Annotated in this window: 52 protein-coding genes, 1 tRNA gene and 2 pseudogenes (1 of these 55 only partly in view); 24 read left to right on the top strand and 31 right to left on the bottom strand. The window is 60.9% G+C overall.

All coding sequences use genetic code 11. From position 1 onward, the window contains the following. The 3 genes from pgeF to lgt all read right to left on the bottom strand — a co-directional run. Positions 1–135, bottom strand: the 5' end (the start) of a protein-coding gene (pgeF, locus tag MUU54_RS10990; protein WP_247244064.1) for a peptidoglycan editing factor PgeF. It extends 660 nt beyond the left edge of the window; 135 of the gene's 795 nt are visible here — the first part of the coding sequence; its start codon is at positions 133–135; its stop codon lies beyond the left edge, outside the window. Between the two features lie 117 nt (positions 136–252). Further along, positions 253–1,353, bottom strand: coding sequence for a class I SAM-dependent methyltransferase (locus MUU54_RS10985; RefSeq protein ID WP_247244063.1), 1,101 nt, complete (start codon positions 1,351–1,353; stop codon positions 253–255). Between the two features lie 19 nt (positions 1,354–1,372). Then, positions 1,373–2,185, bottom strand: a complete 813-nt coding sequence (lgt, locus tag MUU54_RS10980; protein WP_247244244.1) for a prolipoprotein diacylglyceryl transferase — start codon at positions 2,183–2,185, stop codon at positions 1,373–1,375. A 202-nt stretch (positions 2,186–2,387) separates the two neighbouring features. On the opposite strand from lgt, the gene MUU54_RS10975 reads away from it, so the two are divergent. The 4 genes from MUU54_RS10975 to MUU54_RS10960 all read left to right on the top strand — a co-directional run bounded on the left by MUU54_RS10975 (position 2,388) and on the right by MUU54_RS10960 (position 4,716). Continuing rightward, complete coding sequence (locus MUU54_RS10975; protein WP_247244062.1) at positions 2,388–2,645, top strand: accessory factor UbiK family protein; 258 nt, start codon at positions 2,388–2,390, stop codon at positions 2,643–2,645. Positions 2,646–3,048: 403 nt separating this feature from the next. After that, positions 3,049–3,549 (top strand): type III secretion system chaperone family protein, encoded by a 501-nt coding sequence (locus tag MUU54_RS10970; protein ID WP_247244061.1) that lies wholly within the window; start codon positions 3,049–3,051, stop codon positions 3,547–3,549. Beyond that, the gene (proC, locus tag MUU54_RS10965) at positions 3,549–4,367 is read left to right on the top strand and encodes a pyrroline-5-carboxylate reductase (protein WP_247244060.1); all 819 of its coding nucleotides are present in this window, start codon (positions 3,549–3,551) and stop codon (positions 4,365–4,367) included. Before MUU54_RS10970 ends, proC begins: the two co-directional genes overlap by 1 nt. A 7-nt stretch (positions 4,368–4,374) precedes the next feature. Further along, a complete protein-coding gene (locus MUU54_RS10960) occupies positions 4,375–4,716 on the top strand; it encodes a tRNA-binding protein (protein ID WP_247244243.1) in 342 nt (113 codons plus the stop codon). A 1-nt stretch (position 4,717) separates the two neighbouring features. Here the strand turns inward: MUU54_RS10960 and MUU54_RS10955 are convergent, their stop codons facing one another. From MUU54_RS10955 to MUU54_RS10945, 3 genes are read right to left on the bottom strand one after another with little or no spacing between them, the layout of a single operon-like run. Further along, positions 4,718–6,097: an ATP-binding protein gene (locus tag MUU54_RS10955; protein ID WP_247244059.1), complete on the bottom strand. Its 1,380-nt coding sequence runs from the start codon at positions 6,095–6,097 to the stop codon at positions 4,718–4,720. Between the two features lie 33 nt (positions 6,098–6,130). Further along, complete coding sequence (locus MUU54_RS10950) at positions 6,131–6,826, bottom strand: response regulator (protein ID WP_247244058.1); 696 nt, start codon at positions 6,824–6,826, stop codon at positions 6,131–6,133. Continuing rightward, complete coding sequence (locus MUU54_RS10945; protein WP_247244057.1) at positions 6,823–7,293, bottom strand: MarR family winged helix-turn-helix transcriptional regulator; 471 nt, start codon at positions 7,291–7,293, stop codon at positions 6,823–6,825. The genes MUU54_RS10950 and MUU54_RS10945 overlap by 4 nt, the downstream gene beginning before the upstream one ends. A 292-nt stretch (positions 7,294–7,585) precedes the next feature. On the opposite strand from MUU54_RS10945, the gene MUU54_RS10940 reads away from it, so the two are divergent. Together MUU54_RS10940 and MUU54_RS10935 are read left to right on the top strand one after the other, a co-directional pair. Next, the gene (locus tag MUU54_RS10940) at positions 7,586–7,774 is read left to right on the top strand and encodes a hypothetical protein (RefSeq protein ID WP_247244056.1); all 189 of its coding nucleotides are present in this window, start codon (positions 7,586–7,588) and stop codon (positions 7,772–7,774) included. 58 nt (positions 7,775–7,832) lie between these two features. After that, positions 7,833–8,489, top strand: a complete 657-nt coding sequence (locus MUU54_RS10935; protein ID WP_247244055.1) for an MBL fold metallo-hydrolase — start codon at positions 7,833–7,835, stop codon at positions 8,487–8,489. Positions 8,490–8,543: 54 nt separating this feature from the next. Here MUU54_RS10935 and MUU54_RS10930 read toward each other — a convergent pair whose 3' ends face one another. The 3 genes from MUU54_RS10930 to MUU54_RS10920 all read right to left on the bottom strand — a co-directional run bounded on the left by MUU54_RS10930 (position 8,544) and on the right by MUU54_RS10920 (position 10,505). Further along, complete coding sequence (locus MUU54_RS10930; protein ID WP_046633016.1) at positions 8,544–8,759, bottom strand: cold-shock protein; 216 nt, start codon at positions 8,757–8,759, stop codon at positions 8,544–8,546. A gap of 431 nt (positions 8,760–9,190) precedes the next feature. Further along, positions 9,191–10,087, bottom strand: coding sequence for a DMT family transporter (locus tag MUU54_RS10925; RefSeq protein WP_247244054.1), 897 nt, complete (start codon positions 10,085–10,087; stop codon positions 9,191–9,193). Positions 10,088–10,193: 106 nt separating this feature from the next. Then, on the bottom strand, positions 10,194–10,505 hold the full coding sequence (locus MUU54_RS10920) for a hypothetical protein (protein WP_247244053.1): 312 nt from the start codon (positions 10,503–10,505) through the stop codon (positions 10,194–10,196). 231 nt (positions 10,506–10,736) lie between these two features. Between MUU54_RS10920 and MUU54_RS10915 the strand changes: the two genes are divergently transcribed. Then, positions 10,737–11,939, top strand: coding sequence for a pyridoxal phosphate-dependent aminotransferase (locus MUU54_RS10915; protein ID WP_247244052.1), 1,203 nt, complete (start codon positions 10,737–10,739; stop codon positions 11,937–11,939). 69 nt (positions 11,940–12,008) lie between these two features. Here the strand turns inward: MUU54_RS10915 and MUU54_RS10910 are convergent. From MUU54_RS10910 to MUU54_RS10900, 3 genes and pseudogenes are all read right to left on the bottom strand, one after another. Then, a pseudogene (locus tag MUU54_RS10910) lies at positions 12,009–13,012 on the bottom strand (SDR family oxidoreductase). 97 nt (positions 13,013–13,109) lie between these two features. Further along, positions 13,110–14,333: a PQQ-dependent sugar dehydrogenase gene (locus tag MUU54_RS10905; protein WP_376742083.1), complete on the bottom strand. Its 1,224-nt coding sequence runs from the start codon at positions 14,331–14,333 to the stop codon at positions 13,110–13,112. 138 nt (positions 14,334–14,471) lie between these two features. Beyond that, a pseudogene (locus tag MUU54_RS10900) lies at positions 14,472–15,592 on the bottom strand (calcium:cation antiporter). A gap of 224 nt (positions 15,593–15,816) precedes the next feature. Here MUU54_RS10900 and MUU54_RS10895 point away from each other — a divergent pair. Then, positions 15,817–16,089 (top strand): DUF2188 domain-containing protein, encoded by a 273-nt coding sequence (locus MUU54_RS10895; RefSeq protein ID WP_247244051.1) that lies wholly within the window; start codon positions 15,817–15,819, stop codon positions 16,087–16,089. Positions 16,090–16,231: 142 nt separating this feature from the next. Here the strand turns inward: MUU54_RS10895 and MUU54_RS10890 are convergent, their stop codons facing one another. The 5 genes from MUU54_RS10890 to MUU54_RS10870 all read right to left on the bottom strand — a co-directional run bounded on the left by MUU54_RS10890 (position 16,232) and on the right by MUU54_RS10870 (position 21,230). Further along, a complete protein-coding gene (locus MUU54_RS10890) occupies positions 16,232–17,353 on the bottom strand; it encodes an alkene reductase (protein ID WP_247244050.1) in 1,122 nt (373 codons plus the stop codon). A gap of 42 nt (positions 17,354–17,395) precedes the next feature. After that, a complete protein-coding gene (locus MUU54_RS10885) occupies positions 17,396–17,692 on the bottom strand; it encodes an ArsR/SmtB family transcription factor (protein ID WP_247244049.1) in 297 nt (98 codons plus the stop codon). A gap of 453 nt (positions 17,693–18,145) precedes the next feature. Further along, positions 18,146–19,042 carry a LysR family transcriptional regulator VtlR gene (locus MUU54_RS10880; protein WP_354532158.1) on the bottom strand — a complete coding sequence of 299 codons (897 nt, stop codon included), beginning with the start codon at positions 19,040–19,042 and terminating at the stop codon, positions 18,146–18,148. 14 nt (positions 19,043–19,056) lie between these two features. Next, complete coding sequence (gene trxB, locus MUU54_RS10875) at positions 19,057–20,031, bottom strand: thioredoxin-disulfide reductase (protein WP_247244047.1); 975 nt, start codon at positions 20,029–20,031, stop codon at positions 19,057–19,059. A gap of 182 nt (positions 20,032–20,213) precedes the next feature. Continuing rightward, complete coding sequence (locus MUU54_RS10870; RefSeq protein WP_247244046.1) at positions 20,214–21,230, bottom strand: NAD-dependent epimerase/dehydratase family protein; 1,017 nt, start codon at positions 21,228–21,230, stop codon at positions 20,214–20,216. 291 nt (positions 21,231–21,521) lie between these two features. On the opposite strand from MUU54_RS10870, the gene MUU54_RS10865 reads away from it, so the two are divergent. Next, positions 21,522–21,989, top strand: coding sequence for an Lrp/AsnC family transcriptional regulator (locus MUU54_RS10865; protein WP_247244045.1), 468 nt, complete (start codon positions 21,522–21,524; stop codon positions 21,987–21,989). Between the two features lie 21 nt (positions 21,990–22,010). Here the strand turns inward: MUU54_RS10865 and MUU54_RS10860 are convergent, their stop codons facing one another. The 4 genes from MUU54_RS10860 to greA form a co-directional block, all read right to left on the bottom strand. Continuing rightward, complete coding sequence (locus MUU54_RS10860; RefSeq protein WP_247244044.1) at positions 22,011–22,334, bottom strand: hypothetical protein; 324 nt, start codon at positions 22,332–22,334, stop codon at positions 22,011–22,013. A gap of 452 nt (positions 22,335–22,786) precedes the next feature. After that, positions 22,787–23,584, bottom strand: a complete 798-nt coding sequence (locus MUU54_RS10855; RefSeq protein WP_247244043.1) for a hypothetical protein — start codon at positions 23,582–23,584, stop codon at positions 22,787–22,789. 42 nt (positions 23,585–23,626) lie between these two features. Further along, complete coding sequence (locus MUU54_RS10850; protein WP_247244042.1) at positions 23,627–24,691, bottom strand: glycosyltransferase family 4 protein; 1,065 nt, start codon at positions 24,689–24,691, stop codon at positions 23,627–23,629. An 8-nt stretch (positions 24,692–24,699) separates the two neighbouring features. Beyond that, a complete protein-coding gene (gene greA, locus MUU54_RS10845; RefSeq protein ID WP_247244041.1) occupies positions 24,700–25,176 on the bottom strand; it encodes a transcription elongation factor GreA in 477 nt (158 codons plus the stop codon). 230 nt (positions 25,177–25,406) lie between these two features. Here greA and MUU54_RS10840 point away from each other — a divergent pair, with 230 nt between their 5' ends. Beyond that, positions 25,407–26,639, top strand: coding sequence for a putative DNA modification/repair radical SAM protein (locus MUU54_RS10840; RefSeq protein WP_247244040.1), 1,233 nt, complete (start codon positions 25,407–25,409; stop codon positions 26,637–26,639). Further along, on the top strand, positions 26,639–28,099 hold the full coding sequence (locus tag MUU54_RS10835; protein WP_247244241.1) for a UdgX family uracil-DNA binding protein: 1,461 nt from the start codon (positions 26,639–26,641) through the stop codon (positions 28,097–28,099). Before MUU54_RS10840 ends, MUU54_RS10835 begins: the two co-directional genes overlap by 1 nt. Positions 28,100–28,120: 21 nt before the next feature. Here MUU54_RS10835 and MUU54_RS10830 read toward each other — a convergent pair whose 3' ends face one another. The 5 genes from MUU54_RS10830 to carB form a co-directional block, all read right to left on the bottom strand. Further along, entirely contained in the window at positions 28,121–29,665 is a 1,545-nt protein-coding gene (locus MUU54_RS10830) for an MFS transporter (RefSeq protein ID WP_247244039.1), read from the bottom strand. 86 nt (positions 29,666–29,751) lie between these two features. Then, the gene (locus MUU54_RS10825) at positions 29,752–30,219 is read right to left on the bottom strand and encodes an SRPBCC domain-containing protein (RefSeq protein WP_247244038.1); all 468 of its coding nucleotides are present in this window, start codon (positions 30,217–30,219) and stop codon (positions 29,752–29,754) included. 1 nt (position 30,220) lies between these two features. Beyond that, entirely contained in the window at positions 30,221–30,667 is a 447-nt protein-coding gene (locus tag MUU54_RS10820) for an SRPBCC domain-containing protein (protein ID WP_247244037.1), read from the bottom strand. Next, positions 30,664–31,005 carry an ArsR/SmtB family transcription factor gene (locus MUU54_RS10815; protein WP_247244036.1) on the bottom strand — a complete coding sequence of 114 codons (342 nt, stop codon included), beginning with the start codon at positions 31,003–31,005 and terminating at the stop codon, positions 30,664–30,666. Before MUU54_RS10815 ends, MUU54_RS10820 begins: the two co-directional genes overlap by 4 nt. Before the next feature lie 92 nt (positions 31,006–31,097). After that, entirely contained in the window at positions 31,098–34,583 is a 3,486-nt protein-coding gene (gene carB, locus MUU54_RS10810; protein ID WP_247244035.1) for a carbamoyl-phosphate synthase large subunit, read from the bottom strand. A gap of 295 nt (positions 34,584–34,878) precedes the next feature. Between carB and MUU54_RS10805 the strand changes: the two genes are divergently transcribed. The 3 genes from MUU54_RS10805 to MUU54_RS10795 all read left to right on the top strand — a co-directional run bounded on the left by MUU54_RS10805 (position 34,879) and on the right by MUU54_RS10795 (position 38,692). Continuing rightward, on the top strand, positions 34,879–36,084 hold the full coding sequence (locus MUU54_RS10805; protein WP_247244034.1) for an MFS transporter: 1,206 nt from the start codon (positions 34,879–34,881) through the stop codon (positions 36,082–36,084). Positions 36,085–36,161: 77 nt separating this feature from the next. Continuing rightward, positions 36,162–37,067, top strand: coding sequence for a KPN_02809 family neutral zinc metallopeptidase (gene ypfJ / locus MUU54_RS10800; protein ID WP_247244033.1), 906 nt, complete (start codon positions 36,162–36,164; stop codon positions 37,065–37,067). A gap of 248 nt (positions 37,068–37,315) precedes the next feature. Continuing rightward, positions 37,316–38,692: an MATE family efflux transporter gene (locus MUU54_RS10795; RefSeq protein WP_247244032.1), complete on the top strand. Its 1,377-nt coding sequence runs from the start codon at positions 37,316–37,318 to the stop codon at positions 38,690–38,692. 33 nt (positions 38,693–38,725) lie between these two features. Here MUU54_RS10795 and carA read toward each other — a convergent pair whose 3' ends face one another. Further along, positions 38,726–39,931, bottom strand: coding sequence for a glutamine-hydrolyzing carbamoyl-phosphate synthase small subunit (gene carA / locus MUU54_RS10790; RefSeq protein ID WP_247244031.1), 1,206 nt, complete (start codon positions 39,929–39,931; stop codon positions 38,726–38,728). A 322-nt stretch (positions 39,932–40,253) separates the two neighbouring features. Here carA and MUU54_RS10785 point away from each other — a divergent pair, with 322 nt between their 5' ends. From MUU54_RS10785 to rpoD, 3 genes are all read left to right on the top strand, one after another. Continuing rightward, positions 40,254–40,703, top strand: a complete 450-nt coding sequence (locus MUU54_RS10785) for a GatB/YqeY domain-containing protein (RefSeq protein ID WP_247244240.1) — start codon at positions 40,254–40,256, stop codon at positions 40,701–40,703. Positions 40,704–40,852: 149 nt separating this feature from the next. After that, a complete protein-coding gene (gene dnaG, locus MUU54_RS10780; protein ID WP_247244239.1) occupies positions 40,853–42,835 on the top strand; it encodes a DNA primase in 1,983 nt (660 codons plus the stop codon). Positions 42,836–43,269: 434 nt separating this feature from the next. Further along, positions 43,270–45,327 (top strand): RNA polymerase sigma factor RpoD, encoded by a 2,058-nt coding sequence (gene rpoD, locus MUU54_RS10775; RefSeq protein ID WP_247244030.1) that lies wholly within the window; start codon positions 43,270–43,272, stop codon positions 45,325–45,327. Positions 45,328–45,383: 56 nt separating this feature from the next. On the opposite strand, the gene MUU54_RS10770 is transcribed toward rpoD, so the two are convergent. Next, on the bottom strand, positions 45,384–45,728 hold the full coding sequence (locus MUU54_RS10770) for a DMT family transporter (RefSeq protein ID WP_247244238.1): 345 nt from the start codon (positions 45,726–45,728) through the stop codon (positions 45,384–45,386). Between the two features lie 100 nt (positions 45,729–45,828). Here MUU54_RS10770 and MUU54_RS10765 point away from each other — a divergent pair, with 100 nt between their 5' ends. Then, positions 45,829–46,773 (top strand): DUF930 domain-containing protein, encoded by a 945-nt coding sequence (locus MUU54_RS10765; protein WP_247244029.1) that lies wholly within the window; start codon positions 45,829–45,831, stop codon positions 46,771–46,773. Positions 46,774–46,788: 15 nt separating this feature from the next. Here MUU54_RS10765 and uvsE read toward each other — a convergent pair whose 3' ends face one another. Continuing rightward, on the bottom strand, positions 46,789–47,874 hold the full coding sequence (uvsE, locus tag MUU54_RS10760; RefSeq protein ID WP_247244028.1) for a UV DNA damage repair endonuclease UvsE: 1,086 nt from the start codon (positions 47,872–47,874) through the stop codon (positions 46,789–46,791). A gap of 110 nt (positions 47,875–47,984) precedes the next feature. Here uvsE and MUU54_RS10755 point away from each other — a divergent pair, with 110 nt between their 5' ends. From MUU54_RS10755 to MUU54_RS10740, 4 genes are all read left to right on the top strand, one after another. Then, positions 47,985–49,025, top strand: a complete 1,041-nt coding sequence (locus MUU54_RS10755; RefSeq protein ID WP_247244027.1) for a zinc-dependent alcohol dehydrogenase family protein — start codon at positions 47,985–47,987, stop codon at positions 49,023–49,025. Between the two features lie 82 nt (positions 49,026–49,107). Then, positions 49,108–49,461: a DUF1428 domain-containing protein gene (locus tag MUU54_RS10750; protein WP_247244026.1), complete on the top strand. Its 354-nt coding sequence runs from the start codon at positions 49,108–49,110 to the stop codon at positions 49,459–49,461. A 41-nt stretch (positions 49,462–49,502) separates the two neighbouring features. Further along, entirely contained in the window at positions 49,503–49,925 is a 423-nt protein-coding gene (locus MUU54_RS10745; protein ID WP_247244025.1) for a secondary thiamine-phosphate synthase enzyme YjbQ, read from the top strand. Positions 49,926–50,053: 128 nt separating this feature from the next. Continuing rightward, on the top strand, positions 50,054–50,416 hold the full coding sequence (locus tag MUU54_RS10740; protein WP_247244024.1) for a hypothetical protein: 363 nt from the start codon (positions 50,054–50,056) through the stop codon (positions 50,414–50,416). Between the two features lie 82 nt (positions 50,417–50,498). Here MUU54_RS10740 and MUU54_RS10735 read toward each other — a convergent pair whose 3' ends face one another. Continuing rightward, entirely contained in the window at positions 50,499–51,257 is a 759-nt protein-coding gene (locus tag MUU54_RS10735; RefSeq protein ID WP_247244023.1) for an SIMPL domain-containing protein, read from the bottom strand. Positions 51,258–51,406: 149 nt separating this feature from the next. Between MUU54_RS10735 and MUU54_RS10730 the strand changes: the two genes are divergently transcribed. Further along, positions 51,407–51,482: transfer RNA gene (locus tag MUU54_RS10730), tRNA-Ile, on the top strand. A 238-nt stretch (positions 51,483–51,720) separates the two neighbouring features. Then, the gene (locus tag MUU54_RS10725; protein WP_247244022.1) at positions 51,721–55,536 is read left to right on the top strand and encodes an SIR2 family protein; all 3,816 of its coding nucleotides are present in this window, start codon (positions 51,721–51,723) and stop codon (positions 55,534–55,536) included. Between the two features lie 112 nt (positions 55,537–55,648). On the opposite strand, the gene MUU54_RS10720 is transcribed toward MUU54_RS10725, so the two are convergent. Then, complete coding sequence (locus MUU54_RS10720) at positions 55,649–55,804, bottom strand: hypothetical protein (RefSeq protein ID WP_247244021.1); 156 nt, start codon at positions 55,802–55,804, stop codon at positions 55,649–55,651. Between the last annotated feature and the right edge of the window lie 89 nt (positions 55,805–55,893).

Raw genomic sequence — 55,893 nt, 5'->3', positions numbered from 1 at the left:
GCCGACGTTCAGTCCCCCGTAGATGCCTTCCGAGACGCCGCCTTGCCTGGTGAAGAAGCCATGACGCACGCGGCCGCGGGCGCGCTCGTTCAGAAGCTCACTCTCGATAGGCGTCGGCGCGTGAGGGTCCTTCATCGGTCGTGGATCTCGCTTGCTTGTGGGGATGAGGAGGCGCGAAATTTGGTCCAGTTGCTGGGCTGCTCCTGTTTAATGTTGGCGCACTCGCCTGCCGGCTGTCAATCCGAGCGGGCGTCAGCCGACCGCACGGAACGGTGCCAGATCCAACGCCGGGGACGAAACTGCCATCGTCTTGAAAAGTTCGCCCATCTTCCCCGCGCCTTCGCCGGCCAATCTGTCGACGGCTGCTGTGATCAGCTTCTTTTCGCCCGGCTCCTTGCCCCTGGCAAGGGCGGAAGCACGTTCGGCAAGACCGAGACCATAGAGGAACTCACCCTGGCGAAGACCGCCGTTCAGGTGAAGTCCGGCGCCGACGGCAACCTTGGCCAAGTCCTCGAAATCCACGTGGCTCGTCAGGTCGGCTTCGCCGGGATGCGCCAGCGGAGGGTCAAAATCATGAGCGCGCACGGCCTGCAGCGTGTCGCCAAAGCCGGAGACCATGTGGCCGTAGTCTATGAGGAGAGCCGTTCCGCCGAAGCGGCGCAGCCGTTCGCAAAGAGCCAGCATGACGGCCTGGCGTGCCGGGGCGAGCTCGAAGATGGTGCCATCCGGAACGGAGGCCGCCGGTGAGGGCAAGACCTGCGGATCGAGGGTCGCCACGCCTGCGGTGAAGACAAGCCCGTCTGCGGCATCGAGGCCGACCATCCTCTCGCGGAAGCCGGTCGGCGTCTTGACGAACTGGCGGATAGGAATGGCGTCGAACAGTTCGTTTGCGGCTATCAGCGTGAAGCCGTCGGGTATCTTTTCAAAGCTCTCGTGCCACCGGACGCGGGTGGAGTGGCTCTCGAGCGTGACGCGCTGGATCCCGCGCAGCCTCTCGCTGGTTTCCACTAGGTGGATCGTCATGCTTTCGTTCATCGACGGGGCGAGCCGTGCGATCACGCGCAGCATGTCGGCCATCATCGTGCCGCGCCCGGGTCCAATCTCAACCAGTTGCACATTCGTGGGCGAGCCGTGCCGCTGCCAGGCATGCACCATGAAGATGCCGACCATCTCGCCGAAGAGCTGGCTGATTTCCGGCGCCGTGATGAAATCTCCGGCAGTCCCGAAGGGTTCGCGCGTGCGGTAGTAGCCATGCTCCGGGTCTGCCAGGCACATGGAGAAATAGTCGGTGACGCTGATCGGCCCTGTGGCCCGAATGAGCGCCTTGATCTTCTGCGCCAGCGGCGTGCTCATGCTTGCACCTCTTCCCGTTTCATGGGGAAGTTGTGCTGACGCGTGTGCGAAGCATCAGCCAGAGCCCCAACCCGACCATGGGCAGCGACAGCAACATTCCCATGGTGAGCCAGCCGAAGGCAAGATAGCCGAGTTGCGCATCGGGCTCTCGAAAGAACTCGACGAAGATACGCGATAAGGCGTAGCCGAAGACAAAGGCGCCAGAGACGAAGCCCGGCCGCTTCAGCGCCTTTGCCAGGAACACGAGTGCTCCAAGGGCCACAAGCAGCAAAAGGCCTTCGAGCGCAGCTTCGTAAAGCTGGCTTGGATGGCGCGCGAAAGGGCCACCTGTCGGGAAGACAACGGCCCAAGGAACTTCGGCGATCCGCCCCCAGAGTTCGCCGTTAATGAAGTTGGCAATCCGGCCGAACAAAAGGCCGAAGGGAACGACTGCGGCGATGATGTCCAGCATGCTGAGCACCGGGATACCGTTGCGGCGGGCAAATAGGATGATGGCGGTGACGGCGCCGATGAAGCCGCCATGGAAGGACATGCCGCCGTTCCAGATCTCGATCGCCCGCACCGGGTTCTGCGAGACGGCCGCGAAATCGTAGAACAGGACGTAGCCCAGCCGACCTCCGAGCACGATGCCGATGGCGACCCAGACCAGAAAGTCGTCGAGGTGCGCCAGCGTGATGGGGGAGCGGTTGCCTGGCCACAGACTGTCCTGCTTGACGATCTGGCGCGCATAGAGCCAGCCGCAGACTATGCCAGCGACATAGGCGAGACCATACCAATGTACCGCAAGCGGCCCCAGCGAGAAGGCGACGGGATCGATGTCGGGGAAGGGCATCAGCGCAAGCAGCTTGAGGCTATCTGTCAAAATCGTGGTGTCCATGAATTTCAGTGGCGGGGAACATGGCTGCAGCCCAAATCTCGGTCAAGGCGAATCTCCGTCGCAGCCGATCCTGCTTGCAAGCCGGCGCGTCAGACCCTACTTCTTTCAGTGAAAAGATGAACGCCTGGCGCAGGCAAGAACGACGGAGCTCACGACCATGTCCAGCGGCACAAACCGAATCCTCGACGACTTCGCCAAGCTGATGACCGATGCCGCGGGTGCTGCGCAGGGACTGCGGCGTGAGGCTGAGACGGCGTTTCAGTCGCAGGCAGAGCGCTTCCTGAACAATATGGACGTCGTCAAGCGTGAGGAATTCGAGGCGGTGCGGGAGATGGCCGCGCGCGCCCGCGACGAGAACGAGGCGCTGAAGGCTCGTATAGAGGCGCTGGAGGCAAAGCTCGCTTCGCAGGGCTAAGCTCTCGAACGCAGGTGCCCTATTGATGAACGGGACCGCGGCGTAAGCCGTCGGTCCCGTTCTCCCATCTGGCATCCGTTAAAAATTCCCTAACATTTTCGAACCTGTGGACATCCTGAAAAACACAGTCCGCAGAGTCAGTTATGACTCGCGGCTTATCCCGTCTCAGAGGAGCTGCAGAAACTCTCCACCGCTAATTGCAGGGCAGGGGGCTGGCGCCGGGACTCTCCAACTATACACTGATTTTAAATGATGATTCGAAACGGCTGGTAAGCTCCGGGCAGGGTGGCAGCGATATGTTGCAGGGGTCGGACGGTCATCTGAACTGGTGTTTCCGGTGGTGCGTTCTGCGTCTCGCGTACTTTCACGAACGTTGCATTGTCCCCGGTCAAGAAGGTGCTGCATGAGCCTCATAGATTTTGCTTTCGAGCGTCAGTCCAATCCGGTCGATATGATCGAGGTCGTCGCGGCTTCCAACGATTGGACGTTCGAGCGCTCCGGCGAAGACGAGATCGCGATGACGGTGGAGGGCCGCTGGGCCGACTACCATGTCTCCTTTGCCTGGATGGAAGAGTTCGAGGCGCTGCATCTCGCTTGCGCCTTCGACATCAAGATACCCGACACACGCGTCAACGAAGTGATCCGGCTGCTGTCGCATGTGAACGGCCAGGTGCTGATGGGGCACTTCGACCTGTGGCGGCAGGAGGATGTGGTGATCTTCCGCCAGTCTCTGCTGCTCGCCGGCGGTGCCGAACCGACCAACCAGCAGGTCGAAGTGCTGCTTTCGAGCGCGCTCGATGCCTGCGAAACCTATTTCCAAGCCTTCCAATTCGTCGTCTGGTCTGGCCTCGACGCCAAGAAGGCGATGGAGGCTGTACTGTTTGAAACCGTGGGCGAAGCGTGATGGCTTCCGCATCGAACGGAACGATTCTCCTCGTCGGGGCAGGGAATATGGGCGGCGCAATGCTGTCCGGCTGGCTGAAGAGCGGAGTGCCAGGGACTATGGTTGCGGTCCTTGATCCGTCTCCGTCCGAGGCGATGCTCCAGCAGATGGACGATGCGGGCGTTCGCCATTTCAGTGCGCCGCCCGAGAAGCTTTCGGCCGAGGCGGTTTTCCTCGCCGTGAAGCCGCAAGTGATGGAGGCGGTGCTTCCGCCCCTCAAGCATCTGGTGTCTGAGCAGACGGTGGTAGTTTCCGTTGCGGCGGGCAAGACTTTGGCGTTCCTGGAAAGCAATCTCGGAAAAATGCCCATGGTGCGCGCCATGCCAAACACGCCAGCCATGATTGGCCGGGGCGTCACCGGTGCGTTCGCCAATCCCAGAGTGTCGGAGGGTCAGAGGGCGCAGGTCGATGCGCTGCTCAAAGTCAGCGGGCCTGTCGAGTGGGTCTCAGACGAAAGTGACATCGATTCTGTTACAGCTGTTTCCGGCAGCGGGCCGGCCTATGTCTTCTATCTCGTCGAATGCATGGCGGAAGCTGGTCGCAAGCTGGGCCTGCCGGCAGATCTCGCGATGCGTCTAGCGCGCGAAACCGTTGCCGGGGCAGGCGAGCTTCTCTATCGTTCGCACGAACCGGCCGATCGGCTTCGCCAGAACGTGACGTCTCCCGGGGGAACGACCGCGGCGGCACTTTCCGTCCTGATGGGGGAAGACGGCATGCAGCCTCTGTTCGACAAGGCTGTTGCCGAAGCGCGGAAGCGAGCACAAGAGCTTGGTGCTTGAGTCAGATATGGCCGAGGAGATTTCATTCGCCGATTTCGAGAAGGTCGATATCCGCACCGGTACGATCCTGGAGGCCCAGCCGTTCCCGGAGGCACGGAAGCCAGCCTGGAAGCTGAAGATCGACTTCGGGCCGGAGATCGGCGTCAAGAAGTCCTCGGCGCAGATCACGGTACACTACCAGCCGGAGGATCTCGTCGGCCGGCAGGTGCTTGCGGTTGTAAACTTTCCACCGCGACAGATCGGTCCGTTCCGGTCCGAGGTGCTGACGCTCGGGTTTGAGGACGAGGCGGGTGCCATCGTGCTGGCTGCGGTCGAGCGGCCGGTGCCGAACGGCCGGAAGCTGATGTAGGTCAGGCGGGCACGCGTACCGTAGCTCTTAGCCCGCCCAGCGGACTATCTGCCAAGGTGACATTGCCGCCGTGAGCGTGGGCGATGTCGCGGACGATCGAAAGGCCGAGGCCGGTTCCCGACTTGTCGACATTGCGCGCTTCGTCCAGGCGGAAGAACGGCTTGAAGACGTCATCTCGCGAACTCTGTGGGATGCCGGGACCATTGTCGTCGAAGGTCAGCGTCAACCAGCGCGCAGTATGCCGGGCTTCTATGTGCAGCTTGTCAGCGTAGCGCTCGCTGTTGCCTGCGAGGTTCTCCACAAGACGGCCGAAGGCGTTGGGCCTTACGGCTATGAAGTCTTCGCCTTCGATCTCGTAGGTCATCTTTTTGCCTTTGAGGCGGAAGTCGCTCTTGACCTTCTCCAACATCTCGCTGAGACGCAACTGGCCAACGTCTTCCTCCGCGTCGCCCTTGGCGAAAGCGAGATAACCTTCCAGCATGCTCTGCATGGCATCCACGTCCTCAGCCATCCCCTGCAGTTCCGGCTTCTCACCGGCGAGCGCCAGCTGGAGCTTGAAGCGGGTGAGGATCGTGCGCAGATCGTGGCTGACGCCCGAAAGCATGGCGGTCCGCTGCTCGATCTGCCGTTCGATGCGCTCGCGCATCAGGATGAAGGCGGACCCCGCCAGACGGATCTCATCGGCGCCTCGAGGAGTGAAGTCCGGCATGCGTTGACCTTTGCCGAAGGCTTCCGCCGCGCGCGCCAGCATCAGGATCGGACGGATCTGGCCGCGAAGGAAAAGCACCGAGATCGCGATCAGTCCGAGCGCGGTTCCAGCCATCCAGACAAGGAAGATGTGTGTGTTGGAGGCGTAAGTCTGGTTTCGTCGGGTAAAGACACGGAGCACCTGGTCCCCTAGCTCTATGCGGATCTCGACAAGGCGGCTGTCTCCGACCGTATCGATCCAGAAGGGGCGTTGGATGCGGCTGCTGATCTGGTCGGCGAGGATGCCATCCAGGATCGAGAAGAAAGGCTTCGGCCTTGGCGGCGGCAAATCGGCCCCCGGCTCGACCAGTATGTTAAGGTCCAGCTGGTCATTGGCGATGCGGGTCACGGTCTGGTAGTTGTCGGCATTGGGGAACTGCTCGATCATCTCGATGATCGCCGCGATGTCGCGCGTCACCCCCTCCGAAAGCCTCTCCGTCACCATGCGCCAGTGCCGTTCCATGAAGACGGCGGCGACAACGGTCTGCAGCAGGATCATCGGGATGATGACGATCAGCACCGACCGCGTGTAGAGCCGCGTCGGGAGCATGCGCTTCAGCCGACGTGTCGAGGTACGCAGGCCAGGGATACGAACCTTGCCGATGTCTCGTTTCAAGCTGTCGAACAGCGCCATCGCCCTGCTGCTCCTGTTCGCGATCTGCCGGCCTTAGTCGATGCTCAGCCGATAGCCGATGCCGCGCACCGTCTGCAGATAAACCGGGTTGGCCGGGTCTTCCTCGATCTTGCGCCTGAGGCGATTGATCTGGACGTCGATCGTACGCTCGCCGACCTCGGCATCCTCGCCGATAAGCTCGTGCCGGGGGATTGTGTCTCCTGCACGCAGCGCAAACAGCAGCATGATCTCCTGTTCGCGGTCGGTCAGGCGGATCTGTTCGGCCGCCCTGCGCAATTCCTTGCGCGGGATAGAGAAGGTGTAGGGGCCAAACATGACCTGCTCGATCTTTGGGCCGTCCGAGTTGCCGTTGCGTCTGAGGATATTGTTGATCCGCAGGACCAGCTCGCGAGGATCGAACGGCTTCGATAGATAATCATCGGCGCCCGCCTCAAGGCCCGCGATCCGCGATTCCGCCTCGGCCTTCGCCGTGAGGAGGATGACCGGGGTGGTCTTGTTCTGGTAAAGGGACTCCGTCAGCGAAAGCCCGGTTTCGCCCGGCATCATCACGTCGAGAATGATCAGGTCGAACTTCAGGCCCGCGAGCTTGCGTCGCGCGTCTGCGGCATCGGCTGCCACGGTTATGCGGAACCCCTGTTCGCTCAGATATCGGCTCAGCAGGTCTCTGATTCGAGTGTCATCGTCCACGACGAGAAGGTGGGCGGCGTCATCGGACAGAACTGGCGTCATGAATCCAACTCGCTTTCAACTGGCGGGAGGGCAGGGTCGCGGCCCCGCATTTCCCGTAAGAAACGCACCACGGCGTCTCGCTCCTGCGGAGCAAGCGCCTGCATGGCGTGTGTGATGCGTCGCGACTGTGGCTCCGACAAGGCCAGCGCCAGTTCTCGACCGGCAAGGGTAGGGTATAGCCGCCGTTGCCGCCGATCCTTCGCGCCAGCCATTTGCCGAATATAGCCCGCCTCGATCAATTGTTTCAGTACCCTTGCCAGGCTCTGCTTGGTGATCTGCAGAATGTCGAGCAGGTCGGTCACCATCATCCCCGGACGACGGGACACGAAATAGACGACGCGATGGTGTGCGCGGCCCATGCCTATCTTGGCGAGGATTGCATCGGGGTCCGATACAAAGTCGCGATAGGCAAAGAACAGGAGCTCGATGGTCTCGAAGTCGATGATCGCTTCGTCGACCACCGGCATTTCAGGCGGGACATTCTTTGGTGCTTTTACCGCCGGTGCGCGTGACACACCCTTTTTCCTTCCCTTGGAGCTTCGGCGGATTAATCCGGTGCCGGCTCGTTACATCCAGTCCCTTCGGGTAAAGCGCGAACGGGCGGAACAATCAACTGCAAATCCGCTGGGGTACGCCGATGACGGGAGGATGATGCCTGGACGAGGCGTCGGTGCGCGAAACTCAGTGCTGCAATGGTGATGGGGGGAACCAACCGGCAGCCACGTTCGTTGCCGTGGCCAAACAGACAGGAAAAAGAAAATGGCCGTGATTTCATTTGAAGATGAGCCCAATGCTGCCAAGCCGGAGACCGCTCCTTCGCACCCGCTGCGCCCCGTGTTCATAGGCGTTCTTGCCGCAAAAGTCGTTGTTGCTGCCTTCCTGCTGGCCACGGTCTCGATGGCGCCACCGGTCTCCGCCGAGGCCAGCTATTACGCGTCGCTGAACTAACTTTTGAATTCGCAGCGCCATGCCGCTATAGGTCACCCCAGCAATCCGGGAGTTGATCATGGGCAAGCTTCAGGCCGGTATCGTTCCGGTAACCCCCTTCCAGCAGAACTGCACTCTTCTCTTCGACGAGGAGACGAAGAAGGGCGTGGTGGTTGATCCCGGAGGAGACGTACAGTCAATCCTTGAGGTTATTCGCAAGAACGGTCTGGACATCGTTGAAATCTGGCTTACGCACGGTCACATTGACCATGCGGGTGGGGCTGACGAATTGCGCGAAGCGCTAGCGGTCCCCGTCATAGGGCCACACGAAGACGATCTTCCGCTTCTGCAAGGGCTTGAGGCCCAGGCGCAGATGTTCGGGGTGCCGATGGCGGTGAGGAACGTGATGCCCGATCGCTTCCTGAAGGAAGGGGAGACGGTGTCCTTCGGGGAGCATGTGTTCAACGTCTTCCATTGCGCGGGTCACGCACCGGGCCACGTCATCTACTTCAACCGCGATGCCAGCTTTGCCCATCTGGGTGACGTGCTCTTCAACGGCTCTATCGGCCGGACCGATCTGCCCGGCGGTAATCACGATCAACTGCTGGCCTCGATCCGCGACAAGGTTCTGCCTCTCGGCGACGAAGTGGGCTTCCTCTGCGGCCATGGCCCGGGCGGCCGGATCGGCGACGAACGTCGCACCAATCCCTTCCTGCAGGGGCTGCAAAACCAATAAAAAAACCCGGCATTGCTGCCGGGCCTCAACTCGAATAGAAAGCCGTCCGTTGGCTTAGCCGGAGATCTGCAAGTTAACGGCCTTGGGGCCCTTGCCACGACGATCCGGTTCCGTGTCGAAGCTCACTTTCTGGTTTTCCGAAAGACCGGACAGGCCGGAAGCCTGTACGGCAGAGATGTGAACAAAGATGTCGGCGCCGCCATTATCTGGCTTGATGAAGCCGAAGCCCTTGTCGGTGTTGAAGAATTTTACAGTGCCAGTCTCGGCCATGCAGCAGGTCCTTTTCTTTCCGTCCGTGTTCAGCGCCGGACGGTCTCAGAATGACGCCCCGAGGGGCGGGTTGGCAGGCAGCTTTAAGAAAGGGTCCCTGTCGTTACCGCGGGCGCATGATGGAGGAAACCCACCTTCAAGCCCCGCCCGAAGTTTTGACGCCTTCGGAGCGCATTATTATAGGTCTTCCCACGCTCGTAAATTGCCCGAACATCCACAGAGTGCTGTGTTTATCGGGAATTGGCAAGAAAAAGTTTTGCAGCAGCTGGGCGCGACTCAGCTGCTCTTGACAAATGCAAGACAAAACCGCGCGATCAAGCAAGCTTCTTGAACATTGCACGCGCGTTCTTTTTGCTGCGTAAGAAGATCTCGCTGTAGAAGCAGCAGGCGTGATTCTAGTAAGCAATTGAGCGGTTTCTCGGCCTTGGTTGCTACGTCGCCGCCTGCGGCGGGGTCTTGCGTGTCAGTTCAGGGACCATCTCGACTATTAGCATTGCTGAAAATATTACGGCGCATCCAAGGTAACCCAGCGGCGGCAGCGTCTCCCCTAGGAGGAGGGCGCCCAGCAGCCCGCCGAAGAGCGCCTCGCTCGACAGGAAGATGGCCGCCTGCGGCGCGGTCGTGTAGCGCTGGCCGATCACCTGCAGCACGAATGCAAGCCCTGATGAGACGACGCCGACATAGAGGATTTCGCGTCCCGCGGAGATAACCGCCTCCATGCTGAACGTTTCCACGAACGGAGCAATGAGCAGGCAGACCAGCGCGCAGACGCTGAACTGTGTTAGCGACAGTGCGAGGGGGCGACCGCTGGATGTGACGAAGAGCCCAGCCAGGATGATCTGGACGCCCCAGAAGAAGGCGCAGACGATGCTGAGGATGTCGCCCGGCGTGAGATTGGCCAGTTGCCCGCCGCTCAACAGGAAGATTCCCGTCAGCGACATCGCCGCGGCAGGCCACACGATCCAGTGCGGGTAGCGCCGCAGGGCGAAGACGGAAATCACCGGAACGAAGACAACGTAAAGGCCGGTGAGGAAGCTGGAATTGGTAACCGTCGTCGTCAGAAGGCCGATCTGCTGGGTAATCGCTCCCCCGAATAGCGCCAGGCCCACAAGGGCGAAGGACAGCCAGCCTCGGGAGCCGGCAGGTGCCGAGGAACGGCGCGCTTCCATGAGCGCGAAGGGGAGGACGGCGACTGCGGCGATGGCGAAGCGCAACCCGACGAACCAGAAGGGGCCGATCTTGTCCATGGCAGTCGCCTGCGCGACGAAGCCTCCGCCCCATATCGCGGCGGCGAGCAAAAGAACAAGGTTCGCCTGGAGACGGGTCATGATGGGCCTGGATTGCGAGGATACGCCAATGCGTCGATGGAAGATTTTGCTGCCTTACCAGCGGCCTTCGACAGCGGCAAGCCGCATTAGCGGAGGTGCGGCGCCATCAATCAGTTCGGCGGGATTGTGCCTTGAGCGCATCCCGGAAGCTGCGCCTGGACAGGATGAAGCATCCGCCGGCCATGAACAAGAAGCCGCCCACCAGCAGAAAGAAGACGACCCTGTGGTCGAAGAAGAGGCCGGCAACATGCAGAGTTGTCGCCGACGGGAATGGAGATGCTGTAACCGTCGGCACATCAGGCCGGCCGATCAGGGCAAGCAGCATGACACCGCAGCTGACGAGGGCAAGGAGCGCCAGAGGGAAAGCCGAACGAGGCAGGCCGAGGCGCCTTGCTCTTTTCTGGTCGTCGATGAACATCGTCCGCCTCCTTATCCAACAATCTGCAAGGTAGGAGGCATGGCAAGAAGGGCAGATTTGAGGCAGCCACTTCAAGGAGCTCAAGCGCAGACGGAAGCGTTGGCCCTACTGGCAAGTACGGGGCTTTTGCGCTTTCGGCTTGAATCCCCGAATTACATTCGACATACAGCCTGAGACGGTATCGGAGCGCGGTTCCGTCTTGTTCAACAACACCCTTCAGGACCCGATATCATGGCCTTTCTTGCTGACGCACTCTCCCGCGTAAAGCCATCCGCTACCATCGCCGTCTCGCAGAAAGCACGCGACCTGAAAGCCAAGGGTCGAGACGTGATCGGGCTGGGCGCCGGAGAGCCGGATTTCGATACGCCGGACAATGTCAAGAAGGCTGCCATCGAGGCGATCAATCGCGGCGAAACAAAATACACGCCGGTTGCCGGCATCCCGGAGCTGCGCAAGGCAATCGCCGCCAAGTTCAAGCGAGAGAACGGCCTGGACTACAAGCCGGAGCAGACGATCGTCGGGACCGGTGGAAAGCAGATTCTTTTCAACGCCTTCATGGCCACGCTCAATGCTGGAGATGAAGTCGTTATTCCGGCACCTTACTGGGTATCCTATCCGGAGATGGTGGCGCTTTGCGGCGGCACGCCGGTCTTCGTTTCGACGAAGCAGGAAAACAATTTCAAGCTGACGGCAAACGAGCTGGAGAGCGTCATCACGCCGAAGACGAAGTGGTTCATCTTCAACTCGCCGTCGAACCCGACCGGCGCTGCTTACAGCCATGACGAGCTGAAGGCGCTGACGGACGTTTTGCTGAAGCATCCGCAGGTCTGGATCCTGACCGACGACATGTATGAGCACCTGACCTTCGGGGACTTCAAGTTCGTAACTCCGGTCGAAGTGGAGCCTAAGCTCTACGACCGGACGCTGACGATGAACGGCGTCTCCAAGGCCTATGCGATGACCGGCTGGCGCATCGGCTATGCGGCGGGACCGATCGAGCTGATCAAGGCCATGGACATGATCCAGGGCCAGCAGACCTCGGGTGCTTCTTCGATCGCGCAGTGGGCGGCGGTTGAGGCCCTGAACGGGCCGCAGGACTTCGTTGCGAAGAACAAGAAGATCTTTGAAGGTCGACGCGACCTCGTCGTCTCTATGCTAAATCAGGCCAAAGGCATCAAGTGCCCGGTTCCAGAAGGTGCCTTCTATGTCTATCCGTCGTGCGAAGGGCTGATCGGCAAGACTTCGCCCTCGGGCAAGGTCATCGAAACGGACGAGGATTTCGTGTCCGAGCTTCTTGAAGCAGAGGGTGTGGCCGTCGTGCATGGCTCGGCCTTCGGCCTTGGTCCGAACTTTCGCATCTCCTACGCCACGTCGGAGGAGCAGCTCGAAGAGGCCTGCCGGCGCATCCAGCGCTTCTGTGCCGCCTGCCGCTGAATTTTTAGGACACCTTATCAACATAGCCCGCCATTTTGGCGGGCTTTGTCATTTCCGGCTTGTTGTGAATTACGGACCACCACTGCCGCCGGTCGCACCGAAGATCTGGCCGGTGGAATAGCTTGATCCGGGAGAAGCGAGCAGCACGTAGATGCCTGCAAGTTCGGCCGGCTGACCCGGGCGACCAAGCGGCGTACTCGCCCCGAAGTGCGTCAGCGCTTCGATCGGCTGCCCACCACTTGGCTGAAGCGGCGTCCAGAACGGACCGGGCGCCACGCCATTGACGCGCATTCCCTTTGTTGCGACCTGCTTGGCCAGACCCTTCGTGAAGTTTTCAATCGCCGCCTTGGTGGCTGAATAGTCCAGCAAATTTTCGGGCGGATCATAAGCCACGACGGATGTGGTGTTGATGATCGTCGAATTGGGCTGCAGGTGGGGGAGGGCCGCCTGCGTGATCCAGAACATCGCATAGACATTGGTCTTCAGCGTGTTGTCCAGCTGCTCCGTCGTCAGGTCCGCCAAAGAAGCCACCGATTGCTGGCGCGCCGCATTGTTGACGAGGATGTCGAGCCCGCCCAACTGCTCGAGGGCATCGGCGACGATCTGCTTGCAGAAGGCTTCGTCCGGATGTCGCCGGGAAGGGCGACCGCCTTTCGACCTTCCGCGCGGATGAGATCCAGGACCTCCTGCGCATCAGCCTCCTCCGGTTCCAGATACCCGATCGCGACATCGGCGCCTTCGCGCGCATGCGCAATTGCCGCCGCACGACCGATACCGGAGTCGCCACCGGTGATGAGGCCTTTGCGCCCGGTGAGGCGTCCGGACCCGCGATAGGTTTCCTCGCCATGGTCGGGAACCGGTTCCATGCGGCTGGTGAGTCCCGGCCATTCCTGCGATTGCCGGGGGAAGGGTGGCTGTGGGTATTTGGTTGTCGGATCCTGGAGAGGCTCCGCTGCCGGAGTGGCAGCGGACTGCTGAGCGTTCGCCCTGCCCGAGAAAGCGGCGGCGGCGACGCCCGTCGACAGGCCGCCCAGCACCAGACGGCGCGTGGGATCTACTTCGTGATTGCTCATGGGAATCTCCAGTTGGTGCGGGGCCCCAATCGGAGGACTGCATCAGCGTTCCGAGCTATCTCGAAGCGTTGATAACATTGGCCGTCGAAGATGGTCGTCAGGCCTTCGTGATCTTTACGATGGTCGACCCGCCTCCGCCGCGCTGCTCGGTCACCGCATAGACCGCGCCATCAGGCCCGACGCGCACATCGCGGATACGGACGTCGAGCGGGACGCGCTCCTCGTACTGTACGCGGTCTCCATCCATATGAAGAACCACAAGGCCTTGAGAAACGAGACCCCCGACAAGGAAGGCGCCCTGCCATTCAGGAATGGGATCTTCATCGTAATAAGCCATGCCGGATGGCGCGATGACAGGATCCCAATAATAGACCGGCTGTTCCGTCTGCTCCATCTCCGTAATGCCTTGCCCGATCGGAGCACCGCTGTAGTCAATGCCATAGGTGACCTCCGGCCAGCCATAGTTCTTGCCTGCCTCCGGCTTGTTCAACTCGTCGCCGCCACGCGGCCCGTGCTCGACGGTCCAGAGACGCCCCTGGCTGTCAAGCGTTGCCGACTGCAGGTTGCGATGGCCAAGGCTCCAGATTTCCGGCAGGCCTTCCCGGCCGATGAACGGGTTGCCTTCCACCGGCTCTCCTTCCGGCGTTATGCGGAAGATCTTGCCAAGACCGCTCGTCACTTCCTGCGCCTGCACGCGGGGCTCGGGATCCGAACGCTCGCCAACGGTGACGAAGAGGTTGCCTTCGGGGCTGACGACGAGACGGGAACCGAAGTGCTTGTTGCCGTCATAGCTCGGCATCTGGCGGAAGATGACTTCGACGTCTTCAAGCTGCCCGCCGCCCTGGTCGTTGGTGACAAGCTTGGCCGAGGCGACGGAGGTGCCGTTGCCGTTCTCGCGTTGCTCGGCAAAGGAGAAGTAGATCATGCCGGAGGTTTCGAAATCCGGTGCGACAGCAACGTCAAGGAGCCCACCCTGGCCTTGGGCAAGAACATCCGGCACGCCGTCAATCGCGGGTCCGGCTTCGCCATCCTCCGAAACAATGTGCATGGCGCCATGCTTGGCTGTGACCAGCATCCGTCCGTCCGGCAAAAACTCCATGGCCCAGAGATGGGGCAGTCCCTCAGCGACCACTTCCGTCTGCAGTTCCGGCGTCTGCGGCGGCTGCGGGGCTCGTGTCTGGCCTTCGAAGGCTGGCTGTTGATCCGGCGCATTCGGCGGAGCCATTATGACCGAGTCGCGTGCCTCCTGTGCTTGCGCGGGCAGTGCCGCGAATGCGGCGGACAAGATCGTAGCGGAAAGCAGAAGTGGCAGGCGGTTCATCTGATCGATCCTTTTTCGTTCAGGCGGAGGTTGAGCCTTGGCTCGCTCCGGATGATCCTGATCTAGGGCGGTCGTGGAGACGGACCGCCCACGGGCCGGTCAACAATAGTTTATTTGGGTCGGAAGCGGTGGAAGCCGCTAGAGCCCTAGCACCGTCAGCATGACGAAGGTGGCGAACAGCACGAAGTGCGTCATTCCCTCGATGGCATTGGTCTGTCCGTCGTTCAGGTTGATCGCTGCCACGATCAGCGTAATCGTCACCATTACCGTCTGCACCGAGGTCATCGCCATGATGAACGGCTGTCCCGTGTAGAGCGATATTGCCTCCATGACCGGCACCGTCAGGATCACTGTGGACAGGGAAGCCCCCAGGGCGATGTTGACCACCGCCTGCATCCTGTTGCGGGTGCCGCACGCAGGGCAGTCAGGATTTCCGGCGCGGCAGAGATCGCGGCGACCACAACCGCCATCAGCGTCGGGGGCGCACCCGTTCCCTTCAGACCCGAGTTGAGAAAGGCGGACATGAATTCCGCGAGCGCCCCGATGACCACCACGCCGACCAGGATGACGCCGATCGAGAAGGCGGTGGATTCCTCCTCCGCTTCGTGCTGCGGTTCGGCTTGAGGGTCGATGGAGGCGGCTCCCTCCATCGCAGACTGCTTCCGGCGCGGGTAGCTGTAGCTGAAGAAGTAGCTGTGCGTGCCCACCTGCATGCGCAGGAAGAGCGCATAAAGGGCGATCATCGCCGCGATCGTGAAGCCCGAATAGAGGTGCCACCGGTCGCGCGGAACGAATTCGGGAACGACCATGGAAATGCCCATCGCCGTCAGGATCATGACGCTGTAGGTCCGGCTGGAGTCGTCGTTATAGGCTTGTTCGCCGTGCCTCAGGCCGCCGAGCAAAGCTGCAAGCCCAAGGATGCCGTTGATGTCGAGCATGACCGCGGCGTAGATCGTGTCTCGCACCAGCGCCGGAGAGGTGGTGCTGCGCATCATGATGGCGAGGATCAGCACCTCGACGGCCACGGCTGAGAGGGTGAGGATCATCGTTCCATAGGGATCGCCGACCTTGCGGGCCAGAACTTCCGCATGATGGGCGACGCGCGTCGACGCGAGCACGATGACGGCAATCAGGGCGGCAGCTGTGAGCAAAGCGACTGTCCTGCCCATATCGAGCAGGCTGTGTTCGATGAAGAAGACGAGCAGGGCGACTGCGGCGGCGATTGGAAGAAGTTTCTCTTGCTTCAAAAGGGATGGCAGCGCCACTGGCAACTCCTGATATCTGCTCCCTCATCTATGGCAGCAGCCGCAGGCATCAACCGCGTATTCTGCCCGGCCTGCCGATTTGCTGCAGGTCGCGTTCAGTGTCATATTGCTTCAGAGCTTACGCTTGATCTGGAACAATGAGGTACGGCTGCGCTTTCTTCATCACCGCCGTGCCGAGGCTACCCCGGCGTCGTCGGATGACAATGACAGGAGGGCGCATGACCAAGGTTATCTACAAGATCGTCGAACACGACGGCGGCTGGGCCTATCGGCTCGGTGATGTGTTTTCGGAAACGTTCCCCACCCATTCGGACGCGTTGCAGGCGGCGCGGATCGTCGCTGCGGAGCAGCAGGTTGGCGGCGAGCCGGAGGAAATCAGCTGGCAGGACGCCAGCGGTAAATGGCACACGGAATATAGCGACGGCGGAGACCGTCCCGAGGCCGAAGTGGTCGACAGCGACGGCGACGATCAGCCGAGCCAAAGGCTTTAGCGGCCGGGTAGGCGAAATCTCGTGTCTGGGGCCGCAGCCAGCAAAGAGTCGGCCGAGTTCGCCGGGAAGCATCCGCCGGTTCGCGACTACGTCTGCATGCAAACCGGGAATGAGAAGGGCGCCAACGGCGCCCTTCTCTGCATCAGGCTGCGGACTGGAGGGTAGGGTAGTCGGTGTAGCCCTTTGCGCCGCCGCCATAGAATGTGTCGCGGTCCGGCTCGTTCAGTGCCGCTCCCAACTTCAAGCGCTCGACCAGGTCCGGGTTGGCTATGAAGAGGCGGCCGAAGGATACGAGGTCCGCGCGTCCGCTCTCTACGGCCTGCATCGCGGCTTCACGGTCATAGCCGTTGTTCACCATCCAGGCGGCCTTGCCGCTTGCATTTCGGAACGCCGCCTTGAACGCATCGTAGTCGAACGTGGTGCCGTCGTACTGGAAGCCGCGCTCGCCGCCGGTCGCGCCTTCGATGACATGGATGAAGGAAAGATCGCGTGTCGCCAGCTGTTCTGCAACACAGTTGAAGAGGGCCTGCGGATCCACGTCGGAAATACCGTTCGCCGGTGTTGTCGGCGAGAGGCGGAGGCCTGTGCGGCCTGCGCCGATTTCTCCAGTCACGGCATCCACCACCTGCAGGAGGAAGCGGGTGCGGTTCTCGATCGAGCCGCCATATTCATCGGTGCGTTGGTTGGCGCCCGTCTTCAGGAACTGGTCGATCAGGTAGCCGTTGGCGCCATGGATCTCGACGCCATCGAAGCCAGCCTCGATCGCGGCGCGGGCACCCCTGCGGAAGTCCTCGACAATCTCTGCGATCTCGGAGGCCTCCAGCGCACGTGGCTCCGAGGTCTCAACGAAGGCGCCGGTGCCGTCATCATTGATGATGTAGGTCTTGCCCCCTGCAGGAACGGCAGATGGCGCGACCGGAGCTGCGCCATCAGGCTGCAGCGACGTATGCGAAACCCTCCCCACATGCCAGAGCTGGGTGACGATCTTGCCACCCTTGGCGTGCACAGCCGCGGTGACCTTTTTCCAGCCCTCGACCGCTTGCGGCAAGTAGAGGCCTGGAACATCCGCATAGCCCTGACCCTGCTGCGTCACCGGCGTGCCCTCCGTGATGATCAGGCCAGCGCCCGCGCGCTGCTCGTAATAGGCGACATTCAGATCGTTTGGGATCGCCTTAGGCGAGCGGTTGCGTGTCAGCGGCGCCATGGCAATGCGGTTCGCAACGTCAATGTCACCGAGCGTCATCGGATCGAAAAGTGTGGTCATTTGAAAGTCCTTGCTTCTTTGAGAGCATGCGGAGGGAGGTGGTCAGAGCGAATCTTTCAGCTCGTGGATGAAGGCTTCGATCGTTTCGTCGTTGCGACGGTAGAACGACCACTGGCCGACACGGTTGATCGCCACCAGACCGGCTTTTTCAAGCGTGGCGAGATGTGCGGAGACGGTGGACTGCGACAGGCCGCACCGTTTCTCGAACTGATTGGAGCAGATCCCCATGGCGAGCGGGTGCGCCTGCGAGGAGAAGTGCTTCTCCGGCTCGCGCATCCACTCCAGGAACTCGACCCGAACCGGGTGCGCAAGCGCCTTCAGAATTTCAGACTTGTCCATGCGGCGTCACGATCCTCACATCGTCTGCGGGCGATATGTAGATCGTTTACGGGCGATTTTAAGAGGAGAGCAAAAAAAGAGGGCCGGATGGCCGGCCCTGAGGGATGAAGGTTCAGAAACCTCCAGAGGGGAACAGCTGTAGAAGCAACTGGGAGTCGCAGGTCTGCAGCCGAACAGGCATATGGGGCGACCCCCGAATGGGGGCAAGTGCGAGATCTCGAATAGAGGACAAAAAAAAGGGCCGCCAGATCGCTCCGGGGCCCTATAAGTGTGAAGGTCAAAAAAACCTCCAGAGGGGAACAGCTGCTGCGGTGGAACTGGGAGGAAAGCCACCATGTGCATCAGCTGTGTGCGATATGGCGGTTTTTTGTGCAGCGAACAATGCATAAATGTGCAGAGGAGCCATGCGGCACGTGCAGGACTTTCTTGTTCGGCCGTCACACTCTCACTGAATCAGAAGTTCCAGTTTCGTGCCTTGGAGACGACGAAATCGCGGAAGACCTTGAGCTTGGCCGCGTTCTTGATCTCGTCCGGATAGCAGAAATAGGTGTCGAAGGAGGGGATGTCGGCGGACAGCGGCAACTGGATCAGGCCGGGATCTCGCCCGACAATGTAATCGGGGAGTACGGCGATGCCGATGCCGAGCAGGCAGGCGCGCTTGATCGAGGTCTGGCTGTTGATCTGCAGGTGCGGGATGCGCGGATTGTCAGAAGAACGTCCGGCGGTTTCGAGCCAGTTCACGTCAAGAAGATAATTCGGTGCCGGTTCGCCGAAGGTGATGATCTTGTGATTGTCGAGGTCGTCAATCGTCTGCGGCTCGCCGTAGCGGTTGATGTAGGAGGGCGCCGCATAGACATGCATATGCACGGTAAACAGCTTGCGCTGGATGAGATCTGACTGCTGCGGCTGGCGCAGGCGGATCGCGCAATCCGCGTGGCGCATGTTGACGTCGAGTTCCTCGTTGTCGAGCAGCAGCTGGATCGACATGTCGGGATAAAGCTGCAGGAATTCCTGTACCTTGTCGGTTAGCCAGCCTTGGCCAAGACCGACGGTGGTCGTGACCCGCAGCTTGCCAGAGGGCTTGTCGGTCGTCTCCGTCAGCTGCGCCTTCACCATTTCCAGCTTCAGGAGGACGTCGTGCGCCGTACGGTAAAGCAGCTCACCCTGCTCGGTCAGGATGAGGCCGCGCGCGTGGCGGTGAAAGAGCTTGACACCGACATCCTGTTCCAGCGCGCTGACCTGGCGGCTGATGGCCGACTGGGACAGATGCAGCTTGTCGGCTGCGTGGGTGAACGAACCCGCTTCCGCTGCCGCATGAAAAATGCGCAACTTGTCCCAGTCGAGAGGCACGACCATGCTTCAGATCACTCCGCGGCTTGAACGATGGGTTGGATGCCGGCGAGGTAGCGTTCGGCCTCGAGCGCTGCCATGCAGCCCATGCCCGCTGCGGTGATCGCCTGCCGGAACGTGTCGTCGGTCACGTCGCCGGCGGCAAAGACGCCGGGCATGCTGGTCGCCGTGGAATCCGGTGCCGTCCAGAGGTAGCCGTTCGGCTTCATCTTGAGCGTGTCCTTGAAGAGTTCCGTGGCCGGCGCATGGCCGATCGCAACGAATACGCCGTCAATCGTCTTGTCGCTGATGGTGCCGGTGCGGGTATCGCGCAGGCGCACACCATTGACGGACGGCGGCATCGGCGGCTTGGCCGGCTCGCCCGTGATTTCGGCAATCTCAGTGTTCCACAGCACCTGGACGTTCGGGCGCTGGAAAAGCCGCTCGGCGAGGATCTTTTCCGACCGGAAGCTGTCGCGCCGGTGCACGACAGTGACGGTCTTGGCGATGTTGGAGAGGTAGAGGGCCTCTTCCACGGCCGAATTGCCGCCGCCAACAACAATGACGTCCTTGTTGCGGTAGAAGAAGCCATCGCAGGTGGCGCAGGCGGAAACGCCGAAGCCTTGGAAGTGCTGCTCGCTCTCGATCCCCAGCCACTTTGCCTTGGCGCCTGTGGCGATGATCAGCGTATCTGCTGTCCACACTGTTCCGGAATCGGTGCGGATGGTGAAGGGGCGGCGGGAAAGCTCCACCTCGGTCACAAGATCATTGACGATTTCGGTGCCGACGTGGATCGCCTGGTTGAGCATCTGCTCCATCAGCCAAGGACCCTGGATCGGATCGGCAAAGCCTGGATAATTCTCGACATCCGTGGTGATCATCAACTGGCCACCCTGTTCCATGCCGGCAATCAGAACCGGCTTCAGCATGGCGCGCGCGGCATAGATGGCGGCCGTATAGCCGGCGGGGCCGGAGCCGATGATCAGAACTTCAGTGTGACGGGCAGACATGGCCTTTCCTTTCAGCAAGCGACTTGGCGCGATCTGCTCCTCATATAGGAACACCAAACGCCATCCACCGCTTTTGTCGCGGCATTTAAGAGGGAAGCATGCGCTACATCAAGGCCAGCCCTGCGTTAATAACAGAACAGTTGGTTTTTGCCGTGCGCGGGCGTCGTAATCGCCATTGCACGCTAGTTCGGGTGCCGCTCGCAGTAGGTGCGGTACCATTTTACGAAGTTACGCACTCCGACTTGTATGCTAGTGTCGGGTGCGTAGCCGGTGAGTGCTTTGAGGAGCGATGGATCAGCGAACGTCGATTCCACGTCTCCCTTTTGCATCGGAAGCATCTGCTTTAGGGCCGGCTTGTCCAGACAGCCTTCGATGGTTTCAATGAAGGGAAGCAGACCGACGGGCTGCCCCCCGCCGATGTTCACCACCCGCCAAGGCGCCACCGGGGATAGAGAGTCGGCTACTCCTTCGGCCTCCAGAGGTAGCTCGCCCGGGACCGCATCGACCAAGCGAACAATGCTTTCCACAAGGTCGTCCACATAAGTGAAGTCTCGCCTCATCCGGCCTTCGCCGTAGACCTCGATCGGCTCGCCGCGCTCGATCGCTCTGACGAACTTGAACAAGGCCATGTCCGGCCGTCCCCACGGGCCGTAGACCGTGAAGAAGCGAAAACACGTGGTGGGCAGTTTCCATAGGTGCGCATAGGCGTGTGATATTTCCTCCATCGCCTTCTTGGTGGCGGCGTACAAGGTCAGCGGCAGATCAGACTTGTGCGCCTCCGAAAAGGGCATCTCCGTATTTGCGCCATAGATCGAACTGGAAGAGGCGATCAGCAGATGCTTCGGCTTCCATTCCCTGGCAACCTCTAGCAGATTGAATGTGCCGACAAGGTTGGACGAAATGTAGGTTTCCGGGTGCTCCAAGCTGTAGCGGACGCCAGCCTGGCCAGCGAGATGCACAATGACGTCCGGGTTGCAGTCCTGCGCCGCCTCCGCCAAGCCATTCTTGTCTTCGAGCATGCACTCGTGATGGCGGTATCCGTTCGACGTCTTGAGTATCGCAGTTCGGCGGCGCTTTAGATTTACGTCGTAGTAGTCTGTCATCCCGTCGATACCGACCACCAGGTGACCGTCGTCGATCAACCGCTTGGCAAGGTGAAAGCCGATAAAACCAGAGCTCCCGGTAATCAGAAAGCGCACGTATGTCTCCTTCCACGGGAAGCGATGCCTGCCCGGCTTGCGTCGTTTCCGGCAGACCTCTTCGGGAGAAAGCGGCACGAAGTCAAGAACGAACGGCAAGGCGCCCATTGGTGGGGACTCAGCAAACCTTTACCCGGTTTGAACCGACTGGGTGCGGGCGAGCGTTGGTGTCGATCATTGGCTTGATGCTTCTCGCCAAGCGGGCATTTCACCTGATGAAACCTGCAGCAGACCAATTCCCTTTCTCTGCAATTTGTCCTAAAGGCTTCAAGCCATTCAAAGGGAAATACTGTGTTCCGCGCCGATCTGGACGCCATAGATATCAAGATCCTGCGCGAGCTGCAGCGGGACGGCCGCATGACCAACGTGGAGCTTGCCGAGCGCGTTGGCATCTCGGCCCCGCCCTGCCTTCGCCGCGTGCGAAAACTGGAGGAGGCCGGCATCATCGAGGGCTATCACGCGCTCCTCAACGGCCCTAAACTCGGCTTCGACCTCGTTGCCTTTTGCATGGTGGGGCTGAAGCGTCAGGCAGACGCGGACCTTAAGTCTTTCGCCGGACGCGTCGCCAACTGGCCGATCGTGAGAGAGGCCTGGATGGTCTCCGGCGACAGCGACTTCCTGCTACGCTGCGCCGCCGAGAACCTCAGCGTGTTCCAGAACTTCGTCATCGAGGTGCTGACCGCCGATGAGCATGTTGACACCGTACGGACAATGTTGACAATCCGGCAGGTGAAGCGGCTGGGGCTGGTCGAGGTTTGATCTGACGCCGAACTTGGACAGTCAGTCCCACCATTTGTTTCTTTCTCGGTGTTGAAGTGCACGCAACCGGCTGTAGGCGGTATCATGCTCTTGAAGGCGAGCAAATACCTCTGCGGCGATCTCGCCTGCCGGGCCGTGGCGGAAGTAGGGCTCTAGCCTCCACCGCATGTTGCGAAGCGTGTCATCGATGCCGACGTTGATGAAGGTGATGCCGTCGAAGAGCGCGCGATAGCCGTTGTTGATCCGTTCGATTCGCTCGCCAAGAACTGTTGCGGTCTCGCGGCCATGGATGAAGCGGTCCGTCTCGTTGACTTTGACGGTATTGACCAAGAGGGACGTCATCATGGCGATCGCCCGGGTCAGCGGATCTTCGTCGTGATCCGCGAATGTATCTGCGGCTGAGATAAGCCATCGCAGATCGGATCTCGTGCGAAGAAAGGCTCCTTCCTGCTCCCATAGCGCCCTGAACCGTTGATAGTTTTGTCGCGTCGCGAACTCGCGGCGGACCAAGACAATTAGTTTCGCATGATGGAAAAGGAGCTCCGGTTGTCCGGAGAACTGGATGCGCAGGTTCTCCATGTGCTTGTCGAGTGACTTGATCTGGCCCAACTCGGGCGTTCTGGAGTCGGTTTGGATCAGCCTAGACTTCAGAGATTCAAGGTCATCAGGCAGATCCGAGTGCTTAAGACCGCCCCACCGGCGCTGATGTCGCGTAAAGGAGAAGAAGCTCTCGAAGCGCGTCTTTTTTCTAGGCATTCTGTTCTGTGCCCCTGTAGCGTCCGTTGCCGTTCAACACTTTACGACAATGTTGTCCAAGCTTGGCGCAGCCATCCAACATCTCCGATCCGGCGGTACCATTTCTGGCCGCCCCCAGCCAAGACTTCGCTCATCTTGGGATTGGCCGCGAAGACGACGACCCGCGCGCCCACCGGCGGCTTCGGATCCGCAAAGAAGCTCTTTAGATAACGCGGCACACATGCGTTCTTGAAGCTGACGCACCATTCCGCCGGCCAATACCGAAGCTCTCCGGCCTTGCAGATACGATCGCTTAGAAACTGCTGTTCATGCTCGAATTCCTGCGCCGCTCTCTCCGGATCAGCCAAGTAGTCTTCAAGGAGGTCTGCGTGGTGTCCGAACTCAAAGCGAAAGACGGAGCTATTTCCGACCATTGACAAGAAGCGGTCTCTGGAGTGGTTCAGCTTCCTCAGCGGCTTGGCACGAAAAAGATCGTCGTCCCGGATGATGTAGAACCTCCCGTCGAGGTCAAAGAAAGGATCCAGTTGATCAATGACGACCAGATCAAGGTCCAGGAAGAGTGTGGGTCCGCTGAGGTCGGCCAGGTCGGACGCGAGAACAGACAGTTTTCTCCATCGCAGGTCGGTTTCCCCCTGCCGCATCTGCATGTACGGCAACGGCTCCACCTGGATGCGTGTGTCCAGCCCCCCGGCGTCGTCTGTGAAGCAGACGAAGCGGTGGGCACGGCGCAGGTGTCGGCGAACGCCATAGAACAGGTTGTTCACGTACTCGGGGCCGTACAGGGTTCCCCATTTCATGCAGATGACGTTGACGGGGTCAGGGGAGTTCGAAGAAGCCATGAGACGCGATGACAGCAGAGAGGAGTGGTTGCAAGTTTTTCTTTACTTGTCTGTGGGGTAGTTCCTGATTAGGGCACCGTAAACCCTCACGAGTGCCTCAGCCTCGCCGTAAAGAGCAAAATTGGCCCTGACGAAATCAAGACCTCTCCGCCCGTGCTCGCCTGGCAGGTGCGGATCTCCGAGATACTCCCCGATCGCATCCCTCAGCAACTCATACTCCCCCGCCGGCACCACTGCACCCGTCTCGCCCGGCACGATCATCTCCGCATACGCCCCCGTGTCGCTGGCCACCACCGCAGTCTGCGATGCCATTGCTTCGAGCGGGGTCAGGCCGAAGCCTTCGTTGCGGGAGGGGGCGACGTAGAGGGTGAGGCGCCGGTACCAGGGCTTGATGTCATCGACTTCGCCCAGGAAGCGGATACGGTCTGAAAGGCCGGCCTGCTCGACGGACTGCTTCAGGTCGTCGGCGAAGCGCTGGTGCTCGGCTGTTGCGCGGCCGCAGATGATGGCGGTCCAGTCTGGGTGGTGCGGCAGCAATTCGATCATCGCCCTGACGAAAAGGTCGGTTCCCTTCTGGTGTCGCACCCGACCAAAGCATCCTATGAGATACTTGCCCGGCAGGCCGGTTGCGGCAATGGTATCCTCATGACTCTGAGGCGGGCGGAAGACGGAGAGATCCACCCCGTGACGGATCACCGTGTGCGCCACCTCAAGGAACGAGCCCGAGCGTGCACTGGTTGCCACCACGGCGTCCATCCGCCGCAGCAGCCACTTGGTGTAGCCGCTGTGATGGCGCTGGGCCGCGGAGGTAAAGAGCAGCTTCAGCGGCATGCGCAAAACGGTCTTCAGCAGAAGGCCAAAGAGCATCTCGTTGTTCCGGCGCGCATGCCAAACCCTCCACCGGTAGCCGTCCGGCCGGCGCCAGAGGGATGGCAGGTCGCTCCAGCGCATCTTCGGCAGGTGATCCGGCAGACCGGGTCCGAGCGTGACGATCCCAAGCCCCAGCCGCTGCTGTTCCGGCACAAGCTGGACCACGGTCGAGGTCACGCCGGAAAGCCGCCGCTTAAAGTGTGGCGCAATGACGGTGATGTGGCGAAGGGAAGCCAAAGGGCCGATCAGCCCCAGGAAACGGAGAGAATCTCGTAGCCCTTGGAGCCACCGGGCGCGTTCACCTCAATTGAATCGCCGACCTCCTTGCCGATCATCGCGCGGGCGATGGGCGAAGAGACGGAGATGCGGCCCGCTTTCACGTCGGCTTCTTGGTCGCCGACGATCTGGTAGGTCTTTTCTTCCTCAGTGTCTTCGTCGACGAGCTTGACGGTTGCGCCGAACTTGATCTTGTCGCCCGACATTTTAGACAGGTCGATGACTTCGGCGCGCGCGATCAGATCCTCGAGCTCAGTAATGCGGCCCTCGTTATGGCTCTGCGCTTCCTTGGCCGCGTGGTATTCGGCATTTTCTGAAAGGTCGCCATGGGCGCGCGCCTCGGCGATCGCCTCGATGATGCGGGGACGCTCCTCCTGCTGGCGCCAGCGCAGCTCCTCCTGCAGCTGGGTAAAGCCGTTCTGCGTCATTGGTACCTTATCGACCATATTCTTGTCCTTCACGTTGCGGCCGCGCTAGCCGCGACCACAAAAAGAAACAGGCTCCGGAGTAAAACTTCGGAACCATCCATACCTCAAATTTTCTGGAACTATAGCAGATCCATGCTCGTCTTTTCCAGCGTTTTCGAGATGGAGCGGTGGCGCGTGGTTTCAAGAGGCAGTCTCCTTAGCCGAAGGATGGCTTGACGACGACACTAAGAACATTTAGTGAACGTCTAATGAAGAAAAGCCTCAAAGACCGACTGGCCATTCTCTCCGATGCAGCGAAGTATGATGCCTCCTGCGCCTCAAGTGGAACCGTTCGTCGCTCGTCGGAAAAGTCAGGCGGGCTTGGGTCGACGGAGGGATCCGGCATCTGCCATGCCTATGCTCCGGACGGGCGGTGTATCTCGCTTCTCAAGATCCTGCTGACAAACTTCTGCATCTATGACTGCGCCTATTGCATCAATCGCTCCTCCAGCAATGTCGAGCGGGCGCGGTTTTCGGTGGAAGAGGTGATCTGGCTGACGCTGGAGTTCTATCGCCGCAATTATATCGAAGGCCTGTTCCTCTCCTCGGGTATCATCCGCTCCTCCGACCACACGATGGAGGAGATGGTACGAATTGCGCGCGAGCTGAGAACCACCCACAACTTTCGGGGCTATATTCACCTCAAATCCATTCCTGAGGCCTCTCCGCATCTGATTGAGGAAGCTGGTCTTTATGCAGACCGGCTGTCGCTCAACATCGAGCTGCCGACTGATGCCGGCATCACCCGTTATGCGCCGGAAAAGCATCCGGAGGGCATTCGCCGCTCCATGGGAGCGCTTCGCCTAAAGATCGAGGAGATGAGCGAGGCGACGCTACAAACAAAGCGGAGGCGGCGGTTTGCGCCCGCCGGCCAGAGCACGCAGATGATCGTCGGGGCGGACGGCGCCAACGATGCGACCATTCTCGGCACGAGCGCCCGGCTCTACGGCAGCTATGGCTTGAAACGCGTCTACTATTCCGCCTTCAGTCCTATTCCAGATTCCTCGAAGAACCTGCCGCTGATCAAGCCGCCGCTGATGCGGGAACACCGGCTCTACCAGGCGGATTGGCTCTACCGCTTCTATGGTTTCGATATCGGAGAAATCACCTCGGCGCGGGCAGACGGTATGCTCGACTTGGATCTCGACCCGAAGCTTGCCTGGGCGCTCGGACATCGCGATCGGTTTCCGGTGGATGTCAACCGGGCCGACCGGGAAATGCTGCTGCGGGTGCCGGGGCTGGGCACGAAGACGGTGAAGGGAATCCTTTCCGCGCGGCGGTTCTCGCGGCTGCGGCTGGGCGACCTGAAGCGGATTGGTGTGTCCCTGAAGAAGGTGCAGCCCTTCATCACGGCGGAGGGCTGGACGCCGCACCGTCTCGTCGACCGACCCGATCTGCGCGCAATGTTCGAGCCGAAGCCGGAACAGCTGTCGTTGCTGTGATGTACACGGTCACGCTGGAGGGCAGGGGTGATCTTTGCGAGTGGCGAGATGCCGCGCGCATGCTTCTCCAGGCCGGCGTGGAGCCGGGTGAGGTTGTGTGGCAGACGCCGGACGCGGCAGGCGGACTCTTTGCTGATGTGCCGAAAAATCTGCCGCGCCCAGGTGCGCAGCGCAAAGCCGTTTCAGTGCCGCCCGATTTCCTCAAGCTGGCAGGCGCGGTCGTCTGCCATAGCGATCCGCGGCGGTTCTCGCTGCTCTACCGGCTGCTGGTTCGCCTTGCGCGCGACCGGAACACCCTTGCCATGGCCGCCGATGCCGATGTGGTCGAGGCACGGCAGATGGCGAAATCGGTCGGGCGCGACTATCACAAGATGACGGCGTTTGTGCGCTTCAAGGAATCGCCGCTGCCGACGGATACGGCGGGGCGCCGCAGGTTCATCGCGTGGTTCGAGCCCGACCATTTCATCGTTGAGCGCGTGGCTCCGTTCTTCCAACGCCGGTTCAACGACATGGACTGGTTGATCGCGACGCCCCAGGGATCTGCCTCCTGGGATGGCGAGACTTTGCTCACGAGCACGGAGCCGGCGGAGAAGCCGGACCTTAAAGACAAGACGGATGATCTGTGGCGGACCTATTACGCCTCCATATTCAATCCGGCGCGCTTGAAGGTTAAGGCGATGACGGCCGAGATGCCGAAGAAGTACTGGAAGAATTTGCCGGAGGCGGAGCTCATTCCCGGTCTGATCGCCAATGCCGAGCGAAGCGTGCTGGAGATGGCGGCTAGGGCGGCAAGCGAACCGCTTCCATTCCACCATCGGCTGCAGGAGGCGGCAGCAAATGCGCCACCTGTGGATACTGCTCCTGCGGGAACACTCGAGGCTGTGAGGCAGGAGGCGCGACACTGCACCCGCTGCACGCTTCACTGCATGGCGACGCAGACAGTCTTCGGGCAGGGGCCGGAGCAGGCTAGGGTGATGGTGGTCGGGGAGCAGCCCGGCGACCAGGAGGATCTTGCCGGCAAGCCGTTCGTCGGCCCGGCAGGACAGGTCTTCAATGATGTGCTGCGCGAGGTCGGAATGGATCGCCGCTCGCTCTACGTCACCAATGCAGTCAAGCACTTCAAGTACGAGGCCCGCGGCAAGCGTCGCATCCACCAGAAGCCGAACCATGGCGAAATCCAGCAATGTCGCTGGTGGCTGAAGCAGGAGCTCGACTACGTCAAGCCGAAGCTGATCATCGCCATGGGAGCGACAGCCTTCTTCGCGTTGACGGACGAAAAGCAGAAGCTCGCGGATGTGCGAAGCAAACCACTGACCATGGAGGATGGGCAGATCCTCTTCGTAACCGTCCATCCCTCCTACCTGCTGCGCATCCCGGATCCCGAACTAAAGGCAAAAGAACTGATGCGGTTTCGCGAGGATTTGGAGTCGGTCCACAGGCTTGCCGCAGGCTTTGCATGAACCGGTTGAACCGCGTCTGGTTCAGTGGGATGCCAACTTGCTCTCGTCGATGTGAGCCGCAGCATAGACGCGGCGGGCGATCGCGGCGAGAAGAAGCAGCGTCAACGTCGCGACGATGCAGCAGATTGCGAAGCCTAGTGCAAACCCGCTCTTCGCAGCCGGCAGCCACACTGCCGAAGCGGTGAACGGTAGCCCCTGGGCCGTCTCCACCGCACCGGCGAGTGTCGCTGACACCGCTTCCGCCTGCTCCGGGCTGAGGCCTCTCAAATCGGTGCCGCTCATTGTGGTTCGATAGATGAGCGCGGCCAGGCTGCCGAGGAGCGCGACACCCAGGGCGCCACCGAATTCGGCGCTTGTCTCGGAGATCGCCGAGGCCGAGCCTGCCCGTTCCGGCGGAGCGGTTCCGACGATGAGGCCGGTCGTCGTGAGGATGACGGGAACGAAGCCGAGGCCGATGATCATGCTGGAGCCGAGGATGCCGACCAGGCTTTCCGAATAGGCGGCCACCGCCATGGCTGCTGTGCCGACGGCATTGACCACCAGTCCTCCGAGCACTGTCCTGATCGGACCGAAGTGGTTGGTGAAGCGGTGGGCCTGCAAGGACATGATTGTGAAGACGAGAGCGGATGGCGCCGACCAGAGCGCGGCCTTCAGGGGCGTGAGCCCAAGCACGAGTTGCAGGAAGAGGTTCTGGAAGAGGAAGACGCCGAAGACAAAGAAGATACCGGCGAGGTTGACCAGCAGCGAAGCGTTGAAGGCCGGGTTCTTGAACAGGGCGAGATCGATCAACGGGTCGGAAAGCCGCTTCTGGCGCCGGATAAAGGCGGTGCCAACGGCAAGACCCACGGCGATGTAGAGTAACTGGATCACTTGGAACCCGTCGGCGGCCATGTGCTTGATGCCGTAGATGACCGGCAGAACCGTGGCGAGGGAGAGCACCACGCTCACGAGATCGAGGCGACCGCTGTCGTCGCTCTTGTATTCCGGCAAGAGGAAGGGTGCGACGGCGAGAAGCACCATCATGACGGGGATGTTGATCAGGAAGACTGCGCCCCAGTGGAAGTACTGCAGCAGCAGTCCGCCAATCAATGGGCCAACAAGGCCGCCCAGCGCGAAGGCTGTGCCCCAGATGCCAATCGCCCTGTTCCGCTCGGCTTCGTCGCGGAAGAGATTGACGATCAGGGAGAGAGTGGAGGGGGCAATTGTTGCTCCGGCGATGCCCAATAGGGCCCTGGACAGTATCAGTTGACCGGCTGTCTGCGAGAACGCGGCGAAGGCCGAGGCGACGCCGAATGCAAAGGCTCCGATGAGCAGCACTCGGCGGCGGCCGATGCGGTCTCCAAGCGTTCCCATGGTCATCAGGAAGCCTGCAACCATGAAGCCGTAGATATCGTTGATCCACAGGAGTTGCGCGGCCGACGGATCGAGATCCGCTACGATCGCCGGCACAGCGAGAAATAGCACCGATAGATCCATGGAATAAATCAGACAGGCAATCGACAGGACGGACAGGCCGACCCATTCCCGCCTGCCTGCAGGTCCAGGCACTTGCACGATCGCCGCCATGATTGTTCTCCCGGAGATCGGGCGGAGAGTTCCTCAAGTTGTGGCACTTGACAAGAGCCAATTTGAGCCGCGCAAAAGGCCGACCGTCAGGCCTGCGTCAGCGGGGCCGTGACATAGGCATCGAGCCGCGCCAGTGTCTGCTTGCCGCCCTCGACTGCACCGTGCTTCACCGTTGCCTCGCGCGCTTCTGCGGTCGCGAAGGTGAGGGTGATGGTGATCCGGGTGGCATCGCCTTCAGCCTCAAGCGTGATGGCGCCTTCGAACCAGGCCGGTTCGCCAACTTCGGCGCCATGATCGTAGGCAATCCGGTTGGGCGGGCTAATTTCCTTGTAGCGGATCCAGTTCGGCCAGTCCTTGTCGGGGCCGTGCATCGTGTAGCGCCAGAGCCCGCCGACGGAGAAGTCCATCCCATGCGTCTCGGTGACGAAACCGTCCGGCCCCCACCATTTGTCCAGGTGCCGGGCCGCGGTCAGCATCTTGAAGACGAGCTCCGGAGGCGCCGAGATGAGGCGGTTAACTGAGATGATCCGGTTACTGTCTTGTCCTGTCATCATGTCAGCGTCCTTCGTTCAGCTGTTGGAGGAGGGCTTCAAGGCGGTCGAAATTCTGCTCATTGGCGGCGGCAATGAACTTCTTGAGTTGCAGGTTCTCTGCGGTTGGTTCGAAGAGCATGCGCCAGTGAAGGCGGGTGCCGCCCCCTTCGGCCACGAACCGCATCTCCATCGTATAGACGTGCATGGGGAGGTGGTGCAGGAAGACGATCCGCTCGGAAGGGACGATCTCCTGGAAGGTCGAGCGGTTGTCGAAGTCGGTGCCGTCGGACGCGGTCATGGTAATGTGCCAGTCACCGCCAGGGCGAAAGTCAAACCGGTCGATCCTGTTGGCGAAGCCATGCGGACCCCACCATTGCGTCAGCTTCTCCGGATCGGCGAAGGCGCCGAAGAGGGTGGACGGGCCGACCTCGAACAGGCGGTCGTTGAGGATTTCCATCTTCTCGCTCATTTTTGCTCTTCCTCCTCTTCCGTCTTCAGTGTCGCGAGGTAATCCTCGAGCCGGTCGAGGCGGTGCTCCCAGAGCGAGCGGTAGTCGCCGAGCCAGCCGTCGATGGTCTTCAGGGCTTCAGGCTCCAGCCTGCAGGGTCGCCATTGGGCGGTGCGGCCACGCGAGATCAGCTTCGCCTTCTCCAGAACCTTCAGATGTTTGGAGACGGCGGGTAGGCTCATGTGGAAGGGCTGGGCAAGTTCGTTCACCGTTGCCTCTCCCTTCGCCAGCCGCGCAAGGATGGCGCGGCGGGTGGGGTCGGCGAGGGCAGCGAATGTCTGCGAAAGCTGATCAGTCATGGTTAGCTATTTAGTTAATTAACTTTTTAGCTAAATAAAGCAGAAAAAGAATCCGGTCAACAGCAGCTGACCGGTCTCGCGACTTAGGACCCTTAGAAGTAGCTCTGCAGCGGGCGAACCTCGAGGTTGCCGGCCTTCAGGGCCCGGATCGCCAAGGCAGCTGCTTCGGCACCGGCCATGGTGGTGTAGTAGGGCACCTTCTGCATCAGCGTGGCCCGGCGTAGCGACTTGGAGTCTGAGATCGCCTTGTTGCCGTCCGTCGTGTTGATGACGAGCTGGACCTGCCGGTTGCGGATCGCGTCCTCGATATGCGGACGGCCTTCCAGGACCTTGTTGATCTTGGTGGCGGTGATACCCTTCTCGGCAAGGAAGCGGCAGGTGCCGCCGGTCGCCAAGACCTTGAAGCCGATCTCCGTCAAGATGCGGATGGCCGGCAGGACCCGGCTCTTGTCCTCGTCGCGAACCGAAACGAACACCGTGCCTTCACGCGGCAGTTCGACGCCGGCGCCGAGCTGGCTCTTGGCGAAGGCGAGTGCGAAATCGGTGTCTAGTCCGATGACCTCACCCGTGGAGCGCATTTCCGGCCCGAGCAGGATGTCGACGCCGGGGAAGCGGGCGAACGGGAAGACGGCTTCCTTGACGGCGATGTGCTTCAGGTTGCGCGGGTCGGGCTTCTCGCCATAGGCGCCGATCGCTGCGTCCAGCTTTTCACCGACCATGATGCGGGCGGCGATCTTGGCGATCGGCGCCCCAATGGTCTTGGCGACGAAAGGCACGGTGCGCGACGCCCGCGGGTTGACCTCCAGAACGTAGATCGTGCCGTCCTTGATGGCGTACTGGACGTTCATCAGGCCGCCGACATTGAGCGCCTTGGCAAGCGCCGTTGTCTGGCGCTCCAGCTCGTCCACCGTCTCCTTCGACAGCGAACGGACCGGCAGCGAGCAGGCGCTATCGCCCGAGTGGATGCCGGCTTCCTCGATATGCTCCATGATGCCGGAGACGAAGACGCTCTCGCCGTCACACAGCGCATCGACATCCACTTCCACGGCGTTGGTCAGGTAGCTGTCGAAAAGCAGCGGATTCTTGCCGAGCAGGGTGTTGATCTGGCCCGTCTTGTCGTTCGGGTAGCGCTGCTTGATGTCTTCCGGAACGAGGCCGGGTACCGTGTCGAGCAGGTAGGTCTGCAGCATGGACTCAGAGTGGATGATCTGCATGGCGCGGCCACCCAGAACGTAGGACGGGCGCACGACCAGCGGGAAACCGATCTCGGCCGCCACGAGGCGCGCTTGCTCGACCGAATAGGCGATACCGTTGTTCGGCTGCATGAGATCGAGCTTCATCAGGAGCTTCTGGAAGCGGTCGCGGTCTTCCGCGAGGTCGATCGCGTCCGGTGCCGTGCCGAGGATCGGGATGCCGTTCTTTTCCAGCGCTTCTGCGAGCTTCAGCGGCGTCTGGCCGCCGAACTGGACGATAACGCCGACGACCTCGCCCTTCTCCTGCTCGGCACGCAGGATTTCGATCACGTCTTCCGCCGTCAGCGGCTCGAAATACAGACGATCGGAGGTATCGTAGTCGGTCGAGACCGTTTCCGGGTTGCAGTTGATCATGATCGCTTCGAACCCGGCATCCTTCAAAGCGAAAGCGGCATGGCAGCAGCAGTAGTCGAACTCGATGCCCTGGCCAATGCGGTTTGGACCGCCGCCGAGGATGACCACCTTCTTGCGGTCGGAGACCTGGGCTTCGGAATGGAGCGAACCGACGAAAGGCGTTTCGTAGGTGGAGTACATATAGGCGGTCGGCGAGGCGAACTCGGCGGCGCAGGTGTCGATGCGCTTGAAGACCGGGCGCACGTTCAGACCGTTACGGAGTCCGGCAACTTCCTTCGGACGCTTGCCGGAAAGGCTGGCAAGGCGGGCATCCGAGAAGCCCATGGCCTTCAGCATGCGTAGGTTTTCCGCATCAGTCGGCAGGCCATGCTCGCGTACACGCGCTTCCATGTCGGCGATCGCCTTGAACTGGCTGATGAACCAGGGATCGATCTTGCAGCCTTCGTGGACGTCGGCTTCTGACATCCCCATGCGCAAGGCCTGCACGACCATGCGCAGACGGTCCGGCGTCGGCGTGCCGATCGCGGCGCGGATGGCATTATTGGCGTTCTCACCATCCTCGAGGCCCGGGATCTCGATCTCGTCGAGGCCCGTGAGGCCGGTCTCCAGACCGCGCAGCGCCTTCTGCAGCGACTCGGCGAAGGTGCGACCGATCGCCATGACTTCGCCAACCGACTTCATGGCGGTGGTCAGCGTCGGCTCCGCACCGGGGAACTTTTCGAAGGCAAAGCGCGGGATCTTGGTGACGACGTAGTCGATCGACGGCTCGAAGGAAGCGGGAGTCGCACCGCCGGTGATGTCGTTTTCCAGCTCGTCCAACGTGTACCCGACGGCAAGCTTGGCGGCGACCTTTGCGATCGGAAAGCCGGTGGCCTTGGAGGCGAGCGCGGAGGAGCGCGAGACACGCGGGTTCATCTCGATGACGACGAGGCGGCCGTCCCTCGGGTTGACGGCGAACTGCACGTTTGAGCCGCCGGTCTCGACGCCGATCTCGCGCAGAACCGCGATCGAGGCGTTGCGCATGATCTGGTATTCCTTGTCGGTCAGCGTCAGCGCCGGCGCGACAGTGATGGAATCGCCCGTATGGACGCCCATTGGGTCGATGTTTTCGATCGAGCAGATGATGATGCAGTTGTCCGCCTTGTCGCGGATCACCTCCATCTCGAATTCCTTCCATCCAAGCACCGATTCTTCAATCAGCACTTCGGTGGTGGGGGAGGCATCGAGGCCGCCGGAGATGATCTCGAAGAACTCCGACCGGTTATAGGCGATGCCGCCGCCGGTACCGCCAAGCGTAAAGGAGGGGCGGATAATCGCTGGCAGGCCGACATGATCGAGCGCCTGAGCGGCAACTGCCATCGCATGCGCCATGTAGCGCTGCTTGCGGTCGGTCTCACCGAGGTTCCACTGATTTTCTAGTTCGTCGAGCGCCTTGTCGAGTGCATCGCCGGACAGGCTGGAGCGCAGCTTGACCCGCTCCGCCTCATGGGCGTTGCGGTCCTGCTCCTTGATTTCGGTAGCGTTGGCCAGCATCGACTTCGGCGTTTCGAGCCCGATCTTCGCCATCGCCTCACGGAAGAGGGCACGGTCTTCGGCCTTGTCTATCGCCTCCGGCTTTGCGCCAATCATCTCCACCTTGTAGCGGTCGAGCACGCCCATGCGCTTCAGGGAAAGGGCTGTGTTGAGGGCTGTCTGGCCGCCCATGGTCGGAAGCAGCGCGTCCGGACGTTCCTTGGCGATGATCTTGGCGACGACTTCGGGTGTGATCGGCTCGACATAGGTCGCATCGGCGAGACCCGGGTCGGTCATGATCGTTGCCGGGTTAGAGTTGACCAGGATCACCCGGTAGCCTTCCTCGCGCAGCGCCTTGCAGGCCTGGGTGCCGGAATAGTCGAATTCGCATGCCTGGCCGATGACGATCGGACCCGCGCCGATGATGAGGATCGATTTGATATCTTGGCGCTTGGGCATAGCTTCTTTCCGTTTCTTGTGGCGCGAAAAACCGGCCAAGGTGGAAGGTTCACCGGCCGGGCGCATGAGCATGGTCTTTTGAGGCTAGACGCGGCTTATAGGCGTTTGTCGTGCGGAGCGAAACCCCATAATTCCTCAAATCGACAGGAAAAAGACGGGTTCGCAGGGACCTCCAGTTACCTCAGCTGAGGGAACCCTCTGCGTACCGGAAGACGCGCTAATGGCATGGACGCGCCCGTTAGTCAGGCGTATGCCGCGTTCTGACGTAGAAAGCAGGCGCGGTGCGGAGAGTGCGATGGCCGATGCAGTGATCAAACCCGCGGTCCCGGTGGAAGTTACAGTCCTGCCGATAATCCTCGCAGTGAGCTTCAGCCACATGCTGAACGACATCATGCAGTCGATGATCGCGGCGATCTATCCAATGCTGAAGAGAGACTACAATCTCGACTTCTGGCAGATCGGCTTGCTGACGCTCGCCTTCCAGTGCACCGCGTCCCTGCTGCAGCCGGTCGTGGGGATCGTCACGGACAAGAAGCCTTTCCCGTATTCCTTGCCCGTGGGCATGACCTCGACATTGATCGGCCTGGTGCTGCTGTCGACCGCGCATGACTACAACATGCTGGTTCTCGCGGCTTCGCTCGTCGGCGTCGGCTCTGCCATCTTCCACCCGGAGTCGTCGCGCGTCGCCCGTCTGGCCTCCGGCGGAAAGTACGGTCTGGCGCAGTCGGTCTTCCAGGTTGGCGGCAATGTCGGCACCGCTATCGGGCCTTTGCTTGCCGCCTTCATCATTGTGCCAAAGGGACAGGGGAGCGTCGCCTGGTTCTGCCTGGCCGCCATCCTGGGGATCATCGTGCTCGGCCGCGTGGCAGGTTGGTACAAGGCGCACATGGCCGCAAACCTCGGCAAGATGAAAAAGGTCCACGTCCATTCGCTGCCGCGCCGCACCGTCGCCGTTGCGCTCCTTGTCCTCGTTATCCTGACTTTCTCGAAGAACGTCTACATGGCGAGCATCGGCAGCTATTACACCTTCTTCGTCATCGAGCGCTTCGGCGTCTCGGTCCAGCAGTCGCAGTTGCTGCTGTTCGTCTTCCTTGGTGCCAGTGCGCTCGGGACCGTCGTCGGTGGGCCGATAGGCGACCGGTTCGGCTCGAAGGTCGTCATCTGGTTCTCTGTGCTCGGAGCGCTTCCCTTCACACTGGCCATGCCGTTCGCCAATCTTCCGATGACCATTGCGCTTTCGGCGTTGGTCGGCTTCATCATCGCGTCGTCCTTCCCCGCGATCGTTGTGATGGCGCAGGAACTGGTGCCGGGGCGTGTCGGGATGATCGCCGGGATCTTTTTTGGCTTTGCCTTCGGGATGGGTGGGATAGCCGCAGCAGTGCTCGGCGTGCTGGCAGACCGGCACGGTATTTCGACGGTCTACACCATCTGCGCCTTCCTACCGGCATTGGGCATGCTGACGGTTTTCCTCCCCGGCAAGCGCGTATTGCGTATGACTTGATGACGTTGCCGGAAAGGTGGATCATCTTCCCCGTTGTTGCGTTGTAGGCCGCGTGGATCATCCGCAGGAGAGAGAAGATGGAGTGGAGAGGCCGGCGTCAGTCGAGCAACGTCGAGGATCGGCGCGGTGCCGGGGGGCGCAGTCCGTTCGGTCGCGGCGGCATGCGCATCCCGGTCGGACGTGGGGGCGTACGACGCGCCGGAGGTGGCCTCGGGATCGGTGGCGTCATCCTGATCCTCATCGTCTCTTGGGCGCTGGGCATCAACCCGTTGATGCTGCTTTCGGGCGAGGACATCGGCTCTGGTGGCGGGGGCTATGAGCAGCAGCAGACTTCGGCGCCGCCGAACGACGAGATGACGGCCTTCGTACGCACGGTATTGGCAGAGACCGAAGACACCTGGAACGGTATCTTCCAGGCGAGCGGTGAGAACTATCAGGAGCCGACGCTGGTGCTGTTTTCCGGACAGGTGAATTCGGCCTGCGGCTTTGCATCCTCGGCAAGCGGACCTTTCTACTGCCCCAGCGATCGCAAGGTCTATCTCGACACCGCCTTTTTCGATGATCTGCAGCGTCAGTTCGATGCTTCAGGGGACTTTGCGCAAGCCTATGTGGTTGCGCATGAAGTCGGCCATCACGTCCAGAACCTGCTCGGTATCCTGCCGCGCTTCAACGAGGCACGTCAGCGCATGAGCGAGGTGGAGGCGAACAGGATGTCGGTGCGTGTGGAACTGCAGGCCGATTGCTTTGCCGGCGTCTGGGGCAAGTTCACCGACCAGAAGGGGATCCTTGAGCAGGGCGATCTTCAGGAAGCTCTGAACGCGGCCCAGCAGATCGGTGACGATACGCTTCAGCGGCGCAGCCAGGGATATGTCGTGCCTGAAAGCTTCAATCACGGGACGTCCGAGCAGCGGATGACCTGGTTCCGCCGCGGCTTCGAAAGCGGCGACATCAACAGCTGCGATACTTTCTCCGCCGATATTTAGGCGGAGTGGAAGCTGTCTCTGTTAAGTTGTTCTATCTATGGGCTCGTTGCGGATCCGGCTCCGTTCGGCCTTCGTGCCGGATAGGTTCACTCGCGCCATCAACATCTTTGTCGGCTGTATCAAAAACATTGAACGGCTCTGCGGCTCCGGAACAGGGCCTCAGCTTGCCGCTCCTCCGTCGCCGATCTATAGCTCCGATGCCGCCGCTTGCCATCCCTCGGAGCGGCGGTTCCATTTGGAGAAGAGCGATGTCCAGCGCTGCGATAGATACCGTTGCCGCCAACAATAGCTGGGGCCGCCATGTCCGCTCCACGATCGGGCTCGGCGTTCCCTTCGTAGGGGCGCAGCTTGCCCAGATGGCGATCAACACCACCGATGTCATCATGGTCGGCTGGCTCGGCACGACCGAGCTTGCCGCAGTGGTCCTCGGCAGCCAGATGTTCTTCATCGTCTTCATCTTCGGTACCGGGTTTGCCGCAGCCGTCGTGCCGATGGTGGCTCACGCCGTTGGACGCGGCGACGTGACATCCGTGCGCCGCGCCGTTCGCATGGGGATGTGGGTGGCCCTCGGCTATGGCGCCTTGACCGCCCCCATCCTTTGGTTTTCGCAGCCGATCCTGCTTGCGCTCGGCCAGGAGCAGGAGGTGGCCGCGCTGGCGCGAGGGTACCTGCGCATCGCCCAGTGGGGGATCTTTCCGGCACTGGTGCTGATGGTTCTTCGAAGCTTCCTCAGCGGGCTCGAGCGCGGCAGCATCATTCTCTATGTCACCATCGGCATGTTCTTCGCCAACGCCGGCCTGAACTACGCGCTCATCTTCGGCAACTTCGGCTTACCCGCCTGGGGTCTGCAGGGCGCCGCGGTCGCGTCCGTCTGCGCCAGCACACTTGGCTGTGTCGCGATGATCATCTATATCGGCAGCCAGATGGAGACTAAGGCCTTCGAGCTCTTCGTCCGGTTCTGGCGCGCCGACTGGGGCGCGATCCGCGAGAACCTGGCGCTGGGCTTGCCGATCAGCTTCACCATCCTTGCGGAAACCAGCCTGTTTGCCGCCGCGTCCCTTCTGATCGGCACGATCGGCACACGCGAGCTTGCCGCTCACGGAATTGCCCTGCAATTGGCCTCAATCGCCTTCATGATCCCGCTCGGCCTCGCGCAGGTTGCGACCGTGCGGGTGGGGCTTGCCTATGGGCGGGACGATATGGTGGGTGTCAGGCGGGCGGCGATTGCGGTCCTGGCAGTCAGCCTCTGCTTCTCGATCTGCGGCAGCACGCTTTTTGCACTGCTGCCGCGCGAATTGGGCGGGCTGTTTCTAGACACGCGGCGGGCGGATGCGCAGGCTGTGCTGGACTACGCGATCTCGCTCATCGTCATTGCGGGCGTGTTCCAGATGGCTGACGGCCTGCAGGCGGTGGGGGCGGGGCTTTTACGCGGCTTGAAGGATACCAAGATCCCGATGATGCTGGCGCTCGTCGCCTATTGGCCGATCGGCTTTGCCTGCGCCTGGATCTTCGCCTTCCCGCTCGGCTATGGCGGCCCAGGCGTCTGGTTCGGCTTCGTCACCGGCCTTGGAGCCGCCGCCTTGCTTCTCTGCGGCCGCTTCTATCGGCTCGTTCGACAGCGCTAAAAAGAAGCCCGCCAGGGGCGGGCTTCGAGAAAGTTACCGTTCGGCGAGCGCCGGTTCGCCCTTGCGCTCGCGCACCATGTTGATGAAGCGGCGGAACAGGTAGTGGCTGTCCTGCGGACCGGGAGAGGCTTCCGGGTGATGCTGAACCGAGAAGACGGGCTTGCCGCTGAGGCGCAGGCCGCAGTTCGTGCCGTCGAACAGGGAAATATGAGTCTCCTCAACGCCTTCGGGCAGCGAGTTCGAGTCAACTGCGAACCCGTGATTCATCGAGACGATCTCGACCTTGCCGGTCGTATGGTCCTTCACCGGGTGGTTTCCACCGTGGTGACCTTGGTGCATCTTGGTCGTCGTGGCGCCGAGGGCGAGACCAAGCATCTGGTGGCCAAGGCAGATGCCGAAGGTCGGTACATCCTTTTCCAGGACCCGCCGGATGACCGGCACGGCGTATTCGCCTGTTGCGGCCGGATCGCCTGGTCCATTGGACAGGAAGACGCCATCGGGGTTGAGCGCCATGATGTCCTCGGCTGAGGTCTGTGCCGGAACAACCGTCACCTTGCAGTCCAGTCCGGCGAAGAGCCGCAGGATGTTGCGCTTCACGCCGTAGTCGACGCAGACAATATGGTACTTTGCTTCTGCCGTGTCCGCTTCGCCGTAACCTTCATCCCAGACCCAGGGCGTCTGCGTCCACTGCGACGACTGCCCCGACGTGGCCTCCTTTGCAAGATCGAGCCCTTCTATGCCGCTCCAGTTGCGCGCCTCGGCCTTCAGCGCCTCGATGTCAAAGACGCCGTTGGGGTCGTGGGCGATCACCGCGTTCGGTGCGCCCTTCTCACGGATCCAGGCGGTGAGCGCCCGGGTGTCGATGCCGGAAAGTCCGATCACGCCCCGCGACTTCAGCCATTCGTCGAGATGCTTCGCTGCGCGATAGTTCGACGGCTCGGTGATGTCGGCCTTGAAGATGACGCCGACTGCGCCGCGACGTGCCGCTGGCGTCAGGTCCTCGATGTCTTCTTCATTTGTGCCGATATTGCCGATATGCGGGAAGGTGAAGGTGACGATCTGGCCGAGATAGGAGGGGTCGGTCAGGATCTCTTGGTACCCGGTAAGAGACGTATTGAAGCAGACCTCGGCACAGACCTTGCCGGTTGCGCCGACTCCCACGCCCTCGATGACGGTGCCATCGGCGAGGACCAGAACGGCGGTGGGTTTTTTGCTTGTCCAGGGGGCGGTGGCGGTCATCTCTATCCTTCTGCCCCTTAAGCCCCACCACTTGAAGTCGCGGGGAAACAGGGCCATTTATGGTCGCAGAAAAGGGCGCGCCGGATGACCCGCGCAGCCCAATACCGAAATCTCGTGCAGGTGCCGGAAAATAGACAAAGCGCGCGAAGCGGTCAATGTCAGCCATGTTCTTTCTAAGTGGATTTTGCTCCCAACAAAATCAAGAGCTTGCCTGATTTGATTTGATCGTGTCGGCGTGCTTGTCTATGAGAGCGGCCTCATCGACAAGGAAAAGCCGCAATTGGCTACCCGCCCGCGGCTTCTCCAAAGGAGCAGGAACATGATGCGCGATAAGCTCGCGAACGAAATGAAGGATGCGATGAAGGCAAAGGACAGCCGACGTCTGTCCACCGTGCGTCTCATCCAGACGGCCATCAAGGATCGCGACATTGCGAACCGCGGCGCCGGCAAGGATCCCGTCAGTGACGAAGAGATCATGCAGGTCCTGCAGAAGATGGTGAAGCAGCGCGAGGAATCGGCGCGCATCTACGACGAGGCCGGCCGCAGCGAGCTTGCCGCGCAGGAGCGCGAGGAAATCCATGTGATCAAGAGCTTCATGCCCGAACAGCTGTCGGAGGAAAAGGTCCGGCAGCTCTGCCAGTCCGTCGTTTCCGAAACGGGGGCACACGGGCTGCGCGACATGGGCAAGTGCATGAACGCGCTGAAGGAGAAGTATCCGGGCCAGATGGACTTCGCGAAGGCGTCCGGAATGGTCAAGGATCTGCTGAAATAGCTGTCATCAGCGATCGATGACGCTTCGGGCTGGGCCAGTGCTGGTCCCGCTTTTTGCATTGTGGCGGCTGTGAATAGCGGGCATGACATGCTTTGCGATTGGCATAGCTTGGCGTCGACCCCTATACTGGTCGGGGACCCGAGGTAATGATGCGCTTTTCCAACAGCTTTCTCGACGAAATCCGTGATCGCGTGCCGATCTCGTCGGTTATCGGCCGCCGCGTCACATGGGACCGCAAGAAGACCAATGTCGCCCGGGGAGACTACTGGGCTTGCTGCCCGTTTCACGGCGAGAAGAGCCCGAGCTTTCACTGCGAAGACCGGAAGGGGCGGTATCATTGCTTCGGCTGCGGCGTATCCGGTGATCATTTCCGCTACCTGACGGATCTCGAAGGGCTGAAATTTCCGGAGGCGGTGCAGCAGATCGCCGATATGGCCGGGATCGCGCTCCCGCAGCCGGATCCGCAGGCGGAGCGGCGCGAGAAAGAGCGGACGACGCTTCTCGACGTCATGGAACTGGCGACGCAGTTCTTCCAGGATCAGTTGCAGAGTGCAGCCGGAGCCCGGGCTCGCGCCTACTTGCGGGATCGTGGGGTGACGGGGCGGACGGTCGAGACCTTCCGGCTGGGCTACGCGCCCGAAAGCCGCAACGCGCTTAAGGAGTTCCTCGCGGGCAAGGGTGTGCCGAAGGAGCAGGTCGAGGCGTGCGGGCTCGTTGTTCACGGGGAGGGCATTGCCGTCTCCTATGATCGGTTCCGTGATCGCATCATGTTCCCGATCCTGTCGTCGCGCGAGAAGGTGATCGCCTTTGGCGGCCGTGCCATGTCGCCGGACGCACCGGCAAAATACCTCAACTCGAACGAGACCGAGCTCTTCCACAAGGGGCAGGTGCTCTACAATTTTGCCCGGGCGCGGCGCGCTGCGCAGGGCAGTGCCGGCTCGCGTGATGGCGGGACGGTGATCGCAGTCGAAGGCTATATGGACGTGATCGCCCTCCATCAGGCGGGGGTGGAGAATGCGGTGGCGCCGCTTGGGACGGCGCTGACGGAGAACCAGCTGGATCTCCTGTGGAAGATGTCGTCGGAGCCGGTGCTCTGCTTCGACGGCGATGGCGCCGGAACCCGTGCCGCCAACCGCGCAGCTGATCTGGCACTGCCCTTCCTGAAGCCCGGTCGTTCCGTTCGCTTCGCCCTGCTACCGGAAGGCAAGGACCCTGACGACCTCGTTCGGCAGGACGGGCGCGGCCCGTTCGACAAGGTCATGGCGGAAGCGCGTCCGCTCGCCGAGATGATGTGGATGCGCGAGACCTCCGGGGGGAGTTTCGACACGCCGGAGAAGCGGGCAGAGCTCGAAGCGCGCCTCAAGCAGATCGTTTCTGTGATCGCGGACGAGAATGTTCGGCGGTACTACCAGCAGGAGATGCGCGAGCGGCTGAACGTCTTCTTCCGTGGTGACCGCAACAGTGACAAGCGCGGCGGCTTCCAAGCGCGCGGCCCGCGGGCAGGAAACGCTTCCGGCCAAGGACGGGGGCAGGAGCGGGGTGTGGTCGTTTCGGATCGGCTTGCCCGCTCCGGGTTGGTGCGTGGGCATCGGGACCTGCCGGCGCTCCGCGAAAGCGTGTTGGCGCTGACGGTGGTCAACCATCCGCAACTGCTTCTCGATGATTATGACGAGATTGCAGGCGTGGATTTCGAGAGCCGGGATCTGCAGCGCTTCTGGTCGTGTCTCCTGACCGTGGCGGCAAAGCTCGGTGCCCGCCTTGACCGTGAACACTTGCGCGAGCAGCTGGAGGAAAATGGCTTTGAGGCTCTGCTTGCGACGATGAACCAGCAGGTCCGCAACGCCCGGCTATGGACCGCCACACCGGAAGCGGACTTGCAGGACGTCGTGCAGGCCTATCGCCAGGCTTATGCCCTGCACTCGCGAAACAAGGAGCTTCGCTGGCAGAAGATCGAGCTGGAGCGGGAGATCGCCGAAACCGCGGCGGATGAGGAGGAGCGGGCAACCGCTCTGATGCTCGCCCTGTCGGAGGTCCAGCTAGAGATCGGGCGCTTGGAGAACCAGGAAGCGATCATCGACGGCTTCGGTGTGATGTCTGGCCGCGTCAAGGGCGCTGCCGTCGGACATGGCTAGGCCTTGGCGAATCGTTGTATAACTATAGTGAGAGCGCATGCACGGGGTGAATGGGGGTACCACATTTAGATCTGTCGGCTCTTGTCACCGATCAGCGACTGCCTACATATCCGGCAACCGTGTACATGTTCGACCTCGAAGCTGAATAAGACGGCTTTTTCCACTTTTCTCCGGCTCATCGCCCTAGAAAAGCTTGACGGAGCGTTAATTTGTGGGAATCACCACAGCAGGCAGAAAAGGTGGAGTGGGTCAAGCGCGCCGGGTCGCGATCGGTGTCCTGCAGGACAGGGGCGCCGTCTTCAGGCAGCTGCCGTCGTGGTAATCCGGAATTAAAGATCATTCCGTACGTGTTGAACAGTGATTCGCGGCTGGGGCGATAAGCCCCAAGCCGGCGGCCACCGCGGCGAGGTGGCGTTCAGGGAAAGCGAAATTAAATGGCAACGAAAGTCAAAGAAAACGAAGAAGTCGAGACCGAGCGCGAAGGTGCGCCGGACGGTCCCCTTCTCGACCTTTCCGACGACGCGGTCAAGAAGATGATCAAGGCTGCCAAGAAGCGCGGCTATGTCACCATGGATGAGCTGAACTCGGTTCTGCCCTCGGAGGAGGTTACCTCTGAGCAGATCGAGGACACAATGTCGATGCTTTCCGATATGGGCATCAACGTCGTCGAGGACGATGAGGCGGATGACGCTTCGAATGATGACGACGACAGCTCCGATGACAGCGACGGCGATAGCGACGGCGGCGAAGTCACGACGACGTCGGGCACGGCGCTTGCGACCGCAAAGAAGAAAGAACCGACGGACCGGACCGACGACCCGGTGCGCATGTATCTGCGCGAAATGGGGTCGGTGGAGCTCCTGTCGCGCGAAGGCGAGATCGCCATCGCGAAGCGCATCGAGGCCGGCCGCGAAACAATGATCGCCGGGCTTTGCGAAAGCCCGCTGACCTTCCAGGCGCTTATCATCTGGCGCGACGAGCTCAACGAAGGCACGACGTTGCTGCGCGAGATCATCGATCTTGAAACGACCTATTCGGGTCCCGAGGCGAAGGCTGCTCCGCAGTTCCAGAGCCCGGAGAAGATCGAGGCTGACCGCAAGGCTGCCGAAGAGAAGGAGCGTGCACGCAAGTCTCGCGTTGCCGCCAATGACGACGACATCACGGCCGTGGGCGGTGAAGGCCTGCCGGGTGAAGAGGAAGAAGAAGACGACGACGAGTCGAGCCTGTCCCTCGCTGCCATGGAAGCGGAACTGCGCCCGCAGGTCATGGAAACGCTCGACACGATTGCCGACACCTATAAGAAGCTGCGCAAGCTGCAGGACCAGCAGGTGGAGGCGCGCCTCTCCTGCACCGGCACGCTGTCGTCCGGCCAGGAGCGCCGCTACAAGGAACTGAAGGACCAACTGATCACGGCAGTGAAGTCGCTGTCGCTCAACCAGAACCGCGTCGACGCGCTGGTCGAGCAGCTTTACGACATCTCCAAACGGCTGATGCAGAACGAAGGTCGTCTGCTGCGTCTGGCGGAATCCTATGGCGTCAAGCGTGACTCCTTCCTAGAGCAGTATCAGGGCGCGGAACTCGACCCGAATTGGATGAAGTCGATCGCGAACCTCTCTGCCCGCGGCTGGAAGGACTTTGCGCGCGAGGAGAACCAGACGATCCGGGATATTCGCCAGGAGATCCAGAACCTCGCCACCGAAACCGGCATCTCGATTGCGGAGTTCCGCCGCATCGTGTCCATGGTCCAGAAGGGTGAGCGCGAGGCGCGTATCGCCAAGAAGGAGATGGTCGAGGCAAACCTGCGTCTGGTTATCTCGATCGCCAAGAAATACACCAACCGCGGCCTGCAGTTCCTGGACCTGATCCAGGAGGGCAACATCGGCCTGATGAAGGCGGTGGACAAGTTCGAATATCGCCGCGGCTACAAGTTCTCGACCTATGCGACGTGGTGGATCCGGCAGGCGATCACCCGGTCGATCGCCGACCAGGCCCGCACGATCCGCATCCCGGTGCACATGATCGAGACGATTAACAAGATCGTCCGCACGTCGCGCCAGATGCTGCACGAGATCGGCCGCGAGCCTACGCCGGAAGAACTGGCCGAAAAGCTCGCCATGCCGCTTGAAAAGGTCCGCAAGGTCCTGAAGATCGCGAAGGAGCCGATTTCGCTCGAAACCCCGGTGGGTGACGAAGAGGACAGCCACCTCGGCGATTTCATCGAGGACAAGAACGCGCTTCTGCCGATCGACGCGGCTATCCAGGCGAACTTGCGTGAAACGACGACCCGCGTTCTCGCCTCGCTGACGCCGCGTGAAGAGCGCGTGCTGCGCATGCGCTTCGGCATCGGCATGAACACCGACCACACGCTCGAAGAAGTCGGTCAGCAGTTCTCTGTGACCCGCGAACGTATCCGTCAGATCGAGGCGAAGGCGCTTCGGAAGTTGAAGCACCCGAGCAGGTCGCGCAAGCTGCGGTCGTTCCTCGACAGCTAAACACTCGGCATCGGGAGATATCGAAGCCTCGGCCAGCGAAAGCAGGCCGGGGCTTTTTAGTGGCTGACGGAGGACGAGAACACGTTCACCACCACCACGCCTGCAATGATCAGTCCGATCCCGAGGATGGCGGGAAGGTCGAGGCGCTGGCCGAGGATAAAGAAACCGACCAGCGAGATCAGCACGATACCCAGCCCGCTCCAGATCGCGTAGGCGACCCCGATCGGCATCGTGCGGAGCGCCAGTGACAGCAGGTAGAAGGCCGCCGCATAGCAAAGAGCCATAAGCAGGGTTGGTAATAGGCGGGTGAATTGCTGGCTCTGCTGGAGAAAGGTCGTGCCGACCACTTCCAGAGCGATCGCGGCGGCGAGGGAGACATAGGTCAGCAGCACAGGGTTCATCATCCGCCTTCTTCTTTTGATGCGCAGGGACTCGATCCTCGCATGATTTAACCTTACATCCGCTGCCATGGCAGACGAGGTCGAAAAACGACGAAGCGACATGAGGTGGGGCATTCCGGCCTCTTTTGCGCTGCATGTCGTGCTGGCAGCGATCCTGATCTTAGGTCTGCCGCTTGAACTGCCGGTTCCTCCGGAAGAGGAGGCGGTGACCGTGGAGATCGTCGAACGGCCGCCGGAACCCGAGCCCCCGCCGGAGCCTGCGCCAGAAGCCGAGCCTCAGCCGGAAGCGGCGGAGGAGCCGCCACCGCCGCCAGCGGAGGAGGAGCAGGCGCCTGAGCCTCCACCGCCGCCGCCTGAGACAGCTGCCGAAGAAGAGTCTGCAGAAGCATCGCCGATCCCAACCCTTCGCCCCGTGTTCGAGTTTGGCGAGGAGACACCGGGTCCGAAAGAATCGCCGGAAGGCAATGCCTCCGCGGGAGGTCCGGAAGCGCCACCAGAACCGGAAACGCCACCAGAGCCGGAAGCGGAGGCCGAGCCTCAGGAGAACCCGCAAGCGGAGGCGCCTGAGGCGCTGGCCGCCGAAACTGCTACGGCGGATGCCGCAGAGCCGGCAACCGCTCCACCGGAGACGGTGCAGGAGCCTTCCGAAGCCGAAGGACAGTCCACTGACGAACCGGTTGAGACGTTGACCGAGGCGAAGGTGCTGTTTTCGGAAGAGATCACCGAAGATCCCGTCGCACGCACCGCCATGGAAGACCTGCCGCGCAGCATGCGGGCGACCCAGCTCTGCGAAACGGAACTGACCGAGCAGTTGCGCAATGCATCCCCACCGCAGGACCCCGACTTCATCCCGCGCTCTCCATTGTCCGAGGGGACGGTGCTGGAACTGCGGCAGACAGCCTTTCGGGCGAAAGGTCAGTGGTACGATCTGAGCTTCCGCTGCGAAATCAACGAGGATGCGACGAAGGTGATGCGGTTTGCCTTCGATATCGGCGCGCCAGTGCCGCGGAGCGAATGGAGACGACGCGGTTTCCCGGGGACTTGAGGATGTCGGTTCCGGTCAAGCGCCACCTGTTTCGTCTGCGTCCACCATGAGAGCCTCCGCTTCCCCCTCCAGCGTCTCCGCCTCGTCTGCCCTTAGGCCAAAGCGAGCGGCAACGTCCGGCGCATAGCGAAGGAGATCCGGGCGCAGGCGTAGCAGCGCCAGATCCTTTGCCTTTGCCTCCAGCATCACGTCGAAATCCAGGCCTTCGGCTGTGCGCATGAAGGTGGCGAATTCGAAAGGGTTGCAGAAGTCGGCATGGCCGGTGAAGACCGGTGCAACATGGCGGACGGTCTTCTTCCTGGTCTTCGGATCGACCTTCACCTGCTCCCGAAGCTCGGTGCGGGGTGAGGAGAAGTGGATCTTCGGCTGCTGGCCCCCAGGCCAGGTGCGCAGGATGGCGGAAAGGGTTTCCCGCAGGTCTGCCCGCTCCGGGTTGAGACACCAGAAGTGCTGATGGTCGAAGATCAGTCGGACTCCGGTGTGTTCATGGATCCACAAGACATCGGCGGCGGAAAAGCGCAGGTCGTCGTGCTCCAGCACGAGGCGCCGGCGAACAGGCTCCGGGAGAGTCTTCCAGGTGCGAACCCAGCGCTGCCGGCTTTCCTCGACGTTGCCGTAGGTCCCGCCGACATGGATGACCATAACCGCTTCCAGGCCGAGTTCCATGCGATCGAGTATCTCCGCCTGGCTCTCGAGATCCCAGATGCTCTTGCGCACGAGCTTCGGGTCCGGGCTGTTGAGCACGACGAACTGGGACGGATGGAAGGAGAGGCGGATGTCGAGCGCCTTGGCCTTCATGCCGATTGCCTGAAGCTCGGCATCGCTCTCGGCGACCATCTGGTGGAACTGCGGCATGTCAGGATGCGTGGCATAGGGCGCGAGATCGGAGGAGAGGCGGTACATGCGGATATCGTGCCGGTCGAGGTGATCCAGGATCTGGTCGACGTATTCCAGCGAGACCTTGAGATGCGGATTGCTGGCCGCTCTGCGACTGTCGTTGCTCTTCAGGTCGTCTCGGCCCATGACCTTGACCGGGAAGCCGAGCCGGCTCACGCGCGTTGCATCTTCGACTGCCTGTCGCTCTTCGCGCCGCTGATCCATTCTGCTCCTCCCGAACATCTCGTGCGGTAACGGCTGCCCCCCGCTTTCGATCCACTTTGACCATCGAACGGGCGCGGATATGCTCGCGCGCGAGTCGGAAGGAACCGCCCATGAAAGCCATGCTCTATGACGCCTTCGAAAAGGCGCCGACCATCGTAACACTGCCCGATCCGACGCCGACGGACGATGGTGTCGTCATCAAGATCGGCGCAACCGGTCTGTGCCGCAGCGACTGGCACGGCTGGATGGGGCATGATCCGGATATCCGCCTGCCGCATGTTCCGGGGCATGAACTGGCCGGCGAAATCGTGGCGACGGGCAAGGGCGTCATGCGCTTCAAAGTCGGCGACCGCGTGACGGTGCCTTTCGTGGCCGGCTGCGGCCATTGCGGCGAATGCCATTCCGGCAACCAGCAGGTTTGCCCCAACCAGTTCCAGCCGGGCTTCACCCATTGGGGTTCCTTCGCGGAATATGTGGCGATCGGTTACGCGGACACGAACCTTGTTCATCTGCCGGAGACGATTGACGATGCGACGGCGGCCAGTCTCGGGTGCCGCTTTGCCACCTCCTTCCGTGCCGTTGTCGACCAGGCGCGCACGGGGCCTGGCGAATGGGTGGCGGTGCATGGCTGCGGCGGCGTAGGCTTGTCCGCAATCATCATTGCGACCGCGCTGGGTGCGAATGCGATCGGCCTTGATCTTTCGGAGGATAAGCTTGCGCTGGCGCGTCAATGCGGTGCGGTGGCGACGATAAACGCGTCCACGGTTGCAGATGCGGTCGAGGCGGTGCGGGAGATCACCGGCGTCGGCGCCCATGTTTCGATCGATGCGCTCGGCCATCCGGTCACCTGCTTCAATTCGATCAAGAACCTCCGCCGCCGGGGACGCCATGTGCAGGTGGGGCTGATGCTGGGCGAGCATTCGACGCCGCAGATCCCGATGGCGCAGGTGATCAGCCACGAGCTGGAGATCTATGGCAGCCACGGCATGCAGGCCTGGCGGTACGACGCAATGCTGGCAATGATTGCCGCAGGGCGCATGGAGCCGGCGAAGCTCATCTCGTCACGCATCAGCCTGGAAGAGGCAGCTCCCGCATTGATGGCCATGGACCGGGCAACGGCGCCCGGGATAAGCGTCATCACCCGTTTCTGACGAGCCGCAAGAAAATGATTGGCCGGTGTCGGATCTCCCGGACATAGATCGTCCTTCGTCGGTTCAACCAAGGAGGGCGATCATGGTCTATGTCGACGGCTTCATCGTGCCGGTGCCGACCGCAAAGCTGGAAAACTACAAGGAGATGGCGCGCCTTGGAGGTGACGTGTGGTTGGATTACGGCGCGTTATCCTACGTCGAATGCATCGGCGACGACGTGCCCTTTGGCGAATTGACGTCCTTCCCACGCTCCGTCCAGGCGACGGAGGAAGAAACGGTCATCTTCTCGTGGATCACCTACAAGGATCGCGCCAGCCGTGACGAAATCTGTGCGAAGGTGATGGCGGACCCACGGCTAGCCGGCGACGAGTGGAAGAACGTCTTTGATGGCAAGCGGATGATCTATGGCGGCTTTCAGGCGTTTCTGACACGGTAAGGGGAAGCGCAGAGCGCTCCTCATAGTGTGAAGGAACATCCATGCCGCAGACGCAACTGACGATATCGACCCGGGGGCAGGGCCTCTACGAGTTCACTGACCGAGTGATCGACTTCGTCAGGCGCCAGAATGTGGAGGAGGGGCTGCTGACTGTCTTCGTGCGACATACCTCCTGTTCTCTGCTGATCCAGGAAAACGCCGATCCGGACGTCCAGCGGGATCTGAGGAGCTTCTTTGCGCGCCTCGTGCCGTCATCGAATGCACCCTCCATGGGCTGGGTCACCCATACGATGGAAGGGCCGGATGACATGCCGGCCCATATCAAGGCGGCGCTGACGCCGGTCTCCCTTTCGATCCCGGTCAGCGGCGGCCGCCCCGTGCTCGGCACCTGGCAGGGCGTCTACCTCTTCGAACACCGTGACCGGCCGCACAGCCGCACGGTCGTGCTTCATCTTTCCCACTGATCTTGATGAATGCCTGCTGAACGGCGGATTCGGAGAGCGTTCAGCAGCATCCTCCTAGGGTCTCTCCAATCCCGGCAGTCGGGAGAGATCAATGGCGCCAGTTTCTGGTCCAATCGGGAGAGACACCAATGACCAACTTCTTCATGAAGGCCGGCATCGCCGCACTGATTGCCCTTGGCGGCTTCTCTGCGACGGCCTCCACTGCAGCGGCAGCGGGTTCCGAATTCCGCATCTTCGTGCAGCAGGGCTGGGATGACCGCGGCGATTGGCGCCGGGACCGTCATCATGACCGCTGGGACGGCCCGCGCCACCATCGCGGCGGACGCTGCGCACCCTGGCTTGCCGAAGAGAAAGCCCGCCACATGGGCCTTCGCCGCGCCCGCGTCGTGGATGTCGACCGCCGCACCGTAACCGTCATTGGCCGTGACCGGCATGGCCGCGACCGCGTGGTCTTCGCCAATGACCGCGGCTGCCCCGTGATCCGCCGCTAGAGCTTCCGTCTTCATTCGCCCGTTGACGGAGGATGCGCCCCCGCCAGCCCCTAGAGGCTAGCGGGGGCGTTTTCTTGTGGCCTTACTGCTTCAGGCCGAAGGTCATTTCGACGGAGACTGTGTAGGTATTCTCGCCGGCCGAAACCGGTACGCTGTCGGACGCTTCCTTCGCCATCGTCATCCGGTACATCGGCTGCGGCGGCATCTGCGAAGTGCTCGCCTCGCTGATCTCCACCACCTCGCCAAGCTGGACGCCCGCGGCCTCCGCCAGCGTGCGCGCCTTCGCCACGGCCCGCTCCACCGCCTGCTTGCGCGCCTCGCTCAGCACCTCCTGCGGGTCGTCATTGGTGAAGCTGATCTGCCCGCCCTGGTTGACGCCGAGCTTAACAGCCTTGTCGAGGATCGCACCGACCTTCGCGACGTCGCGGATCTCGACCGTCAGCGTGTTGGTCACCTCGTAGCCACTCACCTGCGGCGCCTCGGTTGAACCATCCTCCTTCGGCGGTGTCTGGCGGTATTGCGGATAGATCGAGAAGTTGCTCGTCTGGATGTCCTTCGCCTCGATGCCTTCCGCTTTCAGGGCCGCCATGACGGCCGCCATGGCGGAGGTGTTCTGGCTGACGGCGACTTCCGCCGTTTCGGAATTGCGTACGACGGAAAAGCTGACTATCGCCATGTCCGGTGCCACCGAGACTTCTCCATCGGCGGCGACCGTGACGGTCGGCTCACGCCGAGGCTGCGATGGCTCCTGTGCCAGGGCGGGTGCCATCGTGGAGACGAGCAGGAGGCCGGCAAGCGACAGGCGAGACAGCGTGGGGCGGACGGAGATGGTCGGGCGCATCGTGATTCCTCGTGCGGGTGGGTGATGCCTCATTGGTGATCGCCGATTGTGAAGCGAATACGGCAACGGCTTGAGGCCGCCGCGAAATTGCGTTAGAGCGAGCCTACCGGTTGCGAGCCATTGCGCCACCGGATGCTTTTTGAAGGCAAGGGCCTGTAGCTCAATGGTTAGAGCCGGCGGCTCATAACCGCTTGGTTGGGGGTTCGAGTCCCTCCGGGCCCACCATTTCTGTCCATCGCCACATCAGGCCGGACTCTCGCCGTACAAGTCAGGACTCGTCGTCGCATAAGTCCGGATTTGCTACCCTACGGGCATTCATCACCGTAGGTAGACGCGAGTCCGTCGCCCAGCAACCCAATCCCCCAGCGTCGTTGATGTTGCTCTCAAATCAATCTCGTGGTCGCTTCGACAGGTTTCTCAAGACCTCAGTTCTCTTTAAACGTGTGCTGTGCAAAGCTGCGTCATGAGATTTATCGAATCAGGGCCATCAATACCTATCGAACTGCTCACGGCGCGGGATCAAGGCGAAGTCGTGTTTTTCTGCGGTGCTGGCGTCTCCAAGCCTGCTGGTTTGCTCAGCTTCTTTGAGCTGACAGTTCAAGTTATGAAGAGGTTGGGAGTTCAGGCTAGCTCCAAGGTCGGTATGCAGATGGCCATGGCCATTGCAAAGAACGATCCTGATCTAGCCCCACCTTTCGATCAGGTTTTTGGACAACTTCAGCGGGCCTATACTACGGAGAAGATTGAAAAGGAGGTTACGCGCCTTCTAAAGACACCACAGAAACCAGTCACTCACCACCACCAAGTCGTTCTCCGTCTCTCTAAAGATGCCAGGGGGATGCCTTTCGTTGTAACAACAAACTTCGACCTTCTGTTTGAACGAGCGATGCCACGCTTGAAACGGTGGTTTCCACCAATGTTGCCAGTCATGACGGGTGATAGCCTCCATTCTGGGGTGGTGTATCTCCATGGCAGACTTGGGAGCGGTCGCCAGACGGAGGGACCATCGAGCGCGCTCGTTTTGGGATCAGGTGATTTTGGCCGCGCTTACCTTGCAGACGGTTGGGCCACGGCATTCTTTCGCCAACTCTTGGAGAAGAAGACAGTGGTCCTGTTGGGCTACTCGGCAGGCGATCCTCCGATCCGCTACCTCCTTGAGGGGTTGAACGCCAGTACGTCGGCGAAGCTGCAACCGATCTACGCATTCGACCGAGGAGAAGAGAACGAAGTTCATTCCAAATGGCGTGATCTTGGAGTGTCAGGTATTCCTTTTGGCAACTTCGAAGACCTTTGGGGCACACTTGAGGCATGGGCTGAGCGCGCTGACGACCCAGATGGCTGGCGCGCAAAAACCCTGGCTATGGCGAACGATTCGCCCCGGCTGCTGAAACCATATCAACGTGGCCAAATAGCTGCTCTTGCGGCAACGCCGGAGGGCGCGAAGTGTTTCGCAGAAGCCAATTCTCCTCCTTGTGCAGAATGGCTATGTGTACTTGATCGCAATGTTCGTTACTCCCAACCGTTCATGGATGGTTATGGCCAAGATGCGAACCACATTGATCCTCTTCTAGAATACGGCTTGGACGACGATCCTCCCAGGCTTGAGGGGAGAGGACACGCTGGGGGCGGAATCGATTTCTTAGGCAAACTCCCCGCAGACACGGACAGCGATATTTTCTTCCGCCTCGCCGGGGCGTCTCCTCAACGACGGGGTGCGATCCCTCGTCGGCTTTGGTCGCTAACTCGATGGTTCGAGAAGGTAGCGCACGAATGGTTTGCGATTTGGTGGGCGAGCCGACAAATCAATCTCCATCCCGATCTACTCTGGAGCATAAATCGACGCTTGACTGGTCATGGAACCAAGTTCCCCGACGACGTTCAGCGGCTGTGGAGCCTCCTTCTTGAGGTTGAGGAAGAGCGAGGAGTGGATTTCCATGACCTCGGCTGGTTTGATTTTGTGGCACTGCTAAAACGCGGCGGCTGGAGCAACGCAACCTTCCGTTCTTTTGAAAAGGCTATCAAACCCCGATTGAAAGCAGAAGTTTCGTTCCGAGCGATGCCGCTCTTAGCCAGTGACGGTGGCGACAACGGCAAACTTGATGAGCTGATTGCGTTTTCTGTCCACTGTCCGTCGAGACACAACCACGACATCGACGTGCCGGGAGAAGCGCTCCCCCGAGTTGTTGGCATAGTGAACCGCTCGTTGGAACGTGCTGCCGAGCTCTTGCAGGACACTGGGCGATCCGCCGTATATTTTCACCTGCCCGCCATAGAACCAGACGGCGGACGAGGCGAACGATATGTTCCGCGTGAGGGGCCAGCTGAACTTTTTCTCTGGGCTACCCAACTGTTCAAGCGCCTTGCCGAAACGGAACCCTCAATAGCCTTGGCGGAGGCGGCCAAATGGCCACCTGTAGATCGCTTTTTCTTCGACAAGTTTCGACTGTTCGCATGGAAGATCGATAGCCTTTTCAATCCCGAGGCCATCGTTGAAGGGGTTCTGGCTCTTCAGGAGGAATCTTTTTGGGACCCGTATCTGGAGCGTGACCTTCTTCATCTACTCCGCGCCAAATGGCCTCATTTCTCGAGCGACCAGCGGCATGCAATAGAAGATCGGTTGCGTTTGCCGCCTAATCGATTTCCGGAAGATGAACGCAGCGTGGTCGAGCGACGCCTTCGTTACGACATAGGCTCTCGGCTAGGTTGGTTAGATCGGAACAACTGCGAGCTGACGGGGCCGACATTGAGCGCGTTAGCGGAGATCAGGGCTGACGTGGACTGGTCAGAGCGCTTAGAGCTCACGGCCGACCGAGACATGGATGGACGTGTCGGTTGGGTGGAGCGACGGGTCGATCCGGTCAACCTTGATGGTGTTGGCGTCGCCAACCTCATTGCTCGCTCAGTAGAGTTGTCGGGGCGAGATGACGAGATTTTTGTTGAGCATGCACCGTTTGAGGGCCTTGTGGCTAGGCGGCCCGGTTTTGCTCTTGCGGGATTGGCGTTCGAGGCCCGTCATAGACGATATCCTGTAGAGTATTGGAGGCAGTTGCTTTCAAAATGGCCAGCGGAGGCCCCCCAGAGGGCAACGAGGCTATGTGGGCTGAGGCTCGCAAGTTTGCCTCAGCAGGTTCAGTTTGAGCTACGAGCATACTCAGCGAGTTGGGTAAGGGATCACCTAACCGGTATCGGACCCTCTCATCTCGTTGATTTTTACGAGGTGTGGGATCGCATTTTTCTGGCCCTGCAGACTTCCGGAGTTGAAGCCACGGCCAGCGGCATTGGCGAGGTCACGATTGGCGACCAGGTGGTCCAACGATCGCGGAAGACTCTCGATCACGCTATCAATGGTCCTATCGGGCAGCTTGTAGAAGCCTTGTTCAAGTCTATCGACGAACGGAAGTTTGAAAAGAATGAAAAGATTTCTTCCGACGTCACTGCCCGCATTGAGCGTTCACTGCAATCAGTGGGCGAGGGAGCAGACCATGCGGCATCTCTCCTGGGGCAGAGGCTTAACTGGTTGTACTTCGTCGATAAAGCGTGGACGAAGAAAGCTGTTCTTCCGCTTTTTGAACTTTCTCACCCGCTTGCGGAAGCAGCTTGGAACGCACTGTTATTCACGCAACGGGTACCGCAACCAACCGAACTTTTCATCCTGCTTAAAAGCACATTTCTCCGTATTTTTTCCGAACGGCCAACCTGGCTGTCGGATGATCGCGATGAGCGACACGCGGTTAGTGTTCTCGTTATCGCCACATACTGGAACAAGAATGGTGGGAAATACATAAGCGATGCCGAATGCCGGGAAGCCTTACAATCTGTCGATGACACAGGTCGACAAACAGCGTTGTGGACGCTTCAAAGGATCGTTGCGGAAGCAAACGCTTGGAAGTCTTTTGGACAGCGTTTCTTCACGACGATATGGCCCCAAGAAACCCGGTTCCAGACGGGAGCTACCAGTGACACCATGCTGAGGATAGCGGAGGACAAGCCAGATCAATTCCCCGCGGTCGTAGCTGTTGTTAAGGACTTCCTGAGACCGATCGACCACCCAGACATGTTCATCTTTCGTCAGAGACGAGAGGACGGGAACAGGGTAGGAGAATCTCTTGCTAAACGATGGCCGAACGAGGTCTTAGAGGTTGCCGACCGTATTGTGGCGCTCAAGCCAGCTTATGTTCCACACGAACTTTCGGCGCTACTAGCGGATATCGCTGAAGTCGATCCAGCACTTCGTGGCACCACCGCTTGGCGGCGTTTGAATGACCTTATCATGAGGTAGACGTTGTACCGCCTGCCTAGCGGCTCGTCCTCGGTGACGGCGTTCATTTTGCCTGCCGTCACCTGGGCAACGGAAGTGTCTAAGCTTATCCGCAGCTCTTTATTGCGGCATCCTAGATGCCAACCCAGTCATCGAATTCGTCTCCGTATGCTGGAAATACCTCAAACTCTTCCATCAGGCTTCCCACTGAGATGGGGTCGCACCCGTAGGTGCTGACGTCGGCGATATTGAAGATGTAGTCGGACATGATGCGGTTGGCACTGAACATGGCGAATGTCTCTGACCTGCTACTGATTTTTTCCTCCACCTGGAGTTAGAGTCCGGCCTCGATTTGAAGGACGGACAGATGAAGCGGAA

Source organism: Pseudorhizobium tarimense (genome assembly GCF_022968135.1).
Lineage (GTDB): Bacteria > Pseudomonadota > Alphaproteobacteria > Rhizobiales > Rhizobiaceae > Neorhizobium > Neorhizobium tarimense.
Note: the sequence above shows the minus strand (reverse complement) of the source record. Positions and strands in the feature narration are given on the sequence as shown.

Coding starts and splice junctions, on each gene's coding strand:
- MUU54_RS10890 (WP_247244050.1), bottom strand. CDS start 17,353: ATGACCACACTTTTCGATCCGATGACGCTCGGTGACATTGACGTTGCG.
- MUU54_RS10970 (WP_247244061.1), top strand. CDS start 3,049: ATGAGCCTCATAGATTTTGCTTTCGAGCGTCAGTCCAATCCGGTCGAT.
- MUU54_RS10895 (WP_247244051.1), top strand. CDS start 15,817: ATGACCAAGGTTATCTACAAGATCGTCGAACACGACGGCGGCTGGGCC.
- greA (WP_247244041.1), bottom strand. CDS start 25,176: ATGGTCGATAAGGTACCAATGACGCAGAACGGCTTTACCCAGCTGCAG.
- MUU54_RS10945 (WP_247244057.1), bottom strand. CDS start 7,293: ATGCCGGTGGTCGACGAAGCGATCATCGACTTCGAGACCATCGAGCTC.
- MUU54_RS10985 (WP_247244063.1), bottom strand. CDS start 1,353: ATGAGCACGCCGCTGGCGCAGAAGATCAAGGCGCTCATTCGGGCCACA.
- MUU54_RS10950 (WP_247244058.1), bottom strand. CDS start 6,826: ATGACGCCAGTTCTGTCCGATGACGCCGCCCACCTTCTCGTCGTGGAC.
- MUU54_RS10885 (WP_247244049.1), bottom strand. CDS start 17,692: ATGGACAAGTCTGAAATTCTGAAGGCGCTTGCGCACCCGGTTCGGGTC.
- carB (WP_247244035.1), bottom strand. CDS start 34,583: ATGCCCAAGCGCCAAGATATCAAATCGATCCTCATCATCGGCGCGGGT.
- MUU54_RS10750 (WP_247244026.1), top strand. CDS start 49,108: ATGGTCTATGTCGACGGCTTCATCGTGCCGGTGCCGACCGCAAAGCTG.
- MUU54_RS10920 (WP_247244053.1), bottom strand. CDS start 10,505: ATGTTCATCGACGACCAGAAAAGAGCAAGGCGCCTCGGCCTGCCTCGT.
- MUU54_RS10770 (WP_247244238.1), bottom strand. CDS start 45,728: ATGAACCCTGTGCTGCTGACCTATGTCTCCCTCGCCGCCGCGATCGCT.
- MUU54_RS10745 (WP_247244025.1), top strand. CDS start 49,503: ATGCCGCAGACGCAACTGACGATATCGACCCGGGGGCAGGGCCTCTAC.
- MUU54_RS10815 (WP_247244036.1), bottom strand. CDS start 31,005: ATGACTGATCAGCTTTCGCAGACATTCGCTGCCCTCGCCGACCCCACC.
- MUU54_RS10720 (WP_247244021.1), bottom strand. CDS start 55,804: ATGTTCAGTGCCAACCGCATCATGTCCGACTACATCTTCAATATCGCC.
- uvsE (WP_247244028.1), bottom strand. CDS start 47,874: ATGGATCAGCGGCGCGAAGAGCGACAGGCAGTCGAAGATGCAACGCGC.
- trxB (WP_247244047.1), bottom strand. CDS start 20,031: ATGTCTGCCCGTCACACTGAAGTTCTGATCATCGGCTCCGGCCCCGCC.
- MUU54_RS10725 (WP_247244022.1), top strand. CDS start 51,721: ATGAGATTTATCGAATCAGGGCCATCAATACCTATCGAACTGCTCACG.
- MUU54_RS10855 (WP_247244043.1), bottom strand. CDS start 23,584: ATGGCTTCTTCGAACTCCCCTGACCCCGTCAACGTCATCTGCATGAAA.
- MUU54_RS10905 (WP_376742083.1), bottom strand. CDS start 14,333: ATGAACCGCCTGCCACTTCTGCTTTCCGCTACGATCTTGTCCGCCGCA.
- MUU54_RS10735 (WP_247244023.1), bottom strand. CDS start 51,257: ATGCGCCCGACCATCTCCGTCCGCCCCACGCTGTCTCGCCTGTCGCTT.
- MUU54_RS10755 (WP_247244027.1), top strand. CDS start 47,985: ATGAAAGCCATGCTCTATGACGCCTTCGAAAAGGCGCCGACCATCGTA.
- MUU54_RS10825 (WP_247244038.1), bottom strand. CDS start 30,219: ATGATGACAGGACAAGACAGTAACCGGATCATCTCAGTTAACCGCCTC.
- MUU54_RS10960 (WP_247244243.1), top strand. CDS start 4,375: ATGGCCGAGGAGATTTCATTCGCCGATTTCGAGAAGGTCGATATCCGC.
- dnaG (WP_247244239.1), top strand. CDS start 40,853: ATGCGCTTTTCCAACAGCTTTCTCGACGAAATCCGTGATCGCGTGCCG.
- MUU54_RS10925 (WP_247244054.1), bottom strand. CDS start 10,087: ATGACCCGTCTCCAGGCGAACCTTGTTCTTTTGCTCGCCGCCGCGATA.
- MUU54_RS10820 (WP_247244037.1), bottom strand. CDS start 30,667: ATGAGCGAGAAGATGGAAATCCTCAACGACCGCCTGTTCGAGGTCGGC.
- MUU54_RS10860 (WP_247244044.1), bottom strand. CDS start 22,334: ATGATGACGTCCCTCTTGGTCAATACCGTCAAAGTCAACGAGACGGAC.
- MUU54_RS10915 (WP_247244052.1), top strand. CDS start 10,737: ATGGCCTTTCTTGCTGACGCACTCTCCCGCGTAAAGCCATCCGCTACC.
- MUU54_RS10930 (WP_046633016.1), bottom strand. CDS start 8,759: ATGGCCGAGACTGGCACTGTAAAATTCTTCAACACCGACAAGGGCTTC.
- MUU54_RS10805 (WP_247244034.1), top strand. CDS start 34,879: ATGGCCGATGCAGTGATCAAACCCGCGGTCCCGGTGGAAGTTACAGTC.
- MUU54_RS10940 (WP_247244056.1), top strand. CDS start 7,586: ATGGCCGTGATTTCATTTGAAGATGAGCCCAATGCTGCCAAGCCGGAG.
- MUU54_RS10740 (WP_247244024.1), top strand. CDS start 50,054: ATGACCAACTTCTTCATGAAGGCCGGCATCGCCGCACTGATTGCCCTT.
- lgt (WP_247244244.1), bottom strand. CDS start 2,185: ATGCCCTTCCCCGACATCGATCCCGTCGCCTTCTCGCTGGGGCCGCTT.
- MUU54_RS10955 (WP_247244059.1), bottom strand. CDS start 6,097: ATGGCGCTGTTCGACAGCTTGAAACGAGACATCGGCAAGGTTCGTATC.
- proC (WP_247244060.1), top strand. CDS start 3,549: ATGGCTTCCGCATCGAACGGAACGATTCTCCTCGTCGGGGCAGGGAAT.
- MUU54_RS10765 (WP_247244029.1), top strand. CDS start 45,829: ATGAGGTGGGGCATTCCGGCCTCTTTTGCGCTGCATGTCGTGCTGGCA.
- rpoD (WP_247244030.1), top strand. CDS start 43,270: ATGGCAACGAAAGTCAAAGAAAACGAAGAAGTCGAGACCGAGCGCGAA.
- carA (WP_247244031.1), bottom strand. CDS start 39,931: ATGACCGCCACCGCCCCCTGGACAAGCAAAAAACCCACCGCCGTTCTG.
- MUU54_RS10935 (WP_247244055.1), top strand. CDS start 7,833: ATGGGCAAGCTTCAGGCCGGTATCGTTCCGGTAACCCCCTTCCAGCAG.
- ypfJ (WP_247244033.1), top strand. CDS start 36,162: ATGGAGTGGAGAGGCCGGCGTCAGTCGAGCAACGTCGAGGATCGGCGC.
- MUU54_RS10835 (WP_247244241.1), top strand. CDS start 26,639: ATGTACACGGTCACGCTGGAGGGCAGGGGTGATCTTTGCGAGTGGCGA.
- MUU54_RS10975 (WP_247244062.1), top strand. CDS start 2,388: ATGTCCAGCGGCACAAACCGAATCCTCGACGACTTCGCCAAGCTGATG.
- MUU54_RS10785 (WP_247244240.1), top strand. CDS start 40,254: ATGCGCGATAAGCTCGCGAACGAAATGAAGGATGCGATGAAGGCAAAG.
- MUU54_RS10795 (WP_247244032.1), top strand. CDS start 37,316: ATGTCCAGCGCTGCGATAGATACCGTTGCCGCCAACAATAGCTGGGGC.
- MUU54_RS10830 (WP_247244039.1), bottom strand. CDS start 29,665: ATGGCGGCGATCGTGCAAGTGCCTGGACCTGCAGGCAGGCGGGAATGG.
- MUU54_RS10840 (WP_247244040.1), top strand. CDS start 25,407: ATGAAGAAAAGCCTCAAAGACCGACTGGCCATTCTCTCCGATGCAGCG.